Annotated in this window: 48 protein-coding genes (2 of these 48 cut by a window edge); 28 read left to right on the forward strand and 20 right to left on the reverse strand. The window is 37.1% G+C overall.

Annotated features, from left to right (window positions below):
• Both ACXAGJ_RS14415 and ACXAGJ_RS14420 read right to left on the reverse strand, forming a co-directional pair.
• A protein-coding gene (locus ACXAGJ_RS14415) for a peptide MFS transporter (protein WP_474840868.1) crosses the window boundary here: on the reverse strand, positions 1-531 show its start. The gene continues 864 nt to the left of window position 1, outside the view; the window shows 531 of its 1,395 coding nt (coding positions 1-531); it begins with the start codon at positions 529-531; its stop codon lies beyond the left edge, outside the window.
• Between the two features lie 38 nt (positions 532-569).
• Positions 570-2,741, reverse strand: a complete 2,172-nt coding sequence (locus tag ACXAGJ_RS14420; RefSeq protein WP_474840869.1) for a S9 family peptidase — start codon at positions 2,739-2,741, stop codon at positions 570-572.
• Positions 2,742-2,992: 251 nt separating this feature from the next.
• On the opposite strand from ACXAGJ_RS14420, the gene ACXAGJ_RS14425 reads away from it, so the two are divergent.
• The 4 genes from ACXAGJ_RS14425 to ACXAGJ_RS14440 all read left to right on the forward strand — a co-directional run bounded on the left by ACXAGJ_RS14425 (position 2,993) and on the right by ACXAGJ_RS14440 (position 8,255).
• Positions 2,993-4,309 carry a hydroxymethylglutaryl-CoA reductase, degradative gene (locus ACXAGJ_RS14425; RefSeq protein WP_474840870.1) on the forward strand — a complete coding sequence of 439 codons (1,317 nt, stop codon included), beginning with the start codon at positions 2,993-2,995 and terminating at the stop codon, positions 4,307-4,309.
• 3 nt (positions 4,310-4,312) lie between these two features.
• Positions 4,313-5,236 (forward strand): GYDIA family GHMP kinase, encoded by a 924-nt coding sequence (locus tag ACXAGJ_RS14430; protein WP_474840871.1) that lies wholly within the window; start codon positions 4,313-4,315, stop codon positions 5,234-5,236.
• A gap of 148 nt (positions 5,237-5,384) precedes the next feature.
• Positions 5,385-7,238 (forward strand): 2-oxoacid:acceptor oxidoreductase subunit alpha, encoded by a 1,854-nt coding sequence (locus tag ACXAGJ_RS14435; protein WP_474840872.1) that lies wholly within the window; start codon positions 5,385-5,387, stop codon positions 7,236-7,238.
• Between the two features lie 3 nt (positions 7,239-7,241).
• Positions 7,242-8,255 (forward strand): 2-oxoacid:ferredoxin oxidoreductase subunit beta, encoded by a 1,014-nt coding sequence (locus tag ACXAGJ_RS14440; protein ID WP_474840873.1) that lies wholly within the window; start codon positions 7,242-7,244, stop codon positions 8,253-8,255.
• 67 nt (positions 8,256-8,322) lie between these two features.
• On the opposite strand, the gene odhB is transcribed toward ACXAGJ_RS14440, so the two are convergent.
• A complete protein-coding gene (gene odhB, locus ACXAGJ_RS14445; protein ID WP_474840874.1) occupies positions 8,323-9,549 on the reverse strand; it encodes a 2-oxoglutarate dehydrogenase complex dihydrolipoyllysine-residue succinyltransferase in 1,227 nt (408 codons plus the stop codon).
• A gap of 67 nt (positions 9,550-9,616) precedes the next feature.
• Entirely contained in the window at positions 9,617-12,391 is a 2,775-nt protein-coding gene (locus ACXAGJ_RS14450) for a 2-oxoglutarate dehydrogenase E1 component (RefSeq protein WP_474840875.1), read from the reverse strand.
• 119 nt (positions 12,392-12,510) lie between these two features.
• Between ACXAGJ_RS14450 and ACXAGJ_RS14455 the strand changes: the two genes are divergently transcribed.
• Entirely contained in the window at positions 12,511-13,065 is a 555-nt protein-coding gene (locus ACXAGJ_RS14455; protein ID WP_474840876.1) for an alpha-ketoglutarate decarboxylase, read from the forward strand.
• 3 nt (positions 13,066-13,068) lie between these two features.
• Here the strand turns inward: ACXAGJ_RS14455 and ACXAGJ_RS14460 are convergent, their stop codons facing one another.
• Genes ACXAGJ_RS14460 through ACXAGJ_RS14470 form a run of 3 tightly spaced genes read right to left on the reverse strand, consistent with a single transcriptional unit; the run spans position 13,069 to position 15,031 of the window.
• Positions 13,069-13,695, reverse strand: a complete 627-nt coding sequence (locus ACXAGJ_RS14460; RefSeq protein ID WP_474840877.1) for a hypothetical protein — start codon at positions 13,693-13,695, stop codon at positions 13,069-13,071.
• A gap of 12 nt (positions 13,696-13,707) precedes the next feature.
• Complete coding sequence (locus ACXAGJ_RS14465; protein ID WP_474840878.1) at positions 13,708-14,064, reverse strand: hypothetical protein; 357 nt, start codon at positions 14,062-14,064, stop codon at positions 13,708-13,710.
• The gene (locus tag ACXAGJ_RS14470; protein ID WP_474840879.1) at positions 14,057-15,031 is read right to left on the reverse strand and encodes a polyprenyl synthetase family protein; all 975 of its coding nucleotides are present in this window, start codon (positions 15,029-15,031) and stop codon (positions 14,057-14,059) included. Before ACXAGJ_RS14470 ends, ACXAGJ_RS14465 begins: the two co-directional genes overlap by 8 nt.
• Before the next feature lie 224 nt (positions 15,032-15,255).
• Here ACXAGJ_RS14470 and ACXAGJ_RS14475 point away from each other — a divergent pair, with 224 nt between their 5' ends.
• The 4 genes from ACXAGJ_RS14475 to ACXAGJ_RS14490 are packed head-to-tail and all read left to right on the forward strand — an operon-like array spanning position 15,256 to position 21,900.
• The gene (locus ACXAGJ_RS14475) at positions 15,256-15,855 is read left to right on the forward strand and encodes a TetR/AcrR family transcriptional regulator (protein ID WP_474840880.1); all 600 of its coding nucleotides are present in this window, start codon (positions 15,256-15,258) and stop codon (positions 15,853-15,855) included.
• A gap of 2 nt (positions 15,856-15,857) precedes the next feature.
• Positions 15,858-17,219, forward strand: coding sequence for a TolC family protein (locus ACXAGJ_RS14480; RefSeq protein WP_473285105.1), 1,362 nt, complete (start codon positions 15,858-15,860; stop codon positions 17,217-17,219).
• 6 nt (positions 17,220-17,225) lie between these two features.
• On the forward strand, positions 17,226-18,392 hold the full coding sequence (locus tag ACXAGJ_RS14485) for an efflux RND transporter periplasmic adaptor subunit (protein ID WP_473285103.1): 1,167 nt from the start codon (positions 17,226-17,228) through the stop codon (positions 18,390-18,392).
• A 7-nt stretch (positions 18,393-18,399) separates the two neighbouring features.
• Positions 18,400-21,900: an efflux RND transporter permease subunit gene (locus ACXAGJ_RS14490; RefSeq protein WP_474840881.1), complete on the forward strand. Its 3,501-nt coding sequence runs from the start codon at positions 18,400-18,402 to the stop codon at positions 21,898-21,900.
• A gap of 80 nt (positions 21,901-21,980) precedes the next feature.
• Here ACXAGJ_RS14490 and ACXAGJ_RS14495 read toward each other — a convergent pair whose 3' ends face one another.
• Together ACXAGJ_RS14495 and ACXAGJ_RS14500 are read right to left on the reverse strand one after the other, a co-directional pair.
• Complete coding sequence (locus tag ACXAGJ_RS14495) at positions 21,981-23,288, reverse strand: RagB/SusD family nutrient uptake outer membrane protein (RefSeq protein WP_474840882.1); 1,308 nt, start codon at positions 23,286-23,288, stop codon at positions 21,981-21,983.
• Between the two features lie 12 nt (positions 23,289-23,300).
• Complete coding sequence (locus tag ACXAGJ_RS14500; protein WP_073315756.1) at positions 23,301-26,273, reverse strand: SusC/RagA family TonB-linked outer membrane protein; 2,973 nt, start codon at positions 26,271-26,273, stop codon at positions 23,301-23,303.
• 314 nt (positions 26,274-26,587) lie between these two features.
• Between ACXAGJ_RS14500 and aspS the strand changes: the two genes are divergently transcribed.
• The 6 genes from aspS to ACXAGJ_RS14530 all read left to right on the forward strand — a co-directional run bounded on the left by aspS (position 26,588) and on the right by ACXAGJ_RS14530 (position 32,109).
• Entirely contained in the window at positions 26,588-28,336 is a 1,749-nt protein-coding gene (gene aspS, locus ACXAGJ_RS14505; protein ID WP_474840883.1) for an aspartate--tRNA ligase, read from the forward strand.
• A gap of 51 nt (positions 28,337-28,387) precedes the next feature.
• On the forward strand, positions 28,388-28,936 hold the full coding sequence (locus tag ACXAGJ_RS14510) for a hypothetical protein (protein WP_474840884.1): 549 nt from the start codon (positions 28,388-28,390) through the stop codon (positions 28,934-28,936).
• The gene (locus ACXAGJ_RS14515) at positions 28,908-29,750 is read left to right on the forward strand and encodes a tetratricopeptide repeat protein (protein WP_474840885.1); all 843 of its coding nucleotides are present in this window, start codon (positions 28,908-28,910) and stop codon (positions 29,748-29,750) included. Before ACXAGJ_RS14510 ends, ACXAGJ_RS14515 begins: the two co-directional genes overlap by 29 nt.
• Before the next feature lie 23 nt (positions 29,751-29,773).
• Complete coding sequence (locus tag ACXAGJ_RS14520) at positions 29,774-31,558, forward strand: chloride channel protein (RefSeq protein WP_474840886.1); 1,785 nt, start codon at positions 29,774-29,776, stop codon at positions 31,556-31,558.
• 10 nt (positions 31,559-31,568) lie between these two features.
• Positions 31,569-31,820: a hypothetical protein gene (locus ACXAGJ_RS14525; RefSeq protein WP_474840887.1), complete on the forward strand. Its 252-nt coding sequence runs from the start codon at positions 31,569-31,571 to the stop codon at positions 31,818-31,820.
• 91 nt (positions 31,821-31,911) lie between these two features.
• Entirely contained in the window at positions 31,912-32,109 is a 198-nt protein-coding gene (locus ACXAGJ_RS14530) for a cold-shock protein (RefSeq protein ID WP_073315762.1), read from the forward strand.
• Positions 32,110-32,158: 49 nt separating this feature from the next.
• Here ACXAGJ_RS14530 and ACXAGJ_RS14535 read toward each other — a convergent pair whose 3' ends face one another.
• A complete protein-coding gene (locus ACXAGJ_RS14535; protein WP_474840888.1) occupies positions 32,159-32,935 on the reverse strand; it encodes a carboxypeptidase-like regulatory domain-containing protein in 777 nt (258 codons plus the stop codon).
• Between the two features lie 111 nt (positions 32,936-33,046).
• Positions 33,047-33,496 carry a nucleoside deaminase gene (locus tag ACXAGJ_RS14540; RefSeq protein ID WP_474840889.1) on the reverse strand — a complete coding sequence of 150 codons (450 nt, stop codon included), beginning with the start codon at positions 33,494-33,496 and terminating at the stop codon, positions 33,047-33,049.
• 98 nt (positions 33,497-33,594) lie between these two features.
• On the opposite strand from ACXAGJ_RS14540, the gene ACXAGJ_RS14545 reads away from it, so the two are divergent.
• Positions 33,595-35,361: a 1-deoxy-D-xylulose-5-phosphate synthase gene (locus ACXAGJ_RS14545; RefSeq protein WP_474840890.1), complete on the forward strand. Its 1,767-nt coding sequence runs from the start codon at positions 33,595-33,597 to the stop codon at positions 35,359-35,361.
• Positions 35,362-35,368: 7 nt separating this feature from the next.
• On the opposite strand, the gene ACXAGJ_RS14550 is transcribed toward ACXAGJ_RS14545, so the two are convergent.
• Entirely contained in the window at positions 35,369-38,023 is a 2,655-nt protein-coding gene (locus tag ACXAGJ_RS14550; protein ID WP_474840891.1) for a T9SS-dependent M36 family metallopeptidase, read from the reverse strand.
• 356 nt (positions 38,024-38,379) lie between these two features.
• On the opposite strand from ACXAGJ_RS14550, the gene ACXAGJ_RS14555 reads away from it, so the two are divergent.
• The gene (locus ACXAGJ_RS14555) at positions 38,380-38,826 is read left to right on the forward strand and encodes a lipocalin-like domain-containing protein (protein ID WP_474840892.1); all 447 of its coding nucleotides are present in this window, start codon (positions 38,380-38,382) and stop codon (positions 38,824-38,826) included.
• Between the two features lie 163 nt (positions 38,827-38,989).
• Complete coding sequence (locus tag ACXAGJ_RS14560; RefSeq protein ID WP_474840893.1) at positions 38,990-39,433, forward strand: lipocalin-like domain-containing protein; 444 nt, start codon at positions 38,990-38,992, stop codon at positions 39,431-39,433.
• A 35-nt stretch (positions 39,434-39,468) separates the two neighbouring features.
• Here the strand turns inward: ACXAGJ_RS14560 and ACXAGJ_RS14565 are convergent, their stop codons facing one another.
• From ACXAGJ_RS14565 to ACXAGJ_RS14580, 4 genes are all read right to left on the reverse strand, one after another.
• Complete coding sequence (locus ACXAGJ_RS14565; RefSeq protein ID WP_474841094.1) at positions 39,469-40,812, reverse strand: deoxyguanosinetriphosphate triphosphohydrolase; 1,344 nt, start codon at positions 40,810-40,812, stop codon at positions 39,469-39,471.
• An 84-nt stretch (positions 40,813-40,896) separates the two neighbouring features.
• Positions 40,897-43,359, reverse strand: coding sequence for a ribonucleoside-diphosphate reductase subunit alpha (locus ACXAGJ_RS14570; RefSeq protein WP_474840894.1), 2,463 nt, complete (start codon positions 43,357-43,359; stop codon positions 40,897-40,899).
• Positions 43,360-43,679: 320 nt separating this feature from the next.
• Positions 43,680-44,657 (reverse strand): ribonucleotide-diphosphate reductase subunit beta, encoded by a 978-nt coding sequence (locus ACXAGJ_RS14575; RefSeq protein ID WP_474840895.1) that lies wholly within the window; start codon positions 44,655-44,657, stop codon positions 43,680-43,682.
• Between the two features lie 392 nt (positions 44,658-45,049).
• Positions 45,050-45,619, reverse strand: coding sequence for a DUF3109 family protein (locus ACXAGJ_RS14580; protein ID WP_474840896.1), 570 nt, complete (start codon positions 45,617-45,619; stop codon positions 45,050-45,052).
• A gap of 112 nt (positions 45,620-45,731) precedes the next feature.
• Here ACXAGJ_RS14580 and ACXAGJ_RS14585 point away from each other — a divergent pair, with 112 nt between their 5' ends.
• A complete protein-coding gene (locus ACXAGJ_RS14585; protein WP_073315772.1) occupies positions 45,732-46,304 on the forward strand; it encodes a MarC family protein in 573 nt (190 codons plus the stop codon).
• 33 nt (positions 46,305-46,337) lie between these two features.
• Complete coding sequence (locus tag ACXAGJ_RS14590) at positions 46,338-46,532, forward strand: hypothetical protein (RefSeq protein ID WP_474840897.1); 195 nt, start codon at positions 46,338-46,340, stop codon at positions 46,530-46,532.
• An 18-nt stretch (positions 46,533-46,550) separates the two neighbouring features.
• On the opposite strand, the gene ACXAGJ_RS14595 is transcribed toward ACXAGJ_RS14590, so the two are convergent.
• From ACXAGJ_RS14595 to ACXAGJ_RS14610, 4 genes are all read right to left on the reverse strand, one after another.
• Complete coding sequence (locus ACXAGJ_RS14595) at positions 46,551-46,856, reverse strand: hypothetical protein (RefSeq protein ID WP_073315774.1); 306 nt, start codon at positions 46,854-46,856, stop codon at positions 46,551-46,553.
• A gap of 9 nt (positions 46,857-46,865) precedes the next feature.
• On the reverse strand, positions 46,866-48,452 hold the full coding sequence (locus tag ACXAGJ_RS14600) for a S41 family peptidase (protein WP_474840898.1): 1,587 nt from the start codon (positions 48,450-48,452) through the stop codon (positions 46,866-46,868).
• Positions 48,452-48,883, reverse strand: a complete 432-nt coding sequence (locus tag ACXAGJ_RS14605; protein WP_073315776.1) for a deoxycytidylate deaminase — start codon at positions 48,881-48,883, stop codon at positions 48,452-48,454. Before ACXAGJ_RS14605 ends, ACXAGJ_RS14600 begins: the two co-directional genes overlap by 1 nt.
• An 86-nt stretch (positions 48,884-48,969) precedes the next feature.
• Positions 48,970-49,554, reverse strand: a complete 585-nt coding sequence (locus ACXAGJ_RS14610) for a HupE/UreJ family protein (RefSeq protein WP_073315777.1) — start codon at positions 49,552-49,554, stop codon at positions 48,970-48,972.
• Positions 49,555-49,882: 328 nt separating this feature from the next.
• Between ACXAGJ_RS14610 and ACXAGJ_RS14615 the strand changes: the two genes are divergently transcribed.
• The 8 genes in view from ACXAGJ_RS14615 to ACXAGJ_RS14650 are tightly spaced (at most 32 nt apart) and all read left to right on the forward strand, a layout consistent with a single transcriptional unit that may run on beyond the window.
• Positions 49,883-50,290, forward strand: a complete 408-nt coding sequence (locus ACXAGJ_RS14615) for a prepilin-type N-terminal cleavage/methylation domain-containing protein (RefSeq protein ID WP_073315835.1) — start codon at positions 49,883-49,885, stop codon at positions 50,288-50,290.
• A 10-nt stretch (positions 50,291-50,300) separates the two neighbouring features.
• Positions 50,301-50,774: a hypothetical protein gene (locus ACXAGJ_RS14620; RefSeq protein ID WP_474840899.1), complete on the forward strand. Its 474-nt coding sequence runs from the start codon at positions 50,301-50,303 to the stop codon at positions 50,772-50,774.
• On the forward strand, positions 50,774-52,186 hold the full coding sequence (locus tag ACXAGJ_RS14625; RefSeq protein WP_474840900.1) for a GspE/PulE family protein: 1,413 nt from the start codon (positions 50,774-50,776) through the stop codon (positions 52,184-52,186). The genes ACXAGJ_RS14620 and ACXAGJ_RS14625 overlap by 1 nt, the downstream gene beginning before the upstream one ends.
• A gap of 32 nt (positions 52,187-52,218) precedes the next feature.
• Positions 52,219-54,438: a type II secretion system protein GspD gene (locus tag ACXAGJ_RS14630; protein WP_474840901.1), complete on the forward strand. Its 2,220-nt coding sequence runs from the start codon at positions 52,219-52,221 to the stop codon at positions 54,436-54,438.
• The gene (locus tag ACXAGJ_RS14635; RefSeq protein ID WP_474840902.1) at positions 54,438-55,649 is read left to right on the forward strand and encodes a hypothetical protein; all 1,212 of its coding nucleotides are present in this window, start codon (positions 54,438-54,440) and stop codon (positions 55,647-55,649) included. Before ACXAGJ_RS14630 ends, ACXAGJ_RS14635 begins: the two co-directional genes overlap by 1 nt.
• Complete coding sequence (locus ACXAGJ_RS14640) at positions 55,633-56,151, forward strand: hypothetical protein (RefSeq protein ID WP_474840903.1); 519 nt, start codon at positions 55,633-55,635, stop codon at positions 56,149-56,151. Before ACXAGJ_RS14635 ends, ACXAGJ_RS14640 begins: the two co-directional genes overlap by 17 nt.
• 13 nt (positions 56,152-56,164) lie before the next feature.
• Positions 56,165-56,920, forward strand: coding sequence for a hypothetical protein (locus ACXAGJ_RS14645; protein WP_474840904.1), 756 nt, complete (start codon positions 56,165-56,167; stop codon positions 56,918-56,920).
• Positions 56,921-56,923: 3 nt separating this feature from the next.
• On the forward strand, positions 56,924-57,671 hold the 5' portion of the coding sequence (locus tag ACXAGJ_RS14650) for a hypothetical protein (RefSeq protein WP_474840905.1). The gene runs 194 nt beyond the window's last position; the window shows 748 of its 942 coding nt (coding positions 1-748); the start codon lies at positions 56,924-56,926; the stop codon falls past the right edge of the window.

Genomic DNA, 57,671 nt, shown 5'->3' on the forward strand with positions numbered 1-57,671 from the left:
TTCTCCTACATAACCAACGATTAAACTTGACAGAAATGCTCCCAAATTTATCCCTATATAAAAAATAGTAAATCCTTTATCCCTTCGTATATCACCTTGTTTATACAAACCTCCTACCATTGTAGAGATATTAGGTTTTAGCATACCAACTCCGGCAATGATCAGTCCCAAACCAGAATACCATGCCCACATTTCCTCAACTGCCAAAATACTATGTCCGGCAACTAATAAAAGTCCTCCTACAAGAACGGATTTCTTTTGACCAATCAACTTATCTGCAATCCACCCTCCCGGAATAGATGCTACGTATACCAACATAGTATACCAACCATATAATGCCAAAGCCTCACCCGAAGACCAACCTAGTCCAGGGTTCTCATCCACAGTTTTTGTTGTAAGATATAACACAAAAAGAGCTCTCATTCCATAGTAGGAAAAACGTTCCCACATTTCTGTAAAAAATAATATATATAACCCTACTGGGTGCCCAAAAAGCTCCTTTTGATGAGCTGCTTTAACTGTATTTGCCATTATATGTTAGTTTAATTTTAGTTTATTAGCTTAAATGATTATAAGTTGTTTTTAATGAAGTGAGTCATCTTGTTATACAGATGTAACCTTGTGTTTCCTCCATATATACCGTGATTCTTGTCTGGATAAATTGCCCAATCAAAATCTTTATTTGCCTGCACAAGGGCTTCTACCAATTGCATCGTATTTTGCACATGAACATTATCATCAGCACTACCATGCACCAACAAGAATTTTCCTTTTAAACCATCCACAAAATTAATAGGTGAATTATCATCGTACCCTTTAGGATTCTCCTGAGGAGTCATCAAATATCGTTCCGTATATATGGTATCATAAAATCTCCAACTCGTTACCGGAGCAACAGCAATCGCCATTTTGAAAGTCTCCGGCGCTTTAAACAAACAATTACTAGACATAAATCCACCGTAGCTCCATCCCCAAATTCCGATTCGAGAAGCATCGATATAATCCAATGCTCCTAACTGCTTGGCTGCAGCTATTTGATCTTGTACTTCTAGATTCCCCAAATCGTTTTGCGTTGCTTTTTTAAACTTTGCTCCTTTCAGTCCGGTACCTCTACCGTCTACGCAAGCCACAATATACCCTTGTTGTGCTAACATCATATACCAGTAATCATTAGCTCTATTCCAGGAGTTTCTCACCATCTGGGATCCAGGCCCAGAATATTGATACATAAACAATGGATATTTCTTGCTTGGATCAAAATCCTTTGGCTTGATCATCCACATATTCAGAGTTTCTCCATTGATCTCGATTGTCGAGAATTCTTTTGGACGAACATCGTATTGTTTTAATTTTTCCGTAAGTGCGTTGTTGTTCTTTAATTCTCGAATTACTTTTCCTGTTTTTCCGTTATTCAAAGAATACTCATATGGTGTTGTTGCATTCGAAAAATAGCTGATATACACACTAAAATCTGCACTAAACTCGGCATCATTGGTCCCTTCCTTAGCGCTCAATCTTTTCTTATCAGCTCCATCCAATCCAATAGAATATACATCCCTATTGATATTTCCATTTTCTACACTTTGATAGAACACCTTTTTGTTTTTGGTATCATACCCATAATATTGTGTCACTTCCCAAGGGCCTTTGGTTACCTGATTGATCAACTCCCCAGTAGCAGCATAGTGATAGATATGGTTGAACCCATCTTTTTCACTAGTCCAGATAAAACTATTATCATCTAGAAAAGTAAGGTTGTCGGTAACATCGATATAGGCTTCATCTTTCTCATTAAGTACCACTTTTGGCGCCTTGGTTTTGGCGTCTACAAAAATTAAATCCAGATTATTTTGATGCCTGTTCATCACCTGAACACTCAAAATATCTGGATTAGCACTCCATTTTATTCTTGGGATATAAAAATCTTTATAATCTCCTAGTTTTACCTCATCCAATGCCATTGCACCTATATCAGCAACAAACAACGAGACCTTAGAATTCTTTTCTCCCGCTTTAGGATACTTAAAAACGTCTTGTTTTTGATACAAGTCTTTCCCATACACATCCATAGAAAATTCCGGAACTTCTCTTTCGTCAAATCTTAAAAATGCAATTTTGTTACTGTCTGCGCTCCAATCAAAAGCTCTTACAAATGAAAATTCTTCCTCGTATACCCAGTCGGTAATCCCGTTTATGATTTCATTTTTCTTTCCGTCGTCGGTAAGTTGTATCTCCTGCCCAGTAGCGAAGTTCAATACATAAATATTATTATCCAGCACATATGCTATTTTATTTCCATCAGGAGATAGCAATGGGGATTGAATTTTTTTATCATGCACCTTAAAAACTCCATTGGAGGGCACATCATAAATATGATAAATTCCTCTTGAAGAACGACGATAGATTTGCTCTAACTCGCTTGCCAACAAAATTCTATTTTCATCTTTACTAAAGGTATACCCTTGAAATGAGGCTAAACCATCTATAGAAGAAGAAGTAACCAAAGTTTTGGCTTTCTCTCCTGTTTCATAATCATATACTTGAATATTGGTAGCTCCCGAGATTGGGTCGTTTTCTAAAACTGAATATTGAGTTCCGTTTTTCATAGAGTGCAAAGACTGAAAACCTTCAGTTCTAAAAGCCCCTCCCCAGATCTCATTAAGAGTGAATGCCTTTTGTTGTGCGATGCTGACAACACTTACAAATAGTAAAATACTACAAAACAATTTTGTAAATTTCATATCATAGAGGTATAAATTGTTAACGCCAAGATTACTAAAAAATCCGTGAAAAATACAACAATTGATGTTAAATACAATAAAATCGGGGGTGCTAAAGTGTTTTTTTTTAACAGATCATTAAACAAATAGCTTTTTAAACAATAATTACACAATGAAACTCAGTAGATTTCTGTAATTGCTACTTTCAAAGAATAGTGAATATCACAAAACAGAATAGTATCTTTGACCCCATTACTAAATTACATTACAAGATGGCACCAGTAGTTTCTGGATTTTCTAAACTTTCTAAAGCAGATAAAATAAAGTGGTTAGCAGAACATCATTTCAATAATGATCAAAACACCATAGATACCCTTACTACCTATTGGAATTCTGATCAAAAGCTGCAACAGCTTCATGATGAATTTACAGAAAATACAATCTCTAACTACTATCTCCCATTTTCTGTTGCTCCTAACTTTTTGATCAATGGCACTCGTTACACATTACCCATGACTATTGAAGAAAGTTCTGTGGTAGCAGCGGCAAGTAAAGCGGCCAAGTTTTGGCAAAATCGAGGTGGATTTAAAGCCGAGGTGATTGCAACTACCAAAGTAGGTCAGGTACACTTTATGTATGCAGGAGACTCTGAAAAACTACAACGTTTCTTTAAGGCTACGAAACCTCTATTGTTAGAAGCCGTTTCTTCTATCACCAAAAACATGGAGAAAAGAGGTGGTGGAGTAAAAGAAATCGTACTAAAAGATAAGGCTACTGAAATTGAAAATTATTATCAGTTGCATTGCACCTTTGAAACGGTAGATGCTATGGGGGCGAATTTTATCAATTCGTGCCTGGAGCAGTTTGCTAAAACTTTTGTAGCTGAAGCCAAAACTTATGATGACTTCTCGGATCATGAAAAGAATATCGAAATCATCATGAGTATTCTGTCTAATTATGTTCCTGAATGTATTGTACAAGCCACTGTTTCTTGCCCGATAAACGAACTTCCTAATGGTGTAGATTTATCTTCGGAACAATATGCGAAGAAGTTTGTACAAGCGGTTCGAATAGCTGAAGTAGAACCCTATCGTGCAGTAACCCACAACAAAGGTATTATGAATGGTATTGATGCTGTTGTGTTGGCCACTGGAAATGATTTCAGAGCGATCGAAGCGGGTGCACATGCTTATGCTGCAAAAGACGGAAAGTACAAAAGCTTAACACATGCAGAGATCCAAGATGATCAATTTGTTTTTTCAATAAAAATACCACTGGCTTTGGGGACGGTAGGAGGACTAACCTCACTACACCCATTGGTTAAATTATCCCTACAACTGTTAGGACAACCTAATGCCAAAAAGCTCATGGAGATAACAGCAGTTGCTGGTCTGGCGCAAAATTTTGCAGCAATAAACTCTTTAATAACCACAGGGATTCAACAAGGGCACATGAAAATGCACTTAATGAATATCCTTAACCAATTTGAAGCAACTAACACAGAAAAGGAGCAGCTGATCGCATATTTCAAAACAAATGCCGTTAGTCATAGTGAAGTAGCCAATCAAATTGAAAAACTAAGGTCCTAACCAATGAAAAAGTCCTTTTATAGTCATGGTAAATTATTACTAACCGGAGAGTATCTCGTTTTGGATGGTGCTCAGGCATTAGCAATTCCTACCCAAAAAGGGCAATGGCTATTTATTGAGGAGACCGATACCGAAGGTATTCACTGGCAAAGTTTTGATGAAAACGGAAATTGTTGGTTCGAAACCAATTTCCTGATCACCGAAAAAGGGCTTACTCTTGCCGACGATACTCTTAATGATCCTATTGCAGATACATTGCTCACTATTTTAAACGGTGCCAAGGATCTCAATCCAATTTTTTTGACCACTAGTAGTGGCTATACCGTTGAAAGTCGCTTGGAATTTGATCGCGAATGGGGATTAGGCTCTTCGTCTACATTGATTAACAATATTGCGCAATGGGCAAAGGTGAATGCTTTTGAACTTTTAGAAAATAGCTTTGGAGGTAGTGGTTATGACATTGCATGTGCTCAAAATGACACTCCTATCATCTACAAAAGAACAGAAGGAAAACCTGTAGTAACCGAAGCTCCTTTTGACCCTGTATTCAAGAACAACCTCTTTTTTGTTTATCTCAATCAAAAACAAGATAGCAAAGATTCTATTAAGCGCTACCAATCTCTACCTTTAAAAGAATTCGACAAAGCTGAAGCTGAAGTTAATGCCATTACTCAACAAATGCTGGAGTGTACAGATCTTGCAACTTTTGAAGAATTGATTTCAGCTCACGAAACAATTATTTCAAAAATCATCAAAACAGAAACTGTAAAATCCAGGCTTTTCTCGGATTATCCAGGAAGTATCAAGAGTCTTGGTGGATGGGGCGGTGACTTTGTACTGGTAACCGGTTCTTATGAAGACATGGACTATTTCAAGAAAAAGGGATACATCACCGTAGTTCCCTATGAAGAAATGCTACTATCTTAGGCAGCACAACTTTTGACATGTAGGAAGCTCATCCATTCCCGTTAAATTCATTACAACATTTTAAAAAGTAAGGTTAAATATGACACTTGCTTCGTAGACATTTGCTCAAATTTTGATAAATTTAAGTGAATTTAAGAAGCATATACCTATGGCTACAGACAAAATCGATGATACTCAAAACGTTTTAGAAGCTGTAGTAATAAGGTTTGCCGGGGACTCTGGAGACGGAATGCAATTAACAGGCTCCCAATTCTCAGACACCTCTGCCATGTTTGGAAATGATGTAGCTACCTTTCCTAATTATCCTGCCGAAATTAGAGCTCCTCAAGGAAGTTTATATGGCGTATCCGGATTTCAGGTGCATATAGGAAGTATAGAGATTAGCACTCCTGGAGATGATGTAGATTTGCTCGTTGCCATGAATCCTGCAGGCCTCAAAACTAACCTGCATGCAGTAAAACCTGGCCATACTATTATTGTTGATACAGATGCATTTACCAGAAAAAATCTGGAAAAAGCGCAATATGAGTCCAACCCCTTGGAAGATGGAAGTTTAGAAAATTACAGAGTGATCGAAGCCAAAATGACTTCTTTAACCAAAGAAGCGCTGAAAGATCTCGAAGGATTGGATAATAAAAGCATGGTGCGAAGCAAAAACATGTTTGCATTGGGTATGGTGTATTGGATGTATAATCGATCTACAGCATATACTATAGATTTCTTCAATAAAAAGTTTAAATCCAAACCTCAAATTATTGAAGCCAATACCAAAGTGTTAAATGCAGGATATTACTTTGCAGAAACACTAGAGCTAATCCCAAATGCCTATACGATTGCTCCCGCAAAGATGGATCCGGGAACCTATAGAATTATCATGGGTAATACTGCCACCGCTTGGGGTTTTTTGGCAGCTGCAGAAAAAACAGGATTGGAACTCTTCTTGGGGTCTTATCCGATTACTCCCGCTTCAAACATTCTTCATGAGCTAGCCAAACACGAGCATTTTGGAGTCAAAACATTACAAGCCGAGGACGAAATCGCAGGTATCACCTCTGCCATTGGGGCCTCGTTTGCGGGTAATTTGGCGATTACCACCACTTCGGGACCCGGGTTAGCATTAAAAGCCGAAGCTATTGGCCTAGCCATGATGATCGAGCTACCTCTAGTGATCGTAAATGTGCAAAGAGGAGGACCTTCTACAGGTTTACCTACCAAAACCGAACAATCGGATTTATTACAAGCCATGTACGGCAGAAATGGCGAAAGCCCGGTGATTGTTATTGCTGCTAGCACACCTGGAAACTGTTTCAGATTTGCTTACGAAGCGGCAAAACTTACTTTAGAACATATGACCCCGGTTATCCTATTAAGCGATGGTTATATTGCCAACGGATCCGAACCCTGGAAGATACAGGCCACCAAAGATATGCCCGATATCAAACACAATATCATTAAGACTTCTAAGCAAGAATGGCATCCTTATCATAGGAATGATGATACTTTGGCCAGAAACTGGGCCATACCAGGAACTCCAGGTCTAGAACATCGAGTGGGAGGACTAGAAAAAGATAAGATTACTGGCAATGTCTCTTACGTGCCGGATAATCATGAGTACATGACCAGAATAAGAGCAGAAAAAATTCAACGTGTGCAAAATTATATTCCAGGGTTGACCACTGAGTTTGCAAGCTCTGGAGATCTTTTAGTTGTTGGATGGGGTGGTACTTACGGCTCTTTGTACTCTTCGGTAAAACAAATTGCTGAAGAAGGTTGTAACACTATTGGGTTAGCACATTTCAATTATATCAATCCCATGCCCAAAAATACTAGAGAGGTATTATCAAAGTTCAAAAAGATAGTAGTATGCGAACTTAATAACGGGCAATTCGTAACGATTCTTAGAGCCCATTTTGATCAACTAGATATCGTTCAGTACAACAAAATACAAGGACTTCCTTTTGGAAACCTGGAACTCGTACAAAAATTTAAATCCCTGTTATAAACCATGAGCACTACAGATACAAAAAAATATACATTTAAGGATTTTTCTAGTGACCAAGAAGTACGATGGTGCCCTGGTTGTGACGACTATGTGATTTTGAGAGCCATGCAAAATGCGCTCCCAGAAATGGGGTTACAAAGAGAAAATATTGTTTTTATCTCTGGAATTGGTTGCTCTTCACGTTTTCCGTATTACATGAACACCTATGGCATACATAGCATTCATGGTAGAGCACCGGCAATAGCTACCGGGGTAAAACTAGCTAATCCCAACCTAAGCGTATGGGTCATTACTGGTGATGGAGACTCAATGGCCATTGGAGGAAATCATTTTATTCATGTACTACGAAGAAACATGGACCTTAATATCGTTGTATTTAACAATGAAATTTATGGCTTAACCAAGGGACAGTTCTCCCCTACCTCATTAGTTGGACAAAAAACAAAATCTTCACCCTATGGCAATACACAACCTCCCTTTTCTACTGGAGAATTAGCATTGGGTGCACAGGCACGATTTTTTGCCAGAATTGGAGGAAATACGCCTAAAGAAATGTCTAAGATGTTTATCGAATCTCAACAGTTTAAAGGCACTTCGTTAATCGAAGTTTTGCAAAACTGCCCGATTTTTAATGATGGTTGTTTTTCTAAATATACAGACAAGGCTGTACGTGAAGATCAGCAACTCTTTGTTGAACACGGAAAACCTATGATTTTTGGGAAAGAACGAGACAAAGGATTACGCCTAAACGGCTTAAAACTAGAAGTGGTTACCATTAACCAAAACAACATTACCGAAAATGACATTTTGATCCATGATGCAAAAGAACAAGATCCAACACTACACCAAATGTTGGTTCGGCTAAAATATCCATTGGTTACTGGTATTATAAGAAGTTATCAGGACACCACTCTGGAAGAAAGAAAAAATGAACAACGAGAACGGGTACGGGCAAATTCTTCCTTTACCAAGACCGATGATCTATTCTTTTCTGGAGAAACTTATGAAATCACTTAATACAAAAACATAAAAAAACCTGTTAGTTGATCTAACAGGTTTTTTTACTATATAGAATTATTTGCTCTTACAACTCTAGGGCCTTAGTTACATTATTATCCATCAATAATTCTTGTGGATTCTCTAATGCTTCTTTTACCGCTACCAAGAATCCTACCGATTCTTTACCATCGATAATTCTATGGTCATAAGATAGTGCTACGTACATTACTGGAGCAATTACGATTTGACCATCTCTTACAATCGGTCTCTCTACAATGTTATGCATTCCTAAAATAGCACTTTGCGGTGGGTTAATGATTGGTGTAGATAACATACTACCAAATACCCCTCCATTAGTAATGGTAAACGTACCTCCAGTCATTTCATCAACTGTGATTTGACCTTCTCTTGCACGTATTGCTAAACGCTTCACTTCAGACTCTACACCTCTGAAACTCAAATTCTCTGCATTACGAATTACAGGTACCATCAATCCTTTTGGTCCTGATACCGCAATACTGATATCTTGAAAATCAAAGGAAATCATTTCTTTACCATCGATCATCGAGTTTACCGCAGGAAATAATTTCAACGCTCGTACACAAGCTAGTGTAAAGAACGACATAAATCCAAGACTTACTCCGTGTTTACTTTTGAAAGTCTCCTTATACTGGTTTCTTAGATCAAAAATCGGCTGCATATCTACCTCATTAAAGGTAGTCAGCATCGCTGTTTCATTTTTTACAGAAACTAAACGCTCTGCCACTTTACGACGAAGCATTGATAATTTCTTTCGACTTTCTCCCCTACTACCAGGGCCAGGAGTACCCATAGATGGCTTAGCATCTAGTGCGTCAGCTTTGGTAATCCTACCATCTCGTCCTGTACCTTGTACTTGAGAAGCATCAATACCTTTTTCGGCAAGTACTTTTTTGGCTGCAGGAGAAGCTGTTCCTGTAGCATAGGTTTCTGTTTTGGCAGGTGCTGCTGGAGCCGGAGCCTCTTCTTTTTTCTCTTCAACTTTTGGAGCTTCGCTAGCAGCTTCCGCTTTTGCTTCGCCACCTTCAGGTTTTGCAGCATCGGTATCAATTAGGCAAACTACTTGACCAACTGCCACTGCATCTCCTTCTTCCGCCATAAGGGTAATCACACCACTTGCCTCTGCAGGAAGTTCTAAAGTTGCCTTGTCACTATCTACCTCGGCAATTGCCTGATCTTTTTCAACATAATCACCAGTCTCAACGAGCCACTGAGCTATTTCTACTTCTGTAATAGATTCTCCCGGTGATGGGACTTTCATTTCTAAAGCCATAATTCTGAATTTATCCTTTGTATAATTTCCTTCGGAAATTCTTTATCTATGAGTTACTTAATTTTACTTACCTTCTTTGATTATCCTTTGTTTTATCAAAAACGTAGTCAATCACCTCCTGATGTCTTCTTTTAGAACGCGTTGCGCTACCAGCAGCTGGAGCTCCATAAGGTCTTCTACTTGCAAATCTAAAACTTTTTGCGCCATCGTAATGCATCAACATATGACTTAACGCTCCCATGTTTCTAGGCTCCTCTTGTGCCCAAACCACTTCGTCTGCCTTGTACTTTTTAATGATCTTATCCATTTCGGCAGCAGGTAATGGGAACAATTGCTCGATTCGAACCAAAGCCACATCATTTCTCCCCTGCTTTTCCTTTTCTTCTAATAAGTCATAGTAGAACTTACCAGTACAGAACACCAAAGATTTTACATCTTTTGCAGTTGCATCTGGATCATCTATAACAGTTTGGAAGCTTCCTTTGGTAAATTCTTCTACCGAAGACACTGCCTTTGGATCACGTAATAAACTTTTGGGTGTAAATACTACCAATGGCTTACGATACTTGGCTTTCATTTGCCTACGTAACAAGTGGAACATATTGGCCGGCGTTGTAACATCTGCAATGAACATATTATCCTTGGCACAAAGCTGCAGATATCTTTCCATTCTAGCAGAAGAGTGCTCTGCTCCCTGACCTTCATAACCATGAGGAAGCAACATTACAATTCCGTTTTGCAATTTCCACTTATCTTCTGCCGAAGATATATATTGGTCGATCATAATTTGCGCTCCATTACTGAAATCTCCAAACTGTGCTTCCCAAATGGTAAGTGTATCTGGACTTGCCATAGCATATCCATAATCGAAACCTAACACTCCATATTCTGATAACAAAGAGTTATAGATATAGAAATCACCCTGATCTCCCTTTAAGGTATTTAAAAGAGTTACCTCTTCTTCACTGTCTTCTACCTTAATTACTCCATGTCTATGCGAAAAAGTTCCTCTTTCTACATCTTGCCCACTCATTCTTACATCATATCCTTCTTTAAGCAAAGATCCATAAGCCAATAATTCTCCCATTGCCCAATCTAATTCATCGGTCTCGAAGAACATCTTGTGTCGTTTCTCAATTAAACGCTCTATCTTACGTAAAAACTTTTTATCTGAAGGAAGCTTTGTAATTACCTCCGCTATTTCAGTAAGCTTAGTTTTAGGATATGCAGTTTTAACCACATCCATCATTTCATCCTCCTGAACACGTTCAAAACCTGCCCATTCATCTTGCATAAACGGTGTAATTACCGTTTTCTCTTGTTTTCTAGAATCTTCAAGCTCTTCTTCTAGAGAAGCTTTGTATTCTTTTTCGAGATTAGATACATAATCTTTATCGATAATCCCTTCGGAAATTAACTTTTCGGCATAAATATCTCTAGGGTTTCTATGTTTAGCTATCGCCTTATATAGCTTAGGTTGTGTAAAACGAGGTTCGTCACCTTCATTGTGACCATATTTACGGTATCCTAATAGATCTATAAAAACGTCACGCTTAAAGGTCATTCTAAAATCTAATGCAAAATTGGCAGCATGCACCACGGCCTCTGCATCATCTGCATTAACGTGCAGCACAGGAGATAAAGTAACCTTACCAACATCGGTACAATAGGTAGAGGATCTAGCATCCAGATAATTGGTAGTAAACCCAATTTGGTTATTTACTACAATATGAATAGTTCCTCCGGTTTTATATCCATCCAGCTTAGCCATTTGTACAATCTCATAGACCAAACCTTGACCTGCAACAGCCGCATCCCCATGTACAACAATTGGCAATACCGCCGAAGTATTTTCTTGATAATGACGATCTTGTTTTGCTCTGGTAATACCTTCTACAACAGCTCCAACAGTTTCTAAGTGTGAAGGGTTTGGAGCAATATTCATATTGATATCTTTACCACTATCTGTTTTTCGTTTTGAAGTCCAACCCAGGTGGTATTTTACATCTCCATCAAAAACTGCTTCTTCATAATCTTTACCATCAAACTCACTAAAAATATCTTTAGGGCTCTTCCCAAAAATGTTAGTCAGCGTGCTCAATCGACCACGGTGAGCCATTCCCATCACAAATTCTTTTACCCCCAGATCGGCAGCTTTTTCTACCAAAGCATCCAAAGCAGGAATTAAAGACTCTCCTCCTTCTAACGAAAAACGTTTTTGCCCTACATATTTGGTGTGCAAAAAGTTTTCAAAAGAAACGGCTTGATTTAATTTTTTGAGAATATGTTTTTTCTGATCTGCAGAAAACTTTGTTCTATTGGTATTGAAATTTACTCTGGCCTGAATCCACTCACGTTCCTCAGGGTTTCGAATGTACATGTACTCAATCCCTATAGCATCACAATAAATCTTTTCTAGGTGAACTACGATATTGCTTAACGTATTAGGACCAATCCCAATAATTTCTCCGGCATTAAAAACCGTATTTAAATCTGATTGGCTTAAACCAAAATTCTCTAAGGCTAATGTAGGAGTATATTTTCTTCTATCTCGTACTGGATTCGTCTTGGTAAACAAATGCCCTCTTGTTCTGTAGGCATCTATTAAACGAACTACCTGAAACTCTTTTTGTACATTTTCAGGAACAGCAATCGTTCCTTGGGTTTCTTTTTCTACATAGATGGTTTCTCCAAAACCGTCTGCGTTTTCTAAACCAAAATCAAATCCTTGAAAAAAAGCCCTCCAACTTGGCTCTACGCTATCGGGGCTTTGTAAATATTGGTCATATAATTCCGCAAAAAATGCGGTATGAGCCGCATTCAAAAATGAATATTTATCCATAAGTAAGCATTCAGTTGTCTTTTTAACGACAAAACGCTACAAAAATACAACAATTACAATTTATTGGCTATCGAATTCTCTATATTTATGCAACATTTTTCATAAAATTAATCATGATCATGATTCCTTTTCAAAATATTAAGAGTTTTGTTTTAGTTTCGTTTGTTTTGTTTTCCTTACAAAACATTTCTGCGCAAAATGAAAATTTTTGGTCAAAGGTTCGATTTGGTGGAAATATCGGAATTGGATTTACCAACGACACCTTTAATGCAGTAATCGCTCCTGCAGCTATTTACGATTTCAATCCTTGGTTTAGTGGTGGTGTAGGGCTTAGTTTTGGGTACTCTACTTTTGATGATGATGTTTTTAACGAAGAACGCAGAAGCACCAATTATGGTGCTAGTCTTATTGGATTATTTAACCCTATTCCCGAGTTTCAACTATCTGCAGAATTTGAACAAATGGGTGTGAGTCAACGTATAGAGACTGCTAACCAAACATTTACAGATGATTATTGGTACCCTGCATTATTTCTTGGCGCTGGTTATCGTACTGGTTTTGTAAGCTTCGGTATACGATATGATGTATTGTATGATGACGACAAGAGCATTTATGGATCCGCCTATGCTCCTTTTGTAAGAGTGTTTTTTTTAGAAAATGATTTTTCGATTTAAAAATCACCAAAGATGAAAAATACAACTAGGTTTTCTATTCGAATAATTTTCTAATTTTTTCTCAGCTTTTCTCAACAACCTATATTTGAAACGAATATCCTCAACATCTTCCTGACAATTGCTTTTTTCAAACGGAATAGTTTCAAAAAAATCTGCATCCCATTGGCTCAACTTTTCTCCATGTCTTCTTTCATAACAACCAACACTATTATTTCCTTCAAAAAATAGTACATGCTCAGTAACTTCTACCACTTTTTCAGCGCTTAGAGATGATACACCTTGTGAGCTTTCTTTATAAAGAGTATTCATACGGATTACCTCAGAGATCGAGGTTTTCAAACTTATGGTATCATTTTCAACAAAAAAATACTCTAAATAAACATCTCTGGCAAAACCCTGCTGATACGTATGTTTTATCAACTTTAATTGGTTCTCTTTGTAGTAATACTGAATTCTCCCGGATAGGCTTTCTGAGCATTTATAGTTTTTAGAAACATACGTTATAAGCGTATCTTTTTTTGCTATAGCTTCTTGAAGAGTCCTAAAAGACAAATCTACTTTGGTAAATTCTTCCTGAGCATAAGAAAGAGTTACAAAACACATCAACCAAATAAAATTATATAGTCTCATCCCGTTAAAATTTTATAACCTATTCCTATAATATACTTTTTTCCATTCTCTTTTTAAGATCAGGGAAGTAACATAGATGGCAATATCTTCAACATCCTCCGAAGTACATTTTTTGACTTCTTGTTCTGAAACATCTACGGCGTACAAAAAATTGAGGTATTCGTTAAAGTGATAGCGCAATTTTTGCTGAATCAAATCACATAATTCTACCACCAAAACTTCTGGTGTGATCGTAGCGGGAATCATATAGTCGATACCAGCACGAATCATATCTTTTTGAAGTTGCTGCAACAGCTTTGAATACAGATCTGTAGTAACTGCCTCCTGCAAAACAAGAGCACTACTATCTTTGGGATCAATATTAGACACTCCTATTCATTAAAGTGGACCCGAACAGTCGCAGCATCTCTTTTTTATCTTCTGAAATCGATAGTGAATCCAATGCTGCAAAAGCTTTTTGGGTATACGCTTCGATCTCTGCTCTAATGCTATCCTTTGCTCCTGTGGTTTCAAAAAAGGATTTTACTGTACTTATCTTTTCTGAAGGGTCTTCGGGATTTAAAGAAAAAAGTCCTCTCAACTGCTTTTCTTCATTTTCTGAAGCAAACTCTACAGCCTTGAGGTACAGAAACGTCTTTTTATTTTCTATAATATCTCCTCCTACTTGTTTTCCAAAAGTTTCGGGATCTCCAAAGGCATCCAGATAATCATCTTGTAATTGAAATGCCAAACCAAGTAATCTACCAAAGTCATAAATGGCAGTCTTGCACTGATTCGACGCTCCTGCAACGATCGCCCCCATTTTGAGTGCTGCGCCTACCAATACTGCAGTCTTATACTCGATCATCTTCATATACTCAGGAATGGTTACATCGTCTCTGGTTTCAAAATCAATATCATATTGCTGGCCTTCGCATACCTCAATTGCTGTTTTAGTAAAGAGCATGGCCAATTCTCTGAAGGTATCCCCTTGATAATTCTCGAACAATTGATAAGCATTAATCAACATGGCATCACCAGAAAGAATTCCCGTGTTGATATCCCATTTTTCATGAACAGTTTCTTTTCCTCTACGCAAAGGCGCATCATCCATAATATCGTCATGAATCAAAGAAAAGTTATGAAACACCTCAACCGCAAGAGCAGCATCTAACGCTTCATTGTATGAACGACCAAAAATCTCTGAAGCCATAAGCACCAAAGTAGGTCTAAGACGCTTTCCGCCTAATCCTAAAATATATGTAATGGGTTCGTAAAGGTTTTTGGGTTCTTTGGTAGTGTTCTTTTGTTCTAGGTATTCCAGAAAAAACCGCTGATAATCAGAAATCGTGTGCACTGTATTTTTTTGTGCTAAGGTAAAACAAAATTTCAGATCGCCATGTCAATTATTTGTCCAAATAAACACGCTACAAACGTCGTACTATAGAGTAAAGCCCAATAAAAGTTAACAAAATCACTCCAAGTATTAGAACAATGTTAAATAAATGTAAAACTTTGGAAACTTTTATTGTTTTAAAAGTTTCCGCACTTACATTTGTCCCCTCAACAAGAATCCCCACGATGAAAGAAAAAATAATTGAGAAAGCGAATGATATGTTTTTGAGCCTTGGTTTCAAAAGTGTTACGATGGACGATCTTGCTTCTGAGATGGGCATATCTAAAAAGACAATTTATACGCATTTTCAGAATAAAACTAAACTAGTAGAGGCTACAACACATCATTTATTTTGTAGGATTAGTGATGGTATTGAAGCCATCCTAGATCAAACCTTAGATCCTATTGAAGAACTATATACGATCAAGGCTTTTGTGATGCAGCACCTTAAAAATGAAAAGACAGCCCCCCTATATCAATTGCAAAAATATTATCCCAAGATTCACTCGGGGCTTAAAGAAAAACAATTTGAAGTATTTCAAGAATGTGTTGTAGACAACCTGAAAAGAGGAATAGAAACCGGAGTGTTTAGATCTAACATTGATATAGAATTTATCTCTAGAATCTATTTCATTGGCACCAACGGTATCAAGGATAAAAATATGTTCCCTGATAATGATTTTCCAGTAGCCAAATTAATGGACGATTACTTAGAATACCACATTTTGGGAATAACAACAGAAAAAGGACGAACAATTTTAAACAATCTAATAAAAGAACAATAAATATGAGAAACAACCTATGGTTATTTTGTCTTAGTTGGCTCTGCGCAATTTCTTTGCAGGCCCAACAAACACCAACCAGCTCCTCTTATTCTTTTACACTAGACGAAGCAATTGAGTTTGCATTAGAAAATAGCTACCAATCTATTAATGCAAGACGCGACGTTGCCAAGGCTTTGAAAAGAAAATGGGAAACCACAGCTGACGGGTTACCACAAATAAGTGGGCTTATTGATTACCAAAACCAATTAAAACAACCGGTTACTCCCCTACCAGGAGAAATTGTTGGAGGAGAACCCGGAACTTTTGTTCCTGTTGTATTTGGAGTAAAACAACAAGTTTCTGCAACAGCCACCTTAAACCAATTGATCTTTGACGGATCCTATCTGGTAGGGCTAGAAGCGGCAAAAAGTTTTCTTCAGTTCAACAATGATTCTGAAGAAAAGACCTTGCTCGAAGTTCGCAAAGGAGTAATCAATGCTTATGGTAGTGTTCTTGTCGCTCAGGAAAGTGTAAAAATTCTTGAAAACAACGTGGCGGCGCTTGAGAAAAACTATAATGAAACCAAAACGATTTTTGAAAATGGTTTGGCAGAAGAGGAAGATGTAGAGCAGTTACAGATCACTTTGTTACAGATTCAGAATCAATTGAGTAATGCAAAGCGTTTGGAGAAAATTGCTTTACAAATGTTTAATCTGGCATTGGGGGTTGATGTAGATGCAAATACAACATTAACTGATGATTTGGATAGTCTGACTATGAAAAACATGGATCAGTCTATCGCTACTACTCCATTTATTATGGAAAACAATGTAGATTATCGATTGGCCTATTTACTAACCGAACAGCGACGATTAGAATTGAAGCTTGAAAAAAGTAGAGCTTTACCCAAGCTGTCAGCATTTGTAAATTATGGAACCGCAGCATTTGACAATGACTTTGTATTCTTAGATAGTGATACTCCTTGGTTTCAATCTTCTATACTTGGAGCGAGTTTAAATATTCCAATCTTTAGTTCCTTAAAACGAAGTGCGCGTTCTCAACAAGCAAAAATTGCTTTTGAGCAATCAAATACTGAGTTTATACAAGCGCAGCAGCAAATTCAATTACAATACAATTCGTCGTTGAGTGACTATAAACTGTCTATAGAAAATTACGAAACCTCGAAGAAAAATTTATCCCTAGCAGAGCGTATCGAAAAGAAAAATCAAATCAAATATTCTGAAGGTCTAGCAACAAGTTTCGACCTCAGACAAGCGCAATTGCAACTCTACAGCTCTCAGCAAGAAGTATTGCAAACCATGCTGGATATCATCAACAAAAAAGCAGAACTAGAAACGATTTTAAATACACCAAAAAATAAGTAACCCATTATGAAAAAGATACTTACCATATTATCCGCTTCACTATTAATTGTCTCTTGTGGACAAGATAGTTCGAAATCTATTGATAAAATTATAGAAGATGGGAATCTACAGGCATTACGTGCCAAAAGAACCGAAGTTGTAGGACAGCAACAAACCATAGCTGACCAATTAAAACAACTTGACGAAGCCATTGCTTCTTTAGATACTGTAAAAAAACTTCCTTTGGTGACTACCATTACTGCCAAGGATACTTTATTCAATCACTACTTGGAATTACAAGGAAATGTTGAAACCAAGCAAAACATTGTATTGTATCCAGAAATGGGAGGTGTACTTACAAAAATCTATGTGAAAGAAGGTCAAAAAGTAAGCAAAGGACAATTACTAGCCAGAATAGATGATGGTGGATTGAGTCAGCAATTATCTCAAGCCGAAGTAAGAGCACAATTAGCAAAGACTACTTTTGATCGCCAAAAAAGACTTTGGGAGCAAAAAATCGGTTCTGAGATTCAATATCTTGAAGCTAAGACTAATTACGAAGCTCAGGAAAATGCTGTAAACCAAATCAAGCGTCAATTGGCAAAAACAACGGTAAACGCACCTTTCTCTGGAGTAATCGACGATGTGATTACAGAGCAAGGAAGTGTAGTATCACCTGGTCAAAATCAGATCATTCGTATTGTGAATCTTAATGATATGTACATCGAAACTGAGGTACCAGAACGTTACATCCCAAGTGTTACCGTAGGTAAAAGTGTAGAGGTGTATTTCCCGGTACTTGGTCAAACGATCACGACAAAAATTCGTCAGGTAGGAAACTACATCAATCCTAATAACAGATCATTTATGGTTGAAGTAGGGATTCCTTCAAAAGGAGGTACAGTAAAACCTAATCTTACTGCCAAAGTAAAAATTAACGATTACACCAACGAAAAGGCGATTTTGCTTCCGCAGAGTATTCTTTCTGAAAATGCAGAAGGAGATCAATACACCTATGTTACTTCTGACAAGGACGCGCAAAATATTGCCGAAGCTAAAAGAGTCATCGTAAAGACCGGAAAAACACAGGGAGATTTTATAGAAATCCTAGAAGGTGTTGCTAATGGAGATGCTATAATTAGCGAAGGAGCCAGAAGTGTAAAAGATGGTCAAAAAGTGAAAATTTTAAACTAAAAACCCTATGCAAGTCAACAAGAAAAAAGTAGATAAGGAATTTAAACTATCGTCTTGGGCGATAGACAACCCTACTACGATCTATGTAATGATCGGTATATTTCTAGTATTGGGGTTGTCGGCATATTTTTCGATGCCGAGAGAGAATTTCCCAGAGATTAACGAAACCAAAATCTATATCAGTGTTCCCTACCCTGGTAATACTTCTGAGGATATAGAACGATTGATCATCGACCCTCTAGAGGATAAGCTGAAGAATGTTAGTAATGTGGTTGAAATCTTATCCACTTCGCAGGAGGATTACGGAATCATTACTGTTGAATTCGACGAAGAATTATCTGTTCCTGAAGCCAAACAAAAGGTAAAGGATGAAGTAGATTCTGAAAAAGCGAATGAAGATTGGCCTACCTTTAACGGAGCCAAGGTAGAACCGAATGTTTTTGATTTGAGTATCTCTGAAGAAACTCCGATTATGAACATCAATATCACCGGAGATTATCCAGTAGACAAATTAAAGGAGTATGCAGAGTACTTGGAAGATGAAATTGGAGATCTACCTGAAATCAAAAAAGCAGACATTCGAGGGGCACAAGAAAAAGAGGTTGAAGTAGCTGTAGATATTTACAAAATGATGGCTGCCCAGGTAAGTTTTGATGATGTGATTAACTCCATCCGAAATGGAAACATGACGATGTCTGCCGGTAATATGATTTCTAGTGGCCAGCGTCGTACTATTCGAATTTTAGGAGAGATTGATCGCCCTTCTGAACTTGATGATTTTGTAGTAAAATCACAAAATGGTGCAGTTTACCTTAGAGATATTGCTAAGGTTACTTTTAAAGAAGAAGACAAAACCACATATGCAAGAGAGTATGGTGAGAACGTGGTGATGTTGGACGTAAAAAAACGATCTGGAAAAAACATGATCGAAGCGGTAGAAAAGATCAATGTAATCTTGGAAGAAGCTAAAGAAGATGTATTTCCAAAAGATCTTTCGATCAGTGTTGCTAACGACCAATCCGAAAAGACCGAAAACCAGGTAAGTGACTTGGTAAACAACATCATTTTTGGGATTATCCTGGTTGTAGGAGTATTGATGTTTTTCTTAGGATTTAGAAATGCATTATTTGTAGGTTTTGCGATCCCGATGTCGATGTTTATGTCTTTTATGATTCTATCAGCTCTGGGCTACACTATGAACACTATGATTCTATTCGCCCTGATTATGGGATTAGGAATGCTCGTAGATAACGGTATTGTGGTGGTAGAGAACGTATATCGATTGATGGAGGAAGAAGGCATGTCACGTATAGAAGCCGCAAAAAAGGGAATTGGTGAAATTGCTTTCCCAATTATCATCTCGACAGCAACAACAGTAGCTGCATTTGTTCCTCTTGGTATGTGGCCAGGTGTGATGGGACAATTCATGATTTATTTCCCGATTACCTTATCCGTTGTATTGGGGTCATCCTTGTTTGTGGCCATTTTTATCAATTCCATGTTGGTTTCACAATTTATGGAAACTGGAGAAAAAGTTTTGTCACGTAAACAATTGATAAGACTCAGTATTATCCTAGGAGGTATTGGTACTTTTATTCTAATTATAGGAGGACCAGTACGAGGGTTAGGAACCTTAATGATCGTAACTGCTATTATGTTCTGGGTATATAGATATGTGTTAAAAGGTGCCGCTAATTTTTTCCAAAGAAGAATATTAGCTTGGTTGGAAGATAAGTACCAAAGATTTTTAGGACTTGCCTTAAGAGGATGGAGATCCTATGCTTTTACTTTCGGTACTTTTATATTATTGTTCGTTGTTTTTGCGATGTTTGGTGCATCAATTGGAAGCCAACGTACCAAAGTGGAGTTCTTCCCGGATAATAAGCCTAATCAGATTGTGGTTTATATCGAATATCCTCAAGGAACGGATATCGATAAAACCAATGCCATCACCAAAGAAATTGAGCAACGTGTATATGCCGTTGTAAATGACAAAGAATACGTAGAAGGACAGGACTATAATTTCCTGGTAGAATCTGCAGTCTCTCAAGTAGGTGAAGGTGCAGGTAACCCACAAACTGATGGAGGTAGTAATGCCGAAATGCCGCACCGAGCTAAGATTACGGCTACTATGCGCGAGTATAAATTCAGAAAAGGAAAAGACTCTGAGGTATTACGTCAAAAGGTACAAGAAGACTTAAAGGGGATTTATCCAGGTGTTGCTATTTCTGTCGAAAAAGATCCTGTAGGACCACCTGCTGGATACCCTATCAATATCGAGATCGAAGGCCCGGATTACGACGATTTGATCAACATTGCGGAGCAGATGCGTAATTTCATCAATGAGAAAAACATCCCAGGAATCGAGGAGTTAAAAATTGATGTAAACAAAGGTAAACCTGCCATGCAGGTGGTGGTAGATCGTGAAAAAGCTGGAGAGCTTGGTGTAGCTGCTGGTCAGGTTGGTAATCAATTGCGTCGTTCTATTTTTGGTGAAAAAGCTGGAGTTTATAAAAAAGACGGAGAAGATTATGATATCTACGTACGATTTAATGCCGAAAACCGATACAATACTAGCGCACTGTTTAATCAGAACATTACGTTCAGAGATCAGGCATCTGGGCAGTTAAAAGAGATTCCTGTTTCTGCAGTAGCCTCGCAAAAAAACACTTCATCGTTTAGCGCGATCAAGCATAGAGATACAAAACGAGTAGTTACTGTATATTCAGGATTACAACCAGGATTTACAGATGCTGGGGCAATTGTTTCTCAGATTCAAACCGAAATGGCAAGTTTCCAGGAATTACCTAGAGGAGTTAAGATCGACTACACAGGACAAATTGAAGAACAGGGTAAACAAATGGCATTCTTGATGGGAGCCTTCTTTGCCGGATTAGGATTGATCATGTTGATTCTTGTGTTCCAGTTTAGTTCGATATCTAAGCCAACGATTATCATGATCGCTATCTTCTTAAGTTTTATAGGAGTATTTGGAGGTATTTTGGTTACCGGAGCATCTTTTGTAATTATGATGACGATGATGGGAATTATCTCATTGGCCGGTATTGTAGTAAATAATGGTGTAGTACTACTAGACTATACGCAACTGCTTATCGATCGTAAGAAAGTAGAGTTGAATATTCCTGAAAGTGAATTACTACCTAATGATGAAGTAATGAAAATCATTATCAAAGGAGGTAGAGCACGTTTAAGACCAGTATTGCTTACGGCTATTACTACGGTACTAGGGCTAATCCCGCTTGCAATTGGATTTAATGTAGATTTCTTCTCTCTATTTACTGATTTTGATCCAAAAATATATATCGGAGGTGATAATGTAATTTTCTGGGGACCATTAGCTTGGGCTGTGATCTACGGATTGATTATCGCTACCTTCTTAACATTGATTATCGTTCCTTGCTTGTTCTTTATTGTGAATAGATTTAAAGTATGGGTACGTAGAAAGAAAAACGTGGAAGTACCTGTAGCTACTACAGCTACAGCTTAATACTTAACGGTTTGTAAATTGATAAAAGAAAAACGCCGCAAATTGCGGCGTTTTTTATTGATGTAGAAGATATCTTGTCTCTATCTATTTTCATTGGCAGGTGTAGGGAATTGCTCAAATGTAGCATCTCCAGATCTATCCAACGGTAGATCTCCCAGTCGATTAAATCTTCTTAAATCGATCCATCTATGCCCACCTTCTGCAAACAATGAATATCTTCTTTGATTTAATATTTCGGTTACCAATTCTGCCGGAGTAGTTCCTCCTGTATACCCTGGTAATCCCGCTGCGGTTCTAACCACATCTATTGCTGCTACTGCAGCAACAGGATCCGCAATATGATTCGCTTCTGCAGCTAATAAAATTAACTCCTCATTTCTCATGACAGCCACAGGAGCTACATTGCTATCATAGATAAACACATCGTGATCTCCTGTCAAATTAGACTGTGTTAGTGAAGCCGTTCTCATTACTGCTTTACCTACTCTTGTATCTCCAGCCTCAGCATCAGTGATAAAAGATGGGTGCGCTATTCTTGCATTTGCCCCGGTAGAATTTAAGGCGAAAAACAATGGATTTGCAACATCAGCACCAGTTAGAGAGAATGTAAAATAAGCTCCTGCATTAAGATCTCCTGCCATATCCATAAATGAATTTCCAAGCAGTGTTAATACAGAAGTATAATTCCCTCTGTAGGCTTCTACTCTTGCTGCCAACGCATTATTAAACTCTAAAAAAGCAGTAGGTGTATTGAATGCGTCAAACCCTTCAGGAATTGTAAATGGAAAATCAGCTCCTCCATTCGAAAGATCGGTTGCAGCCGTAGTAAGCATATCAAATATTGCTGTTAAAGCTTCATCATAACCTACGAATGGCCCCAGGTTATTTGGATCAGAAACATCCAAACGAATTCCATTCTGGAATTGTAGATTCAACACCATTAATAACTCATGAGCTTTAAGTGTATTCGCAAACCCTCTGGTTGCAGCTCTTTCGGTATCAGTAAAATCTGCAGATGAGTTTGTTAAACCCTCTAAAAGCAGATTGATATCCTTTACCGTTCCATATCTCGAAGCATAAGGAACTGTAGTATAAAACGTATTATCGTCTAGAGTACCCGTAAGTAAATCTGCTGTCCAACGAGGATCAGAACTCTGAAATCTCCAGTATTCTCTACCTGCTACAGCTTGCACATCGACCTGAGTTCCTAATCTAGTTCTCATATCAGCCAAAACTCCTGACATTGCTTGTACCAATTCTGCTCTAGACAGATCCTCAGATATAGTATCTGTAGTAGGTCCATTTAAATTGCTACCATCCTCAACCTCGCACGAAAGCATCAAAACTGAAGATAACAATAGCATGAATATATTCTTTAGTATTTTCATTTTCTTATTTTTTTAGAAGCCAACAGCTAAGTGAAACAAATAACGTTTAGAAGAAGGGAATGGCGTTACCTCTACCCCACTTGACAATCCATTAGATCCAAAGTTCGAAACTTCAGGATCATAGCTGTTATAATCAAAAATATTGATCAAATTATTTCCAGAGAAACCTACTTTAACATTGGACACGTGTCCCGCAAACGCTTTGTCTAAAACACTAGAAGGAATATTGTAGTACAATCCTACTTCTCTTAATCTCAGGTAAGATGCATCTTCTACGAATGGTGTTGCATTACCAGCAAAGAATGCGGCAACTCTGAAATCTCCATTGGCTACTGCCGGATCAAAATCGAAATCATCAAAATCCGGGCTAGTGCCACCAAAGTCTGTCAATAACGAAGTTAGATTTACGTTATCTCCTCCTTGTTTCCAATGCCATAAGAAAGATAAGGTAAAGTCTTTATAACGTAAATTGTTTGACCACGTCATCTGAAAATCTGGCTCTGCATCACCTAGTACTACCAAGTTTCCATTGGCGTCATTACCTACAATTTGTGTTACACTTCTACCTTCTTCAATTCTAAAAGTTCCTAATCCTTCTCCAAAACCTCCTAGAGAAAATGGCTCTACATCTAATCTAGTTACCTCTGATGTATTTTTAAAGAAGATCAAATTAGAACTCCAGTCAAAATTATCTTCCTGAAAGATAGTAGCATTCAAAGCGATCTCAACTCCTCGGTTTTCTAAGTTACCAGCGTTTTCAAAACGTGTGGTAAATCCAGAAGAAGGTTCGGCATTTGCCTGTAGGATAAGATCATCAACAGATTTGTTGTAGTACGAAAATTCTAACCCTATTCTGTTTTCCAAGAAGCTTGCATCAAAACCAACTTCCAATTCTTTTTGTCTTTCTGGAGAAATATCTGGATCTCCCAGTGTTACTGGCACTACAATCCCCACATTACCATCGATCAAGGAATTGGTATATGCAGTAAACAACGCTCCATTAGGAGCAAAGTTTCCAGCCTCTCCATATGCAGCCCTTATTTTGAAACGGCTCACATATGGTACATTCCAGAAATCAAAATTATGGAAGTTTACCGCTGCAGAGGCCTTTGGATAGTAGAACAACTCATTCGCGTCTCCATTATTACTGGATTTATCTCCTCTTATCCCCAGTGTACCTATGATTTTATCCTGGTAATTCAATTCTTCCTGTACAAAGAATCCTTGATCCTCTTGTTCTTGTCTGAATTGAGTTACACTTACATTCGCTCCCTGATCTACATTGGTTTGAGAAGCTACCAAATCTGAAGTAATATTTCTTACCGTATTTCTTGAAAACGTAAGCTTGGTAACACCCGCCTGCGTTCTGAAATTAAGATCTTTATCAGTAGTATAATTGTGTACTAAAAAGGCCGAGTAGTTGGCATCTTTGTTTTCGGTTGTACCTAATGCCGTTACCCCATTAAGACCTCCATTAGATGGTTTTTGAAACTGTAAGATTTCTGGAAAAATAGCTGTTGTAATTAATTCATAATAGTCAACCCCTCCACGAAGAATAAGTTTCAAATTGGATTTATCATTCTCAAAAACTTTATAGTCCAATGATGCTCCTACAATAAAACGATTAACATCCTCTCTGTTGGTGATCAGATCTCTGGTTTGTAATGGGTTTGAAGAACCGAATGGGTTGTCTGGGTAATTTCCATTTGCATCTGGAAATAGCTGTGCCCAAGGTGGAGTAGAACTTAATGCTACACCAATAGTAGTTCCTGTATTATCATTGTTGAAGAAACCACGATCAGAAACCGAATCTATATAGTTAGAACTAATCGATAGTTTTGCGCGTTTGTCCATAAATTCATGATCCAAATTAAATCGTATCGATTTTCTATCATATCCCGTATTATCTACAATTCCATCTTCCTCGTTATTAGAAAAAGCAGCATAAAACAGGGTATTATCCGATCCTCCGGAGATATTCACACTAGTATTCGAAATAAAACCTTGTTCTCCATATATCTCATCTTCCCAATCTATCAAGGTACCATTGTCCCTTGCAGCAGCAAACAATGCTCCATTACCAGCTCCCAGAGCTTCTGCTCTAGCTTCGGTAAAGTTTCGTTGCCCTAAAGAGTTTAATAAGGTATTAAATCCAAAATCCTGATTGAATGAGATTTTCGTTTGCCCTCTTTTACCTTTTTTGGTAGTAATAATTACCACCCCGGCAGCAGCCCTTGCTCCATAGATTGCAGCTGCAGAAGCTCCTTTAAGGATCTCCACACTTTCTATGTCATCAGGGTTAATATCTGCAATCCTGTTTGACGGGTTATCCTGATTTGAAGCATTCCCTCCGGAAGCCGCTCCAGATACCGCATTTAGACCTGCTGCAGCAATACTGTTGTTGTTTACATAAACTCCATCAACAATATAAAGCGGTTGCGCATTACCATTTACGGAAGTAACCCCACGTAATCGAACAGAAATACCTCCCCCAGGTGCTCCTGAACTTCTGGTGATTTGTGCTCCGGCAAACTTACCAGCCAAAGCTCCGTCTAAAGTTTGAGGAGGTGTTAGCCCTACAAGTTCTTCTGAAGATACCGAGGCTACAGCATTGGCTGCGTTACTTCTTTTTACCGAAGTTGCTAAACCTGTTACTACTACCTCTTCTAATGCTTCTGAAGATTCTGCTATTTCGATCGAAATATCCCCCGCAGTTTGCACCGGTACAGATTTCTCTGTAAAACCTAGTGCAGATACGACTAGTGTAGTTGGTAAAGAATTTACCGTAATTGAAAAATTACCATCGATATCGGTAGCTGTTCCGTTATTCGTTCCCTCCTCTACAATATTTACGAAAGGAGCAGGTTCCCCCGAACCTTGAATCACTACTCTTCCCGTAATAGTTTCCTGGGCTAAAAGCACGACAGGAAAGAAAAGTAATAATAGCAGGACTCTCATCCTGCTAAAATGAGTTTGTTTTTTCATAATGATTTGTTTAAATGTTTGGTTAAATCTATTAAAAGATATTTATAAAAAAATGTTAAAACTAACGATTGTTCGCATTAAAATACCTCTAATCTTCAAATACTTACGGAAAAACCGTTAAATGATTACGTTTATTTCATTTTTCAACATGTAATTCTAATATCCCTTTCATTTTTATGCGAGTTCATACTTGCTCGGCATTTAAAAAATACGACAGTAATAAGATCGTATCGGTTACAAAAAACTATACTCAATACAGTGATTAGATATCCAATAAACTTCTTATTTTTGCAGCCTTAATAAGACATATAATTATGTACAGAAGTCATTCTTGTGGCCAATTGAGAGCCTCAGACATTAATACGGAAGTTACACTAGCCGGTTGGGTTCAAAAAACTAGAGATAAAGGATTTATGATTTGGGTAGATCTTAGGGATCGATATGGGATTACCCAACTAATATTTGATGAACAAAGAACACCTGCCGAAGTAGTTGAAAAGGCAAAAACTCTTGGAAGAGAGTTCGTAATTCAGGTAAAAGGTAATGTAATTGAGCGTGAATCCAAGAATGCCAATATCCCAACCGGAGATATTGAAATTTTGGTAAGTGAACTGCATATCCTTAACGAAGCTATTGTACCTCCTTTTACTATAGAAGATGAAACTGATGGTGGAGAGGATATAAGAATGAAATATCGATATCTGGACATTCGTAGAAATCCAGTAAAAAATAGCTTGATGTTTCGTCATCAGGTAGCAATGAAAGTTCGTAATTATCTTTCTAGCGAAGGTTTTGTTGAAGTAGAGACCCCTTATTTGATCAAATCTACTCCTGAAGGCGCAAGAGATTTTGTAGTGCCTTCAAGAATGAATGAAGGCGAGTTTTACGCACTTCCACAATCTCCACAAACTTTCAAGCAACTGTTGATGGTAGGAGGTATGGATAAATACTTCCAGATTGTAAAGTGTTTTAGAGATGAAGATCTAAGAGCCGACAGGCAGCCAGAATTTACCCAAATCGACTGCGAGATGGCTTTTGTCGAACAAGAAGACATCTTAACCATTTTTGAAGGGTTGACACGCCATTTACTCAAAGACATCAAAGGAGTTGAAATTGGAGATTTCCCAAGAATGACCTTTGATGAGGCTATGAAAACCTACGGAAATGACAAGCCAGATATCCGCTTTGGGATGAAATTTGGTGAGCTTAATACTGTAACACAGCATAAAGAATTTAAGGTTTTTAATGAAGCAGAGTTGGTGGTGGGTATTGCCGTTCCTGGGGGAGCATCCTACACCCGAAAAGAAATCGACAAATTGATCGATTGGGTAAAACGACCACAAGTTGGTGCTTTGGGAATGGTATATGTGAAATGCAATGAGGATGGTTCGTACAAATCGTCTGTAGATAAATTTTATGACCAAGAAGATTTGGCCAAATGGGCTGAAGCTACTGGTGCAACACCTGGAGATTTGATCTGCATACTCTCCGGTCAGACCAACAAAGTAAGAGCACAATTAAGCGCATTACGTATGGAACTTGCAGAGCGTTTAGGATTACGTAATCCTGAAGAGTTTGCTCCGCTGTGGGTTGTTGACTTCCCACTTTTGGAATGGGATGAAGATACAGAACGTTACCACGCTATGCATCACCCTTTTACCTCTCCAAAGCCAGAAGATATCCCTTTACTAGACACAAAACCTGGTGAAGTTCGTGCTAATGCCTATGATTTGGTATTAAATGGTAATGAAATAGGTGGTGGTTCTATCCGTATTCACGATAAAGAAACACAAGCATTAATGTTTGATCATTTAGGTTTTACTCCTGAAGAAGCTAAGGCTCAGTTTGGGTTTTTGATGGATGCTTTTCAATATGGCGCACCTCCACATGGCGGAATTGCCTTTGGATTTGATAGATTGGTCGCAATTTTGGGTGGTCAGGAAACCATTAGAGATTTTATTGCTTTCCCTAAAAACAACAGTGGCCGCGATGTGATGATCGACGCCCCTGCAACTATTGATCAGGAACAGCTCAAAGAGTTGAATATTCAACTCGATCTTTAAAAACATATCAAAAAAAATCCTGCTTTTAGCGGGATTTTTTATTTTTAGAATATGAAAAAACTGCTTAAGATAACACTCATTATTATCTCCTCTTTGGTACTCATTGTGCTAGCGCTAGCAGGATGGTTCTATTATCAACATGTAGGAAAACATGATGCCAACCAGGAAAAATATCCTCATTATGTAGGTTATCTAGATCCGCAAAAAACAATTTCTAAAGAAGGGTTTGAAACCTGTAACGAAACAAAAGTGTATAAAACCCACCACGGCGCAATTCCAGAAGCTTTTAAAGAAAATAAAGGGATTTTCAGGAAAAAGATTCTTGAAAATTATAATAATAAAGGCTATACCGATTCTGGATATTTATTCTTTAGATTTATTGTGAACTGCCATGGAGAAACAGGAAGGTTTGAGATTACCGGAACAGATTTCGAGTTCAATGAAATTGAATTTAAACAGGATTTGATTGATCAGTTACACCAATTAACTGCCGATTCTGAAAACTGGAAGGTCTTACAAGGAAAAAATACTCCGATAGATTATTATGTATATGTTGGTTATAAAATAAAAAATGGAGAAATCACTGAAATACTGCCTTAGCATCGCAATTATTCTTGGTATTGCCTCATGTGATTCCCCCCTAACAGAGGAAGAGAAAAAAGCAAAGGCTGATCAAATTATTAATGGCAAGACTTTGCTACTTAGCCCTCATTATCAAGACTCATCAAAAATGATGACTTTGGTTGAGCATGCGATCACTTTGGACCCCAACAATGCAGATGCACGTAGGGAATTATCAATCCCATATCTGAAACGTGGAATGCCTGTACAATGGAAACCTCTATTTGACAAGGCGGTAGCGCTCGATCCCGTAAATTGGCAAGGTTGGAGAGGATACCTTTACCTCTACTTTTATAGAAATTATGAAAAAGCAATTGAAGATTTTGATGCTACAGATCAGTTGACACCAGATTTTGACGACTATCCACAGGGACAGAGTGTAAACTATATGAGAGGTGTTGCCTATATGGGGCTTGAGGATTGGGACAAAGCAAAATTATATTTTGACACTTATATCAATGAGCAAATTGCAACCTCGGGTGAGGATTATGCTGATGTAACTGCATTTTTATATCGTGGGATCATAGCTTACCAAAACAATGAAATCGAAAGTGCTATAGAAGATTTTCTAAAAGTTTTACAATACTCTGGTAACCATTATGCAGATGCACATTATTATTTGGCCAAATGCTTTTCTGCACAAAACAACCTTTCAAAAGCAAAACATCACATCGATGAGGCAATAAAAGACTTTGATCTGGGTTATTTTCACAGCCGGAATTATGTTGAAGTACTTTATCAAATTTATATTCAAGATTTAGAAGGATTAAAAAAGCAATTAGAAAATAGTTAACTTTATAGTAGAACTAACTATCCATGACGTCCTCGAGAAAAAGTATCCTATACAAAATACTGAAATGGCGTTACCGCAACATTTCTAATAAGAACTTTATCTTATTACTGAGTGTTATTGTAGGTTTTACTGCAGGACTTGTTTCTTTGTTACTCAAAAATTTGACGCACCTCATTCAAGTCGTTTTACAGAGTGACGTGATCTCCTGGCAAACTTCTTTCTATTTTATTATCCCGGTAATTGGTTTACTTATTGTATACATCTTTACCAAATACATTATTAAAAGAGACGTACGCTCCGCCATCCCATTAATCTTAAACTCATTATCCAAAAAAAACGGGATTATAAAACCCATACACGGATACTTACCTTTGATCCTGGCTCCTATAACCGTAGGTTTTGGAGGATCTGTTGGACTATTGGGACCTGCGATCGGATCTGGATCAACAATAAGCTCAGATATTTGTTCTCTATTTAAACTAAGTGAGAAAACCCGATTTTTGCTAATCGGTTGTGCCGCCGCAGGTGCTATTTCTGCTGTTTTTAAATCTCCTTTGGCTGGTTTGGTGTTTGCTGTTGAAGTATTTAGCCTGGATCTAACACTCACTTCGTTACTTCCATTACTTTTTGCCTCGGTGTCCGCAATACTGACATCTTATTTCTTTTTAGGAGACGAGGTATTATTTCGATTTGATGTTATTGAAAAATTTGATATTTATGATACTCCGTTTTATATCATTCTAGGTATCGGTACTGCAGTAGCATCCATTTATTTCACAAAAATGTACTTTGGAATTTTACATTTTTTTGATCGTTTTTCTAAAAAAATTCATCGTCTGTTGATTGGTGGTTTTGCGATTGGAGGGTTACTATATTTTATCCCCCCTCTTTACGGAGAAGGAATTGGTTTTATCAACGATCTTTTGAGAGGCGACCATTATACCGCTATTGGTGAAACTCCATTCGATACTATTACCAGTAACATATGGGTAGTGATAGGATTGCTTGTAGGAATAACGATTTTTAAAGCGGTTGCTATGACCGCAACTTTTGCAGCCGGAGGATCAGGCGGAATCTTTATTCCAACCATGGTTATGGGGAGTGCCTTAGGAAATGTAGTATCCAAAGTAATCAACAACCTCGGATTAGGATTAGAAGTATCTGAAGCTAACTTTACACTATTAGGCATGGCTGGATTAATTGCTGGTGTGCTGCATGCTCCTTTGACCTCTATATTTTTGATTGCTGAGATTACTTCGAGTTATGAACTATTTGTACCTCTAATGATCACTACAGGGATTTCGTTTTTTATTTCCAAAAACAGTATAGAACACAATATTTACAATCGTGAACTAGCTGAACAAGGAGAACTATTGACTCATAATAAAGATCAAACGGTGTTAACTTTAATGAATCTGGAAGATTGCATTGAAACCAATTTTATAGCAGTGCAACCGCATTTCACTTTAAAACAATTATTAAGTGAAGCTGTAGCTAAATCAAATAGAAATTTGTTTCCGGTCACAAATGACGAAAACGAACTTATCGGGATGGTTTCGTTGGATGACATACGAGATATTATGTTCGACATCACTTTATATCACAAAGTAAAAGTTGAGACTTTGATGTCTCAGATTAAAGCGAGTATTGTTTATGAAGAAGACAATGCCAAAACGGTAATGAGAAAATTTCAGGATACAGGTGCCTGGAATCTTCCTGTGATAAAAAATGGAAAATATCATGGATTTATCTCAAAATCTAAATTGCTTACCTCATATCGAAGAAAGTTGATTAATTTTACTGGCTAATTGTATACTCATGAAATATGTTATCAGAATTTTATTTGTAGCTATCCTGGCTAGTATTTTGGTTGGATATTATTTCAAAAACATCGGAGACCATACCACTGGAGACAAGTTTGTTGGTGTAGCCATCCTAGCTGCATCCTTTGTTTTGATGCCCATTTTTATCTATCATCGATGGAAAAACAAGAAAGTAAAGGATTATATGCTAACCGAAGAGAATCTTAAGAAAATGAGAGATTACCAAAACAAAAAGGATAAAGCTTGAAAATTGTTTTTTTAAAAATATTCACATTTTCATAACGATTCATAAAATATTTAGACCTACCTTTAGAACTCAATTATTATTTTTTATTACAATGGAAGGAACAGTTAAATTTTTTAATGAATCAAAGGGTTATGGTTTTATAACCAACGACGAAACCGGTAAAGACATCTTTGTTCACGCAACAGGAATCGATGGCGACGCTTTAAATGAAGGTGACAAAGTTGAATATCAAGAGCAAGAAGGACGTAAAGGAGTTATTGCGGCAAATGTGCGCGTAATTCACGAATAAGATATAGAGCACCCAGTTTCTGAGTAGCGCTGTTTGTACAGCGCTATTTTTATTTCTTGATATTATACTTTTCTATAAAAACCTCTTTTTGAACCATTAAAAATTCTAAAATCTTTAATTCATCCTTTGACTGAAGCACTAATTTGGTTTCGTTATTTTCATTTACAAAGTCTACAAAATTGTAATATTCCGTTTCCGGAATCTCCAGCATTTCTACAATAAATTGTTCGTCAAAATAATCAACCACTGTTTTGGGAGGACCATAGGCTGTATACTTCTTTCTTCTAACTAAACCACCCGCTAATTTTGCTAAAGCCAAAAAATCTATTGTTGTGGGTACGAAATCATCTCTTAACGCAATGTTTTTTACATTGGATTGTGCATCATTAAATTCTGGTAAATTCATCTGCATTAATTCTGCAGCGCTAAAAAAAGGAAGGTTTTCTGTGTATGTTGGTATTTTTGACACATCCTCTTCAATACGACCAGTTAGGGAATATTGTGACACCGTTACCTCATCCAGGGCATTTACTTTTTCCTTTAATTTTATCAAAAAAGCATCATTTTGCATATCTGAAGAAGACACAATATGAGTATAAGGCACATACTGTATAGAAGAAATAATCAGCGTATCTCCTGGTGTCGCTCGAATTGAAAAATACCCTTCTTGATTGGTGATCGTACCTACCTCCAGAGCTTTATTAATCACATGGATATCATCCCACTCATCTGTTTCCGAGACAATTCTTCCGTTAAGCTTTGTATACTCTTGCGAAAAGACAATAGAAGTCATGCCTCCAAAAAATAACAGAATGATTTTTTGCATTGGTTTCGGTTTATACTATAAAGACTATAGCTTACCGAACAGGTTGCAAATCATTCTTGAATCAAATTGCTAAGAGCGGTAAATTCATTAAAAAATACCTATGTAAGATTTTTAATTCAGGTTTCGTTTTTCGATAAAAAAACGTTTCAACAACTGGCTACATTCTTCCTGCAGCACACCTCCTACCATTTCTGTTTTAGGATGTAGTTTGACTCCTAATGCATTAAACCCTCGTTTTTCATCTGCGGCTCCATAGACCACCTTTCCTATCTGACTCCAATACAATGCTCCTGCACACATTTGGCAAGGTTCCAGGGTTACATACATAGTGCACTCATTCAAATATTTACCTCCCAAAAAGTTTGCTGCCGCGGTAATGGCCTGCATCTCGGCATGAGCAGTAACATCATTAAGCATTTCTGTGAGATTATGGGCTCTGGCAATTATTTTATTTGACACTACAATTACAGCTCCAACCGGAACTTCATCTTTTTCAAAAGCCATTTCTGCCTCCTGAAGCGCTTTCTTCATAAAATAGGCATCATCAAACGGATCTAGCATGGTACGTTCTATTTTGTTGTAAAACTAGCTAAAATTATCCGTAATCCACATCTCACAAAAGATTATAAAGTACCAGTACAAAAGCTTACTTTTGTCACATGTCAACATCATTGCTTTCACAAATTCAAAACCCTTCGGATCTAAGACAACTATCCGCTGAACAGTTACCCATCCTAGCACAAGAACTTCGTGATTTTGTAATCAATATTGTGGCTACCAAAGAAGGGCATTTGGGAGCAAGTTTGGGTGTGATCGAATTGACTATAGCCCTACATTATGTTTTTGACACTCCAAACGATTTGTTGATTTGGGATGTAGGTCATCAAGCCTATCCTCATAAGATTCTAACAGGTCGGAAAGATATTTTTCATACCAATCGCCAACTGAATGGAATCAGTGGTTTTCCAAAAAGAAGTGAAAGCGAATACGATACTTTTGGAGTAGGACACTCTTCTACTTCTATTTCTGCAATTTTGGGTATGGCCATTGCATCAAAGCTTAAAGGAGAACTATCTAAACAACATATCGCGGTAATTGGAGATGCTTCAATCGCCAGCGGGATGGCTTTTGAAGGACTTAATCATGCTGGTGTTGCCAAAACGAATATGTTGGTTATCCTAAACGACAATGCTATTGGTATAGACCCTAGTGTGGGAGCGCTTAAAGAATACCTTACCAAGGCAAAAGTTGGAATAAAACCCAGGAAAAACAACATTATTGAAGCCTTGAATTTTAACTATTTTGGTCCTATCGACGGTCATGATTTACCTTCTCTAATTAAGGCTTTGGAGCAATTAAAATCGACAGACGGACCAAAACTTTTACATATTATCACAACAAAGGGAAAAGGACTGAAACAGGCCGAGGAAAACCAGGTCAAATATCATGCTCCTGGCAAGTTTGATGCCTCTACAGGAGATCTAATCCCAAAAGACAGCACTAATCTACCTCCAAAATTTCAAGATGTTTTTGGCTATACGTTATTAGAACTCGCACGAGAAAACGAAAAAATCATAGGGATCACTCCTGCTATGCCTACCGGTAGCTCTTTAAAATATATGATGCAGGAAATGCCCGACAGGGCATTGGATGTGGGTATTGCAGAACAACATGCAGTAACTTTGGCTGCTGGAATGGCTACTCAAGGCATGACTCCATTTTGCACTATTTACTCTACTTTTTTGCAACGAGCTTATGATCAAGTGATTCACGATGTAGCTTTACAAGATTTACCTGTTGTTTTATGTGTAGACAGAGCCGGTCTTGTAGGAGCAGATGGCGCTACGCATCACGGAGTTTTTGATATCGCTTATTTGAATTGCATTCCAAATATGATCGTAACCGCTCCAGCCGACGAAATAGAATTACGTAATTTGCTATATACCGCCTCTTTAGGTTTAGACCACCCAATAGCTATTCGCTACCCTAGAGGTAGAGGACATATTTCGGATTGGCAACAACCATTTAACAAGGTAACCATAGGTAAAGGAACAACAAAGCGTAAAGGAAAAGAGGTTGCTATCATTTCTACAGGAGCAATTGCAACTACTGCCTCCCAAGCGATAAACCATAGTAAACAAAACGTAAGTCACTATCATTTTCCATTCATAAAGCCTTTGGATCACAACTTACTAAGCACTATCTTCTCTGAATATCACACCATTATTACTGTTGAAGATGGAGTTGTTACCGGTGGTTTTGGAAACAATATCCTCTCCTACGGAAATGAAAACAATTTCAAAACCCGTGTTGTCAATCTAGGTGTTCCTGATCAGTTTATCCATCATGGCAGCATAGAGGAACTTCATGAAATTTGCGGCATTTCTGTCCAAGGAATTTCCTCTACTATTTTAAAGTATGTCTAGCAAAGATTTATCGAATCACAATTTTTGAAATATAGGATGCTGATCCATTTTCTGCATCAACTTTTAAAATATAAATCCCCGCTCTAAGCACTACATCAATAGGATATATGCTCTCTATCACAGCTTGTTCTTCATACACAAAGCGACCATTCACATCATAGATTCTAATAGAACTATTACCCATATCTTGAGGAACTCTGATATTAAATGATCCACTGGATGGATTGGGTTCTATAATAAATGCTCCTACATTAGGATTTTCTTCAACCTCATTACAATTTAATTCAGATACTGGTGGTAAATCAAATGCCTCCACTTGATCCGTTCTTAACTGACTATTACCCTGGCTAGCACTCCAACCCACTCCTCGTGCCGCAAACACTTCCCAAATCAAACATGTATTAGCTCCTTCATTCGCTATTTGATCAGCCAAGAGTATTGCATTTCGCCCATCAACAAATCCAGGATTACACGCCTGAAGTTTCAACCCATCCATCACCAATTGCATGGCCAGGTTATTTCCTCCTGTTCCACTGTACAAGTCTGGATCAAAACCATCGCGCTCTATCAATGCCCAGTTCAGGTCCCAAAGAATGGAAGCCCATACAGATCCTACTCCATGAGGAGCCGAGAAATTGGTTTCGTCATTGGTATCTCCATAAGTAACAGGATTAACCGTGGTATCTGTACTATATGGGAACGGTCGTATTCCTACCCCAGAAATCGGTTGCCCGGCAGAAAAGGTTCCAATCCCTCTGGCATCTGCTCCAGTATCACCAGATTCTATAGTCATCATTAGAGCGAACCAATCAGACCATCCTTCGCCCATTTGTTCTGTATCTTGAATACAATTCCCATCGTCATCAAATTCTACACAAGTAATTAAACAATTGGATGCAGCTGCACCACCAGTTAAACGCGTAGAAATACCATGTGCGTATTCGTGTATAATGATTCCATTATCAAAGGAACTATCATTAGCAACAATATTCAACCCTGGATCAGACAAAGTAATATTAACGGTATTGGTTTCCATTTCAGTAATAATAGCCTCTCCATCATCCATACCTATCATTACCGCTGGAATAGTAATCATTCCGTTATCTCCTCCCATCACTATTGGATCTCCCGGCTGATTATTTACCACTAGAACAGCAATCGCTCCAGCTTGCTGGCATCGAAATACTTTATCTGCAAAACTACATTCCCCTCGCCTCACTACTGCGATATTTCCGTTTACCTCGGCATCATTAATAATCACACTACAAGCGTCATTGGCATCTGGCGTAGGGTTGTCATCTACTGCCAATACCAAATTAGCAGTTAACCCATCTGGTACTTCTGGTGCGTCTACATGCCCTGGATCAAAACTGTTATCAACAATAGTATAAGATCCTGCAAGAGCTGTATTGTTCACCACAAACACTTCTATATCCGGACTGGTTTGAGGATTCCACACAAACATTTGCATCCTCGGATTTCTTCCATCTGGAGGAGTAGTAAAATTGGCGTTATTTATTCCTGATCCATCTATCGCATCCGCGATCACTTCATCGCTACCAAATCCCCCACGACCATAATTATTCAACTGAAAATTACCAGAAGACTCATCAAAACCATAGTGATACCAAACATCATGAACCACATTATTTGTGTAGAACAAATTGGTGATTGAAGCATTCTGATTATTCAGAAAAACGGCATCTGGATCAAAAGCAAAATCAAACATTAGATTTGCTCCTCCATCGGGTTGCTCTCCCAATCCATCATTGCCATTTACATCTTCAGAAGCGATTACATTATTTCCTGAGGTAACAGTTACATCTGCTCCCGCAACTCCATCGATATCATGCCACCCAAAAGGAGAAGCCACTTCGTCTTCCTGGCCGGAAACTAATCGTCGACTTCCGTGATTTGGGCTTTCTACAGCAGGAATAGGATATACATTGTACACAGGATCCATAAAAGCTGCAGAAGATTCAATATTATTTTTAAACAATGAAAATGTGTTATGTTGTTTTTGCTGATGGGTATGATTTTCAAAAGAACAACTAACCACCCAGTCATTTCTGGCCACCAGTTCTCCGTTAATTGCATCTACTCTTACACTAAACCAGTGCGCTCCATCAACAGTATGTATACTAAGATCCCAACACAATTGTAAGCGATCATTTTTAAACTCATAAACCAGTGCTACCGGAATATCATCTGTACTAATATTCCCCTTAGACAAAAGGTAAGTATCTTTTTTGCTCTTCGTATTCTCTAATTCCTCTATTCCGGACGCAACACCTAAATCGAGAGATAATGCAGCTTTTTTTACTGCTGCGACAGGAGAAACACTTGTCGATATCGCATTTATTTTTGATGCTATATTGTCAATAAAATTACCTGCAAAAGAAACCACTTTTCCTTTTCTTATTGTAAAATTCCCGATAACATTTTGAATTGGTATTCCTTTATACGACTGAACAACATATACATTATTCGATTGTAAGCTTTTTGAAAAGGACTCACTCTGAATCACCAACCCAGAAACATCTTTTGGTGACATCCCTTCTTGTATCAAATATGCTTTTATTACGTCTAAATCTGAAGACTGAGCTCCAACACGGAAAACGCCTATAAAGGCCAAAAAAACTAAAAAATAGAACTGTTTCATACCAATTATCAATTAATCCTTACAAGTAAGTCACAAAAATTATACCCCTAATGATTTTGCGATGATAGCAGGAAAGAGAATGTCTAAGATAAGAATAATCTTAAAGATCGATATTACAAGTGATGCATCCCCTTATTTATGCATAACATTTTTTTTCTCTTTACTACATTTACTCACAAGTATTTACGTATAAATATAATGGTCGGTTTTATATTCATATACTTTCATGTAAAAAACAAAAAATTAGCCATTATAAAAATATTTTGTTCTGGATTCGGCACTCTTCTATTTCTATGATTTGGTAGTCATTCATTAAAATTGTTAATTCGTGAAGATTTTAACCAAATTTTATAACCATGAAAAAACTTAGTTTATTTATTCTATTCACTTGTACAATCGCTGTCGTTTCATGCGGAAGTGACGACGATGGTACCGAGGTAAGTGATACTGGTCTCATAGGGACTTGGCAATGGGTATCTGCCTCAGAAAATGGAGTTGCCGAAGACCTCGACCAATGTGATTTACAGGAAACTCTAGAATTTAGAGAAGGTGGAATCGTAGTTAACAGATTCTTTAATTCTGTTTCTACAAACAATCAAATTACTTGCACCGGTCCTGAAACCGAAGAATTCGGATGGTCTTTAGCCGGAGATCAACTAACCTTGTCTTTTACAGCAGGGGCAATAACAGAAACCGAAACTGCTACTATTACTACATTAAATGAAACTACTTTGATTGTCGAATATAGAGATGAAGACAATGGTGTAATACTAGTTTACACCGAAACCTATAGAAGAATTTAAACATCTTCTTTCCACATAATAAAAAAGGCTACATAATAAATATAAATGTAGCCTTTCTTATTATTCATACTCTTACTTCCATTTCAATCACATCAAAAAAAGCACCATCCACATGGTAATAAATTCCATTTAGAGGTACGTATCTGTATAAACTAAATTATTTATGATGAAAAAATTAAACCTATTCCTATGGGTGCTTACCATGATTACTATATTTTCTTGTGGAAGCGATGATTCTACTCAAGAAACAGAGGAGTTAACCAAGGAAGAGTTACTTATCGGAAAATGGCAAATTACCGCCATTAATGATCTTCCTGAAAATGATTGTGAATTGCTTGGTACTCTTGAAATCAATGCAGACGGAAGTTTTGAAGAACAAAATTATGGCGGATTTCCTGGAGTTTGTAGCCCAGATGATCTAAGAGCAGGAACTTGGGAACTATCCGAAAACACCTTAACCCTTACCTTAAATGAGCTAGGAAACTCAACTAGTCTTACTTTCACTAATACCATCCTGGAACTTACTAAAACCACATTAAAATACACTTTTGAAGATGATAATGGAGACGGAACTATATTGACAGAAATATGGACATACGGAAAGTAAACATACAAAAAAGGCCATCCAAGAGGATGGCTTTTTTATATTTTCAATCCTTTTATCTTTTGAAACTTCAACAAAGCATTCCCATCGGTAAGGCTTGCTACAAAATTACTGATGCTGATCAATCTTGTATATACCTCTTCATTTTGATAGTCAAAGTTATGACCTTCGGCTCTTAAAATCAGCTTGTCGTAATTCGAAGCTTCTCCAGCATTATATCGATCTGCGGCTACGCAATATTGATCAAGCAATGTAGCTAAGATCTCATATCCCGCGATCTCTTTTTCGGTGACTTCCTGACTTTGATAAATCTTATCTATACTAATCTTAATGATGTCGTTAATTTGGGCATCATATTTACTCTTATCTATTAATGCAGTATCAAAAGTACCCGATAAGATTTTCTCTTCGTTATCTATAAAAATACTTGCTGCCTCTTGTATCAATATATTGATTGCCAAAGATCTTAAATACCCCAATCGATCTGCAGTAGTTGTAAGTTGGTTATACTTTGTTGTATTAATGGTTTCCTTTACCAATTTGATCAAATATTCTAAGGCATATTCTTCTTCTATTAGCCCCAAATTAATCCCATCTTCAAAATCGATAATCGTATAACAAATATCATCTGCAGCTTCTACCAAATATGTTAATGGATGCCTGCTATAGGTAGTTTCCCCTTTGATGTTTTGTTTCAATAAGCCCACTTCTTCGGCTACTTCATCAAAGAAGATCTTTTCATTCTGAAAAAAACCATATTTCTTATGTGCAATATGAGATGTTGGCTTTTTGGGTAATGAAGCTTTAGGATACTTCATAAAAGCTCCTAAGGTGGCATACGACAAACGTAACCCGCCTTCGATGCCTTCACGGGATTCGGTTAGAATCTTAAACCCATTTGCATTACCTTCAAAATCAATCAAATCCTGATATTGTTTTGGAGTAAGCTGTTCCTTGTATTGTTTCCCTCTTCCTGTTTTAAAATACTCGCCTATTGCTTTTTCTCCGGAGTGTCCAAAAGGAGGGTTCCCTATATCATGTGCCAAAGCAGCGGCTGCTACAATAGCTCCAAAATCATTAAACTGATACCCATGTATCGTCGAGAGATGCGGATGTTTTTCCAGAATCTTTTTTCCTACTACTCTTCCCAAAGATCTTCCTACTACCGAGACCTCTAAACTATGTGTCAACCGAGTATGGACAAAGCTAGTTTTGGAGAGTGGTATGACCTGTGTTTTATCCTGTAAACTTCTAAAGGCCGATGAGAAGATGATACGATCATAATCTACTTCGAATCCTAATCGGGTTTCATCTTGTTCTTTGCGTAGTCTTTTATTTTTATCTCCATATCGTTTTAAGGATAGGAGTTGTTCCCAATTCATCATATTTTTTAAAGAAAATTCGAATATACAAAAAAGGGAAGCACCCTTTAATACTTCCCTTTTTTCTCTATATAAATCTAGGTCTTAAGACCCACACATTAAACAATCATCTCCTTCGCCTTCTTTGGCCTGAGCTATTAGTGCTCTTAGCTCCTCTGGAGATAGCGAAGTTCCCTCTGGTGTTACAGGATCTTGTGCTGGTTGCTCCTTAGCTGCTTGTGCTTCCATTACTTGTGCAGCGGCTACGGCTACTTTTTCGGCTTGTGGTTCTTCTTTCTTATCATTTTTAAGTGTAAACTTAATCGCATCTACCGCAGACTTTGTTCTCAGGTAATACATTCCTGTTTTTAAGCCACTTTTCCAGGCATAGAAATGCATTGAGGTTAGTTTTGCCATTGTAGCTCCTTCCATGAACAAGTTCAATGACTGAGACTGATCGATAAAGTACCCTCTATGACGAGACATATCGATAATGTCTTTCATACTCATTTCCCAAACGGTCTTATATAATTCTTTAAGATCTTGCGGAATGATATCGATATTCTGAACAGATCCATTAGCACGCATAATGGCATCTTTTAAATTATCATTCCATAACCCAAGCTTCACTAAATCTTCTAGTAAGTGCTTATTTACCACGATAAACTCTCCTGACAACACACGTCTGGTATAAATATTACTGGTGTATGGTTCAAATGCCTCATTATTCCCAAGGATTTGAGATGTAGATGCTGTTGGCATTGGCGCTACTAATAAGGAGTTACGCACTCCATTTTTAAGTACTTGCTTACGCAACTTTGCCCAGTCCCAACGACCACTTAATTCTTCATCTTTAATTCCCCATAGGTTGTACTGGAATTCTCCTTTAGAGATTGGAGACCCTTCATAACTCTGGTATGGACCATCTGCTTTGGCTTCTTCCATAGAAGCGGTTACCGCAGCAAAGTACAAGGTTTCAAAAATCTCTTGATTCAATTTTTTAGCCTCATCACTGGTAAATGGTAAACGTAACTGGATAAAAGTATCTGCTAATCCTTGCACTCCTAATCCAACAGGACGGTGGCGCATGTTAGAATTTTCAGCTTCTTTAACCGGATAGTAATTACGATCGATCACTCTATTCAAGTTTTTGGTAACTCGTTTTGTAATTCTAAACAGTTCTTTATGATCAAACTTTCCGTTCTTAACAAACATTGGCAATGCGATAGAAGCCAGGTTACATACCGCTACTTCATCTTCGCTTGTGTACTCCAAAATCTCAGTACATAAATTAGAAGAACGAATAGTTCCTAAATTTTGCTGGTTTGATTTGCGGTTCGCAGCATCCTTATACAACATATAAGGTGTACCTGTTTCTATCTGAGATTCCAGAATCTTCTCCCAAAGCTCTCTTGCCTTAATGGTTCTTCTACCTTTTCCTTCTTTCTCGTAACGCGTATACGTTTCTTCAAACTCGTCGCTATGCATGTCAAATAACCCAGGACACTCATTAGGACACATTAATGTCCATTCTGCATCATCCTGCACTCTCTTCATGAACAGATCCGGAACCCACATTGCATAGAATAAATCACGAGCACGCATTTCTTCTTTACCGTGGTTCTTTTTCAAGTCTAAGAAATCAAAAATATCCGCATGCCATGGCTCTACATAGATCGCAAAAGATCCCTTCCTCTTTCCTCCTCCTTGGTCTACGTAACGAGCTGTATCGTTATATACTCGTAACATTGGTACAATTCCATTCGAAGTACCGTTAGTTCCTGCAATATAAGACCCAGTAGCTCGAATATTATGAATAGACAATCCTATTCCTCCCGCAGACTGTGAAATTTTTGCAGTTTGTTTTAATGTATCATAAATACCATCGATGCTATCGTCTTTCATTGTCAATAAGAAACATGAAGACATCTGTGGTTTTGGTGTTCCCGAATTGAACAACGTTGGCGTAGCATGCGTAAAGTACTTTTTCGACATCAACTCATAGGTCTCGATAGCAGCATCCAAATCATTTAAATGGATACCGATAGAAACCCTCATCAACATATGCTGCGGACGCTCTGCAATTTTCCCATTGATTTTCAACAAGTACGAACGCTCTAATGTTTTAAAACCAAAATAATCATACCCAAAATCACGATTATAAATAATCGTTGAATCCAACTTTTCTTTGTTAGCCATGATCACTTCATATACTTCATCAGAGATCAAAGGTGCTTTCTTTTCTGTTCGAGGATTAACATATTCATAAAGATCTGTTACCACTTCAGAAAATGTTTTCTTGGTATTTTTATGCAAGTTAGAGACAGAGATACGAGCAGCAAGTTTCGCATAATCAGGGTGTGTTATTGTCATCGTAGCTGCTATTTCAGCAGCAAGATTATCTAACTCACTAGTTGTTACTCCATCATACAATCCTTCTATCACTCTCATCGCCACCTTTACGGGGTCAACTAGTTGATTTAGTCCATAACATAATTTTCTTACCCTTGCGGTAATCTTGTCGAACATAATTGGTTCTTTGCGCCCATCTCTTTTTACTACATACATACTGTCTTTTGGTTTTTAAAACTTTCTTCCTTACGAAGAAATTGATGTTAATTTGTGTTACTTATATTCCTAAATTCGAAAATCAAAAAATATTACCCTCCTTAATGACCAACATTAAGGCGTGAGATCTTGTGAACTCCATTCATATTGAACAGAATTTATCTGATACTATATTATAAATTGACTGACTTTCGTCCCTTTTTTTTGTGTAAGCTCTTTTTATCGAACTTTATCAAACTGAGCTAATCGATACTAAACAGAAGAAACGTTTTTGACTAGCTCAGAATGAATATATCTTAATTCTGATCGATTTTTAATGATTAAAAATCAGCGTCAAAACTTATTTTATTGTTCTCGTCATCTTTATTAAGCACTCCCGCTTTCTGGTATTCTGAAACTCGCTTTTCAAAGAAGTTTGTTTTCCCTTGTAATGAAATCATATCCATAAAATCGAATGGATTTGAGGTCCCATACTCTTTTTCACAACCTAGTTCTACTAATAATCTATCCGTAACAAATTCAAGATACTGTGTCATTAACTTCGCATTCATCCCAATTAAGCTTACCGGAAGTGATTCCGTAATAAACTCTCTTTCGATATTTAATGCATCGATAAGAATTTGTCTAATCCTCTCCTTAGGCACCTTGTTTACCAAGTGGTTGTTATGTAAATGAACTGCAAAATCACAATGCACGCCTTCATCTCTTGAGATCAACTCATTAGAAAAAGTAAGCCCTGGCATTAATCCTCTCTTCTTTAACCAGAAAATCGAACAGAATGCTCCAGAAAAGAAAATCCCTTCTACTGCTGCAAAAGCTATTAAGCGCTCTGCAAACGAATCAGACTCGATCCATTGTAACGCCCAATCTGCTTTCTTCTTGATTGCAGGGAAATTTTCTATCGCCTTGAATAAAACATCTTTTTCTTTTTCGTCCTTTACATAAGTATCTATAAGTAAAGAGTACGTTTCAGAATGAATGTTTTCCATCATGATTTGAAATCCGTAAAAGAATTTAGCTTCACTATATTGAACTTCGTTTACAAAATTCTCTGCCAAATTCTCATTTACAATTCCGTCTGAAGCTGCAAAAAAGGCCAAAATATGCTTGATAAAATAACGCTCATCATCAGTAAGCTTTGTACCCCAATCTGTAATATCCTGGTGTAAATCTATTTCTTCAGCAGTCCAAAAACTAGCTTCAGATTTCTTATACCATTCCCAAATATCATGATGTTGAATTGGAAAAATTACAAATCGGTCTTTATTTTCTTGCAAAATTGGTTCTACAGCACTCATCTTAATTTTTTTAACTTTTCTTGACGATTTTTTGTTTCTAAAGGGTCTTACAAAGATCAAAAAATAGGGAAGATGTTCTACTAAAAGTTAATAAACGTTTTCAACAAAGTTTTCAACACGAGTAAGATTACCCCTTCTCGTTAAACAAAACCAAAAATAAAATTAAACAACTGTATATCAAGTTATTGCAAGACTTTGAAAAAGATATCAACAGCCCTGTTAGCAACCTCGTGAAGTCCCGTTTTCACACTTATTCACACCGTTTTTACCTATAAAAACTCTGGTTCACCAAATCATCGATTTACGGGATAACCGTAACCTAGTTCTAAGTGAAATTTTAACAAAAAAAGTTGAAAATAATTTGAAATTGTAATGAATTTAGGATCTAGGAATTACTTTTTTAACCCTTCGGCAACTTTTTCTAATTCCATATACCAGTCCTCTCCAAATTTTCTGATCAGCGCCTCTTTTACGAACTTATAAACCGGTACTTTTAACTCTTTCCCCAAAGTACACGCATCATCACATATTTCCCATTTATGATAGTTCACTGCAGCAAACTCTGTATACTCTTGCACCCTTACCGGATACAGATGACATGAGATTGGTTTTTTCCAATCCACCTTACCTTGGTTATAAGCTTGTTCGATAGCACAAGAAGCGGTCCCACGATCATCAAAAACAACATAGGCACATTCTGCACCATTAACCAAAGGCGTTTCAAGGTCGTTATTAGCCGTTTTAATATATACTCCTTGACTTTCAACAGCCGCTATACCTTCTTTTCGTAAATAAGGTTTGATTATCGGATAGACTTCTTCCAGCTTCTGAATTTCAGCTTCTTCCAAAGGAGCCCCTGCCTCACCCGCTACACAACATATTCCTTTACAAGCAGAAAGATTACAAACAAAATCTTTCTCCACAATATCCTCTGAAACTATAGTTTTTCCTAACTGAAACATGGCGCTAAGATACTTTTAATAGCTTATAATTTTACAAATTATTCACCTTTTTATAATACCTTTATTAAATTAAGACTGTTTACATTTGCACAAATTTTGAAACCATCAACTTATGAACTTTGATTTAAAAGAAATTTTGACAGCCAGCATGATCTTATTTGCGGTCATTGATATCATAGGAAGCATCCCTATCATTATTGACTTACGCAAAAAGGTAGGTCATATTCAAAGTGAAAAAGCCTCTATCGTAGCAGGCTTACTTATGATTGTTTTTTTATTTATAGGAAAAGAAATCCTTAATCTGATCGGAATTGATGTGAATTCTTTTGCGGTTGCCGGATCCTTTATCCTATTCTTTATTGCTTTAGAAATGATTTTGGGCGTGCAATTGTATAAAGATGATGCCCCAGAGACTGCTGCAGTGGTTCCTTTGGCTTTTCCGCTAATTGCCGGAGCCGGTACAATGACCTCTATTTTATCGCTAAGAGCAGAGTATCAACCTATTAATATTGTAATTGCTATTGTCATTAATATTATCTTTGTCTATGTCGTACTTAAATCTTCTGGAAGAATCGAAAAGGTTCTGGGGAAACAGGGGATTAATGTGGTTCGAAAGATTTTTGGAGTCATATTATTAGCTATTGCAGTTAAGCTATTTGCTACTAATATTAAAGGGTTGTTTTAACCATTCGTTTTACCTTATTAAATACATTAAATTTTGAAGTATTTTATATATTCACTAATTGCTATTGCTACAGGATTACTCATTTTCAACATCTTTCATTTAGATTTCAATGATTTGTTTGAGGAAGAAAGCAAAACTGCACTCATTGGGATATTTGCATCGGCATGTGTTATCATTTTAATGCTTATTTTACTGATCTCCAAAAAGATTCAGGAAAAGAACAAGTAACTTGAGAACTTCTATCTTTTAGAACAAGAAAAAACAAGCGATAATAACAGGAGGTATAGAGATCACCATAAGGATCATGAAAAAATTATGCAGCTTCCTGCACAACAGTGCTCTTTTTAATGATTTTTTGAGCTGAGCATCGTTTGAACTTTTCATATGCTCCCGAATTACATCGGCAGAAACGTAAGAGGTATCCACTAATATATCATGTTTCAAAAAAATGGATGCACTGTTATCCAACAGTCGGAAAGCTACCGCTATGATAAAGAAAAAAAGTGGAGAACACACCGCAATGGCAACAAGATATTCTTTTAATTCTGACATAAAAATGAATTAGTCGTTTTCAGAAAGTGATAACACCTTTTTAATCATAGCGTCATCTTCATTAATAATTTTCTCAAAGGCGTTGGTCCCAAACAATTGTTGCGCCATGGTTGCCTTCAAATATTTTTTTAACTGATCCTGATAATTTTGCAATTCTATTTCTACTCCTATTCTACGAGAAAACAGCATAAACCCTTCAGCAAACTCGTCATCTATTTCAACTTCTTCACTAAACTGTTCTTCTGAAAGTTCGTTATAAAAAATTCTTTTCTTATCCAATTCTTCAAATACATAACGTCCCATTCGCCCAGAACGCAATAAATAGTTTAACGTCTCTCCAACTCTGGTGGTATCCTTACTTACAAATATATCTGGGATAATTCCACCACCTCCATATACTATCTTACCACCTGGAGTTTTAAATTTCAGAGAATCTGCAACTTTAATACTATCTGCACTAATCATTTCTCCATTCTTATATCTGGTAAGGTACTCATTAAAATATTCTTTATTCCCATTTCCATATGGCTTTTGGATAGACCTCCCTGTCGGTGTATAATATCTGGAAATGGTAAGCCGAACGGCACTTCCATCTCCCAAGGCCATTTCTCGCTGTACCAAACCTTTTCCATAAGAGCGCCTTCCAACAATGACACCTCGATCGTTATCCTGTATGGCTCCAGCAAAAATTTCGCTGGCAGAAGCCGAATTTTCATTAATCAACACATATATCTTCCCTTTTTCAAAGTCTCCTTTCTGTGTCGCATAATTATTTTCGATAGCACCCTTTTTATTCTTCGTAAACATAATCAGCACATCATCTTCCAAAAACTCGTCAGCCATTCTAAGTGCCGGAGCGATAAAACCACCTCCATTATCTCTCAAATCAACGACTAGTGATTTTACATTTTTATCTTTTAAATGGTCCAGTTCTGTTTTGAATTCCTTGTATGTAGTTTCTGCAAATCTATTGACCTTAATGTATCCCATATTATCGGATAACATATAAGCTGCATCAACACTTTTCAAAGGCACTCTTCCTCTTTTCACCAAAACATCAAACACTCCAGTGCCCTTGCGAAATACTTTGAGTTGTACCTGACTATTAATTTCACCTTTTAATTTATCCGCTAGCCGCTCTCTTAACAAACTTTCTCCGTACAAAGTGTCATTATCAGCCATAAGAATTCGATCACCCGCCTTGATTCCAGATTGCTCACTAGGTCCTCCTTTGATGGTGTTGATCACAGAAATGGTATCTCTAAATGGATAATAGGTAACTCCTATCCCAATAAAATCACCTTGCATACTTTCTGTAATTCCTTCCAACTCTTCTGGAGGAATATACACTGAATGGGGATCTAAATTTTCAAGAATTCTGTTTACAGTAACATCGACAATACTATCGGTATTGATTTCATCTACATATTCATAGTCGATGTAATCAATCAACCGATTGAGTTTTTCTTTTTTTGCATTAGAAGCAAATAATTTGGTAGAAGGGTTGCTACTGAAATCCAGTTTGCTACCTAAAAACACCCCCACTCCCACAGCTACTCCTAAAAACAAGGGCAAGTATTTTTTTGAATATCCCATTAATCTTCTAAATCCGTAATCTGTTCTATTTCTACTCCGGCTTTGGCAAGAAAAGCAAGCCCGGAATCATCTTTATACGCTACATGATACACCACTCGTTCAATTCCGGCTTGGTGAATCAATTTACTACACTCTCTACATGGTGATAATGTAATGTACAAGGTTGCTCCTTTACAAGACTGCGTAGAAGAGGCAACTTTCAGAATTGCATTAGCCTCTGCATGCAGCACATACCACTTTGTATATCCTTCTTCATCTTCGCATGGATTTTCAAAACCTGTTGGGGTCCCGTTAAATCCATCGGAGATTATCATTCTATCTTTTACAATAACCGCACCAACTTTCTTTCTTTCGCAATGCGATAATTTCCCCCATTCTCTAGCAATTCGTAAGTAGGCTTTATCATACTTCAGTTGTTTTTCCTTAGACATAGGGTAGATCGACTTGTATTAGCTTAACATTCAAAATACGAATATATTATTACCATGTGGCAAATACAACCCTAAACATTACTTAATTACCAAATTTTATTTTCGACAAGCATAGGGATCACCATTCCTATAACTACTGAAGATGCAATCAAAATCCATTCGCGTTTTGAAAATCGGAGTAATGATACGAAGACGAAACTTACGATCAGCACAAAAAACACAATAACAACTTGTGCCGCTTCTACTCCTAAAGCAAATTCGATAAGTGGTAAAATTTTTGAACTTGTATTACTGCTAATTGCTTTAAAATAAGTTGAAAAACCAAATCCGTGTATGAGCCCAAAAAATAACGTAGCACCATACAAAATGAATACTTTATCATTTTTGGAACCCGATTTTGAGGTGAAAACATTATACAAAGCTGTAAGTAGAATCGTAACTGGAATTAAAAATTCTATAAGTCTTGAATTTACGGAAACCACATTGTAGGCTGCCAAAAAAAGAGAAATCGTATGTCCTACAGTAAATAAGGTAACTAGTAATAATATTCTTTTCCAATTATCAAAGGTATACCCAACAATCAGAACGATTAGAAAAAGTATATGATCATAGGCGGTCCAATCCAGCACATGACTAAAGCCAAGCTTTATATAAAGCCAAAATTCTGACATATTTATGGTTTTTGAGGTTTCGCTAATGTACAATTTAAAAGGAGAATCCTAAAATTTGCTATTAAATCTTATTCAAAAGTTCATCAAACGATCAAATCTGTAATGTTAATTTCATCTTAAAAAGATTAGCAAAGTTATTGTTGCTCAATTAGCTACATAAATCTACAGGTTTTTACCCACGTACTCTCTTCAAAAGCCTTATAAAAGCAAGGAATCAAAAAAAATTACACTTTTGAGGGTAACATTTGTATTAGAAATGCAACCTTTAATAAACGAAAAAGTATATTTTTGTCAGCTGTCTCCTCCTAAATTTATTAAAACACTAGTTATGAACGCCAAGATATACAAGCTTAAAGCTTTTAATCTTCAGGAAATGTTATTGGTATTGGCCATTATTGGGATCTTATTACTCATCGCATTACCTAACTTTTTGCCATTGATTGCGCAAACCAAGGCTCAAGAGGCAAAAATACAGTTAAGTACAATCAGTAACATGCAAACGCAATATCGGTATTTGAACTCCAAATATTCTTTGGATTTTTCTGAAATCAATTATGAAGCTCCAACCACTGTACAAAATGGTGGTACTGCCAATTATAGTTACGAAATTATTGAAGCTTCTGTTTCAAATTTTAAAGCTAGGGCTACCGCAGTAGTTGACTTTGATGGAGACGGCACTTTCAACGTTTGGGAAATTGATGAAAAAGGGAGTCCAAAACAGATAGTAAAAGATTAATATGCTGATTTTGAAAGGACTTATTTTGCTTAGCCTTGGAGCTATCATCTATCAGGATATCAAAAGTCGTGAGGTATATTGGTTTTTGTTGCCCGTTCTGATGCTCCTGTTTGGATATCAGCATTATCAAAATGTTATATCTATTCACTTTATCAATGCGGTTCTGATGAATATGGCCATTATCACATTAGTACTTTCTGTATTGTACATCTATACTTTTTTAAAGATCAAAAAGTCCTTTTTTAAAGAGGTTTTCGGTCCAGCAGATGCCCTATTCTTTTTTGCACTGGCTATCGCTTTCCCGACGGTTACTTTTGTGATCATCTTTGTGTTTTCCCTGTTGTTTTCATTGATTACATGGATCGTCCTTAAGCATAAAAGCAATTACAATACGATTCCCCTGGCTGGATATATGTCCTGTTTTGTATTATTTATTTTTGTCGCCAATTGGCTCACAACATCTATTAATTTATTCCTGATATAATGAGTGTAGATCGTTTTGACATACCCGTACATTTAAAACAGTTGATCACTTCGAATCAGGCGTTTCATTATAGAATTGTACCTGTTCTAAAAGAAGAGGACACTATTCATTTTAAAACCGACAACCAACAAAATGGAAGTCTGGAAAAAGAACTCTCTATTATTCTCAACAAACGTATTGTTTTAATAGAAGAGACTTCCGAAAATTTACAATCTTATCTAACTCTTAACTATAGAAAAACCAGTACCTCGCAAGAACAACTACATTACGAGGACAACTTCTTACAAAAGCTAATTGCCACAGCAAAAGATTTTGGAAGTAGTGATATCCATATGGAGCCCTACGAGAAGTTTTGCAGAGTACGTTTTAGATTAGATGGGAAACTTAAAGAAATGTACACGATCACCAAAAAGGAATTTCCTCAATTGGTGAATCAAATCAAGATCCAATCTGGTTTGGATATTTCTCAGAAAAGGCTCGCTCAAGACGGACGTATTACGTTCAAAAATGGGAACGAAGAATTTGATATCAGGGTATCTACAATGCCTACTTTGTACGGAGAGAAAATTGTGTTGCGATTGCTGAATCGAAATACGCAACAAGTACAACTTAACGATCTTGGCTTTACTGAACAAGAACTTGAAATATACAGAGAAGCAGTAAAAAAACCGCAAGGAATCATTTTGATCTCTGGACCTACAGGTTCTGGTAAGACAACTACCCTGTACGCTACGCTAAAAGAGCTCAACAAAGAAGTATCCAACATCCTTACCATAGAAGATCCTATCGAATATACGCTCGAGGGTATCAATCAGGTTCAATTGCGAGAAGATATTGAATTTGATTTCCCTGCTGCTTTACGTGCCTTTTTACGTCAGGATCCAGATGTAATTATGGTCGGTGAGATTCGAGATGATAAAACGGCAGCAATGGCTATAAAAGCAGCGCTAACTGGTCACTTGGTACTCTCTACTATACATACGAATTCGGCTTGGGCTACCATCTCAAGGTTAATCGACATGAATGTACCTTCTTTCTTATTGGCAAGTACCTTAACCATGAGTATTGCTCAAAGACTGGTACGTAAATTATGTCCGCATTGTAAACAAGAAAAACATGCTGAGGCCAAAGATTTCCCACTTGGATTTGAGATTCCTGAAGCATTAAACACACATTATGTCCCTGTTGGTTGCAATCATTGTTATCAAACGGGCTACCTGGGTAGAAAAGCAATTTATGAGATATTACCAATAACCAAAGAACTGGAAACCACGATACGGCATAACGAATTACAAATAGATGATTATATCGCCGAAAACAATATAAAAACATTAAAAAGCAACGCCATACGCCTGGTACTTGAAGGTCATACTTCTGTAGAAGAAGTGTATGCCATTCTGGCTACGAATTAAAAGTAATGACCTTGGAAAACAACGAATAGAAAATGAAAAAAAATATACTTATCATCGGTTTTATTTTGTGTTTAGGAGCACTGTCTTTTGCGCAGCAACCTCCTGCAAACACAACTAATGAACAAAACCGAATTGCTACCATAGAGAACAAACTAAAACTTTTTGCTGTAGATGTTCCTGCTTTGTCTGACCCCGTGAACATTAATATCTCTAATACGAATCTCCTTAATTTTTTAAGAGCAGTTTCTCAAGTAAACAAAATAAATATTAGCGTTTCTGAAGAACTAAGCAGCATTAACATCATTAATGGATTTAATAATGTAAGTGTACAGGAACTACTGATCTTTTTGACAAAAGAATATCAATTAGATATTGATTTTACAGGAAATATTCTCTCAGTTCGAAAGTATACTCCTCCGGTTCAAGCTCCTGTAGAAAAAGAAATTATCGCCAATTATGATGTAAGTAGAGAAACTCTATCTACAGATTTTAATAATGATCCGCTCCCAAAAGTATTTAGAAAAATAACAGAGATTTCTGGTAAGAATCTTTTGTATTCCCCAGATTTAAACGGTAAAAACCTAACACTTTTCATTACCGATGTCCCTATCGATTTAGCGCTTAGAAAGCTTGCAGAGGCCAATAATTTAGAATTCAATAAAACACGCGATGGTTTTTATGAATTCGAATCTATTTTGGGTGCCAATGATCCTAATGGTGCTTCCCGACCAAGAAGAAATCGAAATAATTTTTATTATACCGTAGTTGATTCTATCAACAGAGTTATTTCTGTCGATTTAAAAAACACACCTATTGCCGATGTGGTTTATAATATTACCGAAGATCTCAACCTAAATGTGTTTACTGCATCACCTCTAGAGAATGCAGGTAATGTAACGGTAAAAGCTGAAGCCATAAGTTTTGATGATTTATTGACCAAGATTTTTGAAAGTAATAATAACGAAACGACTACTAATACTAGTAACAACAATTCTCAAAATTACAATAACAATCAAGGGAATAACCCACAAGGGTTTCAAAACAACTCGCAACCGAGTTCTTCGAATTTTACGTTTAAAAAAGAAGGAAATGTATACTATTTTGGTACAGAAAACCAACTTACGGTAAAGAAGATTGAATTGGTACAAATGATGCATCGATCTATCGCAATGCTTGGTGATGCTAATCCTTCGACCTCTTACGGAAACAGTTTTGGTGGTGGCGGTAATTTTGTAACCGGAGGGACCAATTTTTTTGGTAACAATCAAAACAACGGATTTAATCAAAACAATTTAAACTCCCGAAACAGACTTAATAATACTGCAAGAAATACCTCTAGCGGATCTTCACAAAGTAGTGAAGCTGGCTCTATTTCATCTATTTTTCCAGCAAGTATTACGCAAGGTCTAGACATTAAAATTGACACCGAACTCAACAGTTTTGTAGTAAGTGGATCAGGGACCAAGGTTGAAAAATTCAAAAACTTTATAAAATATATTGACAAGCCTGTTCCGTTAATTCTAATCGAAGTAATGATCCTAGAGGTCAATCGAAGTGCAACGGTAGAAACAGGAGTAGAATTTGGATTGGGCGAAGAACCTGTAAACGATCAGGGAGTAGCTTTCCCGAGTGCCAATATCACTTTGGGTGCACAAACCATCAACAGAATCATCGGAGGTTTTGATGGATTTGGCTCCTTAAACCTTGGGAATGTAGTTCCTAATTTTTACCTGGATATTAAGGCTATGGAAACCAACGGAAATGTCAAGATACTGTCCACTCCAAAGTTAAGTACGCTTAATGGGCACAAGGCCTATCTATCTAGTGGTCAAACCACCTATTATGCGGTTACTAGTCAGAATATTTTCGGTTCTCAAAACCCGCAAACGTCTGAGATCGTTAACTATCAGCCTATTGATGCCGAATTGGCCTTAGAATTTAAACCATTTGTTTCTGGAGATGGTCAGATCACCTTAGATATTCAAGTGATCCAGTCCAATTTTAGTGGAGAACGAATTGCTGAAGATGCTCCACCAGATATCAATAGCCGCAGATTCTCTTCAATCATGCGTATGCAGGCAAATGATGTCGCTATTCTAGGAGGTATCGAGCAAAAAGTAAAAAATGATTCGGGTTCTGGAGTACCTCTACTCTCAAGAATCCCTGTAATCAAATGGCTTTTTAGTAAAAGAGTACGGGAAGATTCAAAAAGAAGGTTAAACGTAATTATTAAGCCTACGGTATTTTATTAATGATACAACAAGTATTATCATATAACCCAACTGGAAAAACTTTTTTGGCTCTCGAGCATTCGGGTCAGAATGGCTCATCTCCTATTCAAGCCATACTCGTGTTGTTAAAGAAAGGAGAACTGGATATTGTCAAAAGTTTTTCTGTTCAACAAATTTCTGATATACCGGATCTTCAGAAAAGTCTACATAAAGTTAGTTTAGCTATTACTGATGATAATGTTCTGGTCAAAGAAGTAAACAACATCAATTCTGATGCCGAGGTTTTATCTGATGCTTTTCCTAATTTAAACCTAGAGGACTTTTATTATCAAGTGCTAAAAACCCAGAATAAATCCTTTGTTGCCGTATGCAGAAAACAATATGTCGATGAGTTGATTGATAACTATCAAAAAGAAGGGATTACCATTACCGACATTTCCCTGGGAAATCTAAAACTAGCATCGATAGTAACGTATATATCAAATGATGAGTTGATCACTAATAGCGGTGTCATTCAAATTCAGAATGAAGAGATTACTGCCATTTTACCAAAAAACGACACTTTAGAATTACCATATAGTATTGATGGGCTTTCGGTAAACAGTACTCATTTACTCCCATTGTCCATGATTATTGATGCATTATCACAACAAGCTGGGATTACGGGTAATATAGAAGAAAAAAATGCGCATTTACAGCAGCAGTACAAGGAGGTTTCTTTTTTCAAAAAAGCACTGCAATACGGAGTTGGCTTTTTACTGATCACCCTACTCATCAATTTCTTTGTTTTTAATTCAAAATATAAAAAATGGCAAGGGTTACAAGAAGAAATCCAGGTATACACTAACCAAAATGAAAGCATCAAAAAGCAGCAATCCGTAGTACTTACCAAAGAAGCTATTGTAAATAGCATATTGACCACTGGGTTTTCTAAAAGTTCATTTTACATGGATCAAATCGTACAATCACTACCCACTTCGGTATTACTAACATCATTTACGTATCAGCCTATTTCCAAAACAATACGTGCCGATAAACCAATATCCATAAAAGAACATACAATTTCTGTAACAGGAACCTCGATTGATAAAGCCAATTTTACAGTTTGGTTAAACACCATTGAACACTTGGATTTCGTGAATACGGTAACCATCATAAATTATGGAGCGAGTACAAATAATACTTCAAGTTTTGAAATAACCATTGACTTAGCACATGACACAACGAAATAAAAATATTCTTTTAGTCTCGGGCTTGATAGTGATGCTGTTTTTTGCGTATCGCTTTGGGTTTTCTAAAACTTTTGCAATAAGTAGCGAAGTCGATAAGCTTGAAGCTCAAAAACAAGCCTATCAGTCGGCTCCAGCACAATTGGCGGCATTATCTAACAAAGAAAAACAACTGGATGCAATTCTGGAACAAAACAATGTAGAAGGAAGTTCATTACAAAATAACATACTAAAGACATTAAATACGCTATCCAATGAATCTGGCTTTACGATTATCGCATTTGAAGAACCTCATATTTTTACAGATGAAGAAAGCAAAAAAACAACGACCACCTATAATTTTACACTGCAAGGAGATTACAAGGCGCTAATTAATGTCATCTATGCTTTGGAACAGAAATATAGTTTTGGAAATGTTGTTCAAATGCAGTTTGAAAAGAAGAAGAATTTCAGAACACGAAGCACCTATTTACAATGTAATATTTTATTACAACGATTAAATTAAAATGAAGAATTACATGAAAAGATATTCATATATGAATCACAATAAAAAATACGTTCTACTGCTATTTGCAATGATAGTATTGGTGTCCTGTCATAGCATTAAGGTACACAAAACTAACATGCACACCTCGACTACAGCACCTGTAGCTATAGGTGTGATTGGTTTGCAGGATAACGGAATGCTACAATCAGATTTTAGAGAAGTTGCGTTACCTAAGTACGAAAGTGCTATTCGACTAGGGGTTTCTAGAGTACAGTTTGATTCAAACACCTACAAAACGTATTTACGGCAATCTGGAGGCAACAAACACAACATTACTTATATCGATAGCTTAGACATCAAACCTTCCTTCTTGAAACTGGAAATTTTGGATCAGATCTCATTGCTTTCTGAACTGAAAAAAGAAGCAAATGCCCATGTTACCGAATTTATCGGAAGTCAAAAAGATGCTGTATTGGTCTCTGCAGTTTCGTTAGCGATGGAACCACAATCCATACAAGAAATTTTGGATGCCGAAGCTGTATTTTTAGTAAATCAAAACTACAAGCAATATCAAATTTCTTTGGTTCGAGGTGGCAAGTCTTACAAAACCATAGATTTTGCGGCGACTTCTATATTTGGATATCACCTATCTCATTTTTGCTGGAGTGCCAACTCCAAAAGAAAAATCGTTATTTCTGATCTTATTGATGAAAACTCTTCTTGCCCCAAAAACTCCTATCGGTACGAACGGAAGGCAAAAGAAAAAACAGATTATTTTAAACTATAAACCATGAAAAAGATGATGAAAAAGCCAATTATATATTCCCTACTATTCATAGGAATCCTGTTTGGATGCGAAGAAGCGTTTATAGAAGAGGACCTTACGGACGCTATCATTTCTATCATTGCTCCACAAGATGGAGCGCAGATTGAAGATGCCTCAATAAACTTTAGCTGGACAGAAGTTGACCAGGCTACTTCTTATCGTCTTCAGGTAGCTAGACCCAATTTTGAAAACGCAGCACAAATTGTATTAGACACTACAGTTGCTACTTCAAATTTTAATGCTACTCTAGCTAAAAATAGCTATGAATGGCGTGTAAGAGCGCAAAATTCTGGTTCGGCCACAGCATACAATGGAGCTCAGTTTAGTGTAATTGAAGCTGCTGATTTTTCTTCTAGAGAAGTACTATTAACTTCTCCAGAAAATGAGCTTACTACAAATATCGTAGCCCAAACGTTAACATGGCAAGTGGTTCCCGATGCCAATACCTATCGAATTCAAGTGCTCAATACTAATGATGAAGTACAGCAAGAAGAAACTATCAATCAAACGTCTCTAGCGATTACCTTCCCCGAAGGTGTTTCAAGATGGCAGGTACGTGCAGAGAATGCAACACAAAGCACACTGTACACTACAAGAACATTAACCCTGGATACTATGGATCCTAATACACCTGTAGGTACAGCTCCGGCAAACGATGCTACTTTAACAGATGCTGAAGTTACGTTTAGTTGGACCAGAGAAGCAGTACAGG

It is taken from the genome of Aquimarina sp. AWH4_224 (assembly GCF_056160245.1).

Bases quoted from the DNA above. Each gene is read 5' to 3' on its own strand.
- ACXAGJ_RS14420 (WP_474840869.1), bottom strand. From the start codon at position 2,741: ATGAAATTTACAAAATTGTTTTGTAGTATTTTACTATTTGTAAGTGTT.
- ACXAGJ_RS14425 (WP_474840870.1), top strand. From the start codon at position 2,993: ATGGCACCAGTAGTTTCTGGATTTTCTAAACTTTCTAAAGCAGATAAA.
- ACXAGJ_RS14430 (WP_474840871.1), top strand. From the start codon at position 4,313: ATGAAAAAGTCCTTTTATAGTCATGGTAAATTATTACTAACCGGAGAG.
- ACXAGJ_RS14435 (WP_474840872.1), top strand. From the start codon at position 5,385: ATGGCTACAGACAAAATCGATGATACTCAAAACGTTTTAGAAGCTGTA.
- ACXAGJ_RS14440 (WP_474840873.1), top strand. From the start codon at position 7,242: ATGAGCACTACAGATACAAAAAAATATACATTTAAGGATTTTTCTAGT.
- odhB (WP_474840874.1), bottom strand. From the start codon at position 9,549: ATGGCTTTAGAAATGAAAGTCCCATCACCGGGAGAATCTATTACAGAA.
- ACXAGJ_RS14450 (WP_474840875.1), bottom strand. From the start codon at position 12,391: ATGGATAAATATTCATTTTTGAATGCGGCTCATACCGCATTTTTTGCG.
- ACXAGJ_RS14455 (WP_474840876.1), top strand. From the start codon at position 12,511: ATGATTCCTTTTCAAAATATTAAGAGTTTTGTTTTAGTTTCGTTTGTT.
- ACXAGJ_RS14460 (WP_474840877.1), bottom strand. From the start codon at position 13,695: ATGAGACTATATAATTTTATTTGGTTGATGTGTTTTGTAACTCTTTCT.
- ACXAGJ_RS14475 (WP_474840880.1), top strand. From the start codon at position 15,256: ATGAAAGAAAAAATAATTGAGAAAGCGAATGATATGTTTTTGAGCCTT.
- ACXAGJ_RS14480 (WP_473285105.1), top strand. From the start codon at position 15,858: ATGAGAAACAACCTATGGTTATTTTGTCTTAGTTGGCTCTGCGCAATT.
- ACXAGJ_RS14485 (WP_473285103.1), top strand. From the start codon at position 17,226: ATGAAAAAGATACTTACCATATTATCCGCTTCACTATTAATTGTCTCT.
- ACXAGJ_RS14490 (WP_474840881.1), top strand. From the start codon at position 18,400: ATGCAAGTCAACAAGAAAAAAGTAGATAAGGAATTTAAACTATCGTCT.
- ACXAGJ_RS14495 (WP_474840882.1), bottom strand. From the start codon at position 23,288: ATGAAAATACTAAAGAATATATTCATGCTATTGTTATCTTCAGTTTTG.
- ACXAGJ_RS14500 (WP_073315756.1), bottom strand. From the start codon at position 26,273: ATGAAAAAACAAACTCATTTTAGCAGGATGAGAGTCCTGCTATTATTA.
- aspS (WP_474840883.1), top strand. From the start codon at position 26,588: ATGTACAGAAGTCATTCTTGTGGCCAATTGAGAGCCTCAGACATTAAT.
- ACXAGJ_RS14510 (WP_474840884.1), top strand. From the start codon at position 28,388: ATGAAAAAACTGCTTAAGATAACACTCATTATTATCTCCTCTTTGGTA.
- ACXAGJ_RS14515 (WP_474840885.1), top strand. From the start codon at position 28,908: ATGGAGAAATCACTGAAATACTGCCTTAGCATCGCAATTATTCTTGGT.
- ACXAGJ_RS14520 (WP_474840886.1), top strand. From the start codon at position 29,774: ATGACGTCCTCGAGAAAAAGTATCCTATACAAAATACTGAAATGGCGT.
- ACXAGJ_RS14525 (WP_474840887.1), top strand. From the start codon at position 31,569: ATGAAATATGTTATCAGAATTTTATTTGTAGCTATCCTGGCTAGTATT.
- ACXAGJ_RS14530 (WP_073315762.1), top strand. From the start codon at position 31,912: ATGGAAGGAACAGTTAAATTTTTTAATGAATCAAAGGGTTATGGTTTT.
- ACXAGJ_RS14535 (WP_474840888.1), bottom strand. From the start codon at position 32,935: ATGCAAAAAATCATTCTGTTATTTTTTGGAGGCATGACTTCTATTGTC.
- ACXAGJ_RS14540 (WP_474840889.1), bottom strand. From the start codon at position 33,496: ATGCTAGATCCGTTTGATGATGCCTATTTTATGAAGAAAGCGCTTCAG.
- ACXAGJ_RS14545 (WP_474840890.1), top strand. From the start codon at position 33,595: ATGTCAACATCATTGCTTTCACAAATTCAAAACCCTTCGGATCTAAGA.
- ACXAGJ_RS14550 (WP_474840891.1), bottom strand. From the start codon at position 38,023: ATGAAACAGTTCTATTTTTTAGTTTTTTTGGCCTTTATAGGCGTTTTC.
- ACXAGJ_RS14555 (WP_474840892.1), top strand. From the start codon at position 38,380: ATGAAAAAACTTAGTTTATTTATTCTATTCACTTGTACAATCGCTGTC.
- ACXAGJ_RS14560 (WP_474840893.1), top strand. From the start codon at position 38,990: ATGATGAAAAAATTAAACCTATTCCTATGGGTGCTTACCATGATTACT.
- ACXAGJ_RS14565 (WP_474841094.1), bottom strand. From the start codon at position 40,812: ATGAATTGGGAACAACTCCTATCCTTAAAACGATATGGAGATAAAAAT.
- ACXAGJ_RS14570 (WP_474840894.1), bottom strand. From the start codon at position 43,359: ATGTATGTAGTAAAAAGAGATGGGCGCAAAGAACCAATTATGTTCGAC.
- ACXAGJ_RS14575 (WP_474840895.1), bottom strand. From the start codon at position 44,657: ATGAGTGCTGTAGAACCAATTTTGCAAGAAAATAAAGACCGATTTGTA.
- ACXAGJ_RS14580 (WP_474840896.1), bottom strand. From the start codon at position 45,619: ATGTTTCAGTTAGGAAAAACTATAGTTTCAGAGGATATTGTGGAGAAA.
- ACXAGJ_RS14585 (WP_073315772.1), top strand. From the start codon at position 45,732: ATGAACTTTGATTTAAAAGAAATTTTGACAGCCAGCATGATCTTATTT.
- ACXAGJ_RS14595 (WP_073315774.1), bottom strand. From the start codon at position 46,856: ATGTCAGAATTAAAAGAATATCTTGTTGCCATTGCGGTGTGTTCTCCA.
- ACXAGJ_RS14600 (WP_474840898.1), bottom strand. From the start codon at position 48,452: ATGGGATATTCAAAAAAATACTTGCCCTTGTTTTTAGGAGTAGCTGTG.
- ACXAGJ_RS14605 (WP_073315776.1), bottom strand. From the start codon at position 48,883: ATGTCTAAGGAAAAACAACTGAAGTATGATAAAGCCTACTTACGAATT.
- ACXAGJ_RS14610 (WP_073315777.1), bottom strand. From the start codon at position 49,554: ATGTCAGAATTTTGGCTTTATATAAAGCTTGGCTTTAGTCATGTGCTG.
- ACXAGJ_RS14615 (WP_073315835.1), top strand. From the start codon at position 49,883: ATGAACGCCAAGATATACAAGCTTAAAGCTTTTAATCTTCAGGAAATG.
- ACXAGJ_RS14625 (WP_474840900.1), top strand. From the start codon at position 50,774: ATGAGTGTAGATCGTTTTGACATACCCGTACATTTAAAACAGTTGATC.
- ACXAGJ_RS14630 (WP_474840901.1), top strand. From the start codon at position 52,219: ATGAAAAAAAATATACTTATCATCGGTTTTATTTTGTGTTTAGGAGCA.
- ACXAGJ_RS14635 (WP_474840902.1), top strand. From the start codon at position 54,438: ATGATACAACAAGTATTATCATATAACCCAACTGGAAAAACTTTTTTG.
- ACXAGJ_RS14640 (WP_474840903.1), top strand. From the start codon at position 55,633: ATGACACAACGAAATAAAAATATTCTTTTAGTCTCGGGCTTGATAGTG.
- ACXAGJ_RS14645 (WP_474840904.1), top strand. From the start codon at position 56,165: ATGAAAAGATATTCATATATGAATCACAATAAAAAATACGTTCTACTG.